The organism is Microcoleus sp. Pol1C5 (genome assembly GCF_036701115.1).
In the GTDB taxonomy this organism is placed as follows: Bacteria; Cyanobacteriota; Cyanobacteriia; order Cyanobacteriales; family Microcoleaceae; genus Microcoleus.
Genome location: NZ_JAUBQE010000020.1, coordinates 1 through 57,671, shown reverse-complemented (window position 1 = coordinate 57,671; position 57,671 = coordinate 1). Strand labels below are relative to the sequence as shown.

49 protein-coding genes (1 of these 49 running past the window's edge) are annotated in these 57,671 nt (G+C 44.8%); 31 read left to right on the top strand and 18 right to left on the bottom strand.

Translation table 11 applies throughout. The features are described 5' to 3' along the window. The 3 genes from QUA23_RS13180 to QUA23_RS13170 all read left to right on the top strand — a co-directional run. Nucleotides 1-295 carry the 3' portion of a carotenoid oxygenase family protein gene (locus QUA23_RS13180; RefSeq protein ID WP_333076401.1) on the top strand. It extends 1,787 nt beyond the left edge of the window, so 295 of the gene's 2,082 nt are visible here — the last part of the coding sequence; its start codon lies off the left edge, out of view; its stop codon occupies nucleotides 293-295. 102 nt (nucleotides 296-397) lie between these two features. After that, nucleotides 398-5,710: an AAA family ATPase gene (locus tag QUA23_RS13175; protein ID WP_333076400.1), complete on the top strand. Its 5,313-nt coding sequence runs from the start codon at nucleotides 398-400 to the stop codon at nucleotides 5,708-5,710. Between the two features lie 281 nt (nucleotides 5,711-5,991). Further along, nucleotides 5,992-7,419, top strand: a complete 1,428-nt coding sequence (locus tag QUA23_RS13170; protein WP_333076447.1) for a DUF3370 domain-containing protein — start codon at nucleotides 5,992-5,994, stop codon at nucleotides 7,417-7,419. A gap of 69 nt (nucleotides 7,420-7,488) precedes the next feature. On the opposite strand, the gene QUA23_RS13165 is transcribed toward QUA23_RS13170, so the two are convergent. From QUA23_RS13165 to QUA23_RS13145, 5 genes are all read right to left on the bottom strand, one after another. Then, on the bottom strand, nucleotides 7,489-7,944 hold the full coding sequence (locus QUA23_RS13165; RefSeq protein ID WP_333076399.1) for a hypothetical protein: 456 nt from the start codon (nucleotides 7,942-7,944) through the stop codon (nucleotides 7,489-7,491). Nucleotides 7,945-7,955: 11 nt separating this feature from the next. Continuing rightward, nucleotides 7,956-8,450, bottom strand: coding sequence for a papain-like cysteine protease family protein (locus tag QUA23_RS13160; protein WP_333076398.1), 495 nt, complete (start codon nucleotides 8,448-8,450; stop codon nucleotides 7,956-7,958). 136 nt (nucleotides 8,451-8,586) lie between these two features. Continuing rightward, on the bottom strand, nucleotides 8,587-9,882 hold the full coding sequence (locus tag QUA23_RS13155) for a dihydrolipoamide acetyltransferase family protein (protein WP_333076397.1): 1,296 nt from the start codon (nucleotides 9,880-9,882) through the stop codon (nucleotides 8,587-8,589). A 173-nt stretch (nucleotides 9,883-10,055) separates the two neighbouring features. Beyond that, entirely contained in the window at nucleotides 10,056-10,496 is a 441-nt protein-coding gene (locus QUA23_RS13150) for a YlqD family protein (protein ID WP_333076396.1), read from the bottom strand. A gap of 151 nt (nucleotides 10,497-10,647) precedes the next feature. Beyond that, nucleotides 10,648-12,597: a long-chain fatty acid--CoA ligase gene (locus QUA23_RS13145; RefSeq protein ID WP_333076395.1), complete on the bottom strand. Its 1,950-nt coding sequence runs from the start codon at nucleotides 12,595-12,597 to the stop codon at nucleotides 10,648-10,650. A 165-nt stretch (nucleotides 12,598-12,762) separates the two neighbouring features. Here QUA23_RS13145 and QUA23_RS13140 point away from each other — a divergent pair, with 165 nt between their 5' ends. Next, complete coding sequence (locus tag QUA23_RS13140; RefSeq protein ID WP_333076394.1) at nucleotides 12,763-14,193, top strand: leucine-rich repeat domain-containing protein; 1,431 nt, start codon at nucleotides 12,763-12,765, stop codon at nucleotides 14,191-14,193. Nucleotides 14,194-14,372: 179 nt separating this feature from the next. Here QUA23_RS13140 and QUA23_RS13135 read toward each other — a convergent pair whose 3' ends face one another. The 4 genes from QUA23_RS13135 to QUA23_RS13120 form a co-directional block, all read right to left on the bottom strand. Further along, nucleotides 14,373-15,485, bottom strand: a complete 1,113-nt coding sequence (locus QUA23_RS13135; protein WP_333076393.1) for a hypothetical protein — start codon at nucleotides 15,483-15,485, stop codon at nucleotides 14,373-14,375. A gap of 159 nt (nucleotides 15,486-15,644) precedes the next feature. Next, nucleotides 15,645-15,884, bottom strand: coding sequence for a transposase (locus QUA23_RS13130; protein ID WP_333076392.1), 240 nt, complete (start codon nucleotides 15,882-15,884; stop codon nucleotides 15,645-15,647). A gap of 202 nt (nucleotides 15,885-16,086) precedes the next feature. Further along, nucleotides 16,087-16,170, bottom strand: a complete 84-nt coding sequence (locus QUA23_RS13125; protein WP_333076446.1) for a hypothetical protein — start codon at nucleotides 16,168-16,170, stop codon at nucleotides 16,087-16,089. Nucleotides 16,171-16,542: 372 nt separating this feature from the next. Continuing rightward, entirely contained in the window at nucleotides 16,543-16,755 is a 213-nt protein-coding gene (locus QUA23_RS13120; RefSeq protein ID WP_333076445.1) for a transposase family protein, read from the bottom strand. A 261-nt stretch (nucleotides 16,756-17,016) separates the two neighbouring features. On the opposite strand from QUA23_RS13120, the gene QUA23_RS13115 reads away from it, so the two are divergent. From QUA23_RS13115 to QUA23_RS13085, 7 genes are all read left to right on the top strand, one after another. Next, nucleotides 17,017-17,244 (top strand): hypothetical protein, encoded by a 228-nt coding sequence (locus QUA23_RS13115; RefSeq protein ID WP_333076390.1) that lies wholly within the window; start codon nucleotides 17,017-17,019, stop codon nucleotides 17,242-17,244. Between the two features lie 415 nt (nucleotides 17,245-17,659). Next, nucleotides 17,660-17,866, top strand: a complete 207-nt coding sequence (locus tag QUA23_RS13110) for a hypothetical protein (protein WP_333076389.1) — start codon at nucleotides 17,660-17,662, stop codon at nucleotides 17,864-17,866. Between the two features lie 385 nt (nucleotides 17,867-18,251). Then, nucleotides 18,252-18,434, top strand: coding sequence for a CsbD family protein (locus QUA23_RS13105; protein ID WP_333063377.1), 183 nt, complete (start codon nucleotides 18,252-18,254; stop codon nucleotides 18,432-18,434). Between the two features lie 77 nt (nucleotides 18,435-18,511). Continuing rightward, nucleotides 18,512-18,955, top strand: coding sequence for a hypothetical protein (locus QUA23_RS13100; protein ID WP_333076388.1), 444 nt, complete (start codon nucleotides 18,512-18,514; stop codon nucleotides 18,953-18,955). A gap of 116 nt (nucleotides 18,956-19,071) precedes the next feature. After that, nucleotides 19,072-19,584 (top strand): hypothetical protein, encoded by a 513-nt coding sequence (locus QUA23_RS13095; RefSeq protein WP_333034605.1) that lies wholly within the window; start codon nucleotides 19,072-19,074, stop codon nucleotides 19,582-19,584. A 426-nt stretch (nucleotides 19,585-20,010) separates the two neighbouring features. After that, complete coding sequence (locus tag QUA23_RS13090) at nucleotides 20,011-20,793, top strand: thioredoxin domain-containing protein (RefSeq protein ID WP_333076387.1); 783 nt, start codon at nucleotides 20,011-20,013, stop codon at nucleotides 20,791-20,793. Between the two features lie 314 nt (nucleotides 20,794-21,107). Then, a complete protein-coding gene (locus QUA23_RS13085) occupies nucleotides 21,108-25,730 on the top strand; it encodes a DUF4347 domain-containing protein (RefSeq protein WP_333110390.1) in 4,623 nt (1,540 codons plus the stop codon). A gap of 257 nt (nucleotides 25,731-25,987) precedes the next feature. Here QUA23_RS13085 and rpe read toward each other — a convergent pair whose 3' ends face one another. Next, complete coding sequence (gene rpe, locus QUA23_RS13080; RefSeq protein WP_015179568.1) at nucleotides 25,988-26,689, bottom strand: ribulose-phosphate 3-epimerase; 702 nt, start codon at nucleotides 26,687-26,689, stop codon at nucleotides 25,988-25,990. Between the two features lie 245 nt (nucleotides 26,690-26,934). Here rpe and QUA23_RS13075 point away from each other — a divergent pair, with 245 nt between their 5' ends. The 3 genes from QUA23_RS13075 (at nucleotide 26,935) to QUA23_RS13065 (ending at nucleotide 29,478) form a co-directional block, all read left to right on the top strand. Beyond that, nucleotides 26,935-27,309: a hypothetical protein gene (locus QUA23_RS13075; protein ID WP_333076384.1), complete on the top strand. Its 375-nt coding sequence runs from the start codon at nucleotides 26,935-26,937 to the stop codon at nucleotides 27,307-27,309. Nucleotides 27,310-27,413: 104 nt separating this feature from the next. Further along, nucleotides 27,414-28,829, top strand: coding sequence for an LCP family protein (locus tag QUA23_RS13070; RefSeq protein WP_333076383.1), 1,416 nt, complete (start codon nucleotides 27,414-27,416; stop codon nucleotides 28,827-28,829). A 220-nt stretch (nucleotides 28,830-29,049) separates the two neighbouring features. Continuing rightward, nucleotides 29,050-29,478 (top strand): DUF202 domain-containing protein, encoded by a 429-nt coding sequence (locus tag QUA23_RS13065; protein WP_333076382.1) that lies wholly within the window; start codon nucleotides 29,050-29,052, stop codon nucleotides 29,476-29,478. Nucleotides 29,479-29,633: 155 nt separating this feature from the next. Here QUA23_RS13065 and QUA23_RS13060 read toward each other — a convergent pair whose 3' ends face one another. After that, on the bottom strand, nucleotides 29,634-30,056 hold the full coding sequence (locus tag QUA23_RS13060) for a DUF2809 domain-containing protein (RefSeq protein WP_333076381.1): 423 nt from the start codon (nucleotides 30,054-30,056) through the stop codon (nucleotides 29,634-29,636). A gap of 78 nt (nucleotides 30,057-30,134) precedes the next feature. On the opposite strand from QUA23_RS13060, the gene QUA23_RS13055 reads away from it, so the two are divergent. Then, nucleotides 30,135-30,776, top strand: coding sequence for a ceramidase domain-containing protein (locus QUA23_RS13055; RefSeq protein WP_333076380.1), 642 nt, complete (start codon nucleotides 30,135-30,137; stop codon nucleotides 30,774-30,776). A gap of 66 nt (nucleotides 30,777-30,842) precedes the next feature. Here the strand turns inward: QUA23_RS13055 and QUA23_RS13050 are convergent, their stop codons facing one another. Beyond that, on the bottom strand, nucleotides 30,843-32,465 hold the full coding sequence (locus QUA23_RS13050; RefSeq protein ID WP_333076379.1) for an ATP-binding protein: 1,623 nt from the start codon (nucleotides 32,463-32,465) through the stop codon (nucleotides 30,843-30,845). Beyond that, complete coding sequence (locus QUA23_RS13045) at nucleotides 32,462-33,145, bottom strand: response regulator transcription factor (protein WP_333076378.1); 684 nt, start codon at nucleotides 33,143-33,145, stop codon at nucleotides 32,462-32,464. The genes QUA23_RS13050 and QUA23_RS13045 overlap by 4 nt, the downstream gene beginning before the upstream one ends. Before the next feature lie 143 nt (nucleotides 33,146-33,288). Between QUA23_RS13045 and QUA23_RS13040 the strand changes: the two genes are divergently transcribed. Together QUA23_RS13040 and QUA23_RS13035 are read left to right on the top strand one after the other, a co-directional pair. Next, nucleotides 33,289-33,699, top strand: coding sequence for a hypothetical protein (locus tag QUA23_RS13040; RefSeq protein ID WP_333076377.1), 411 nt, complete (start codon nucleotides 33,289-33,291; stop codon nucleotides 33,697-33,699). Nucleotides 33,700-33,857: 158 nt separating this feature from the next. Beyond that, on the top strand, nucleotides 33,858-34,808 hold the full coding sequence (locus tag QUA23_RS13035; protein ID WP_333076376.1) for a hypothetical protein: 951 nt from the start codon (nucleotides 33,858-33,860) through the stop codon (nucleotides 34,806-34,808). A gap of 84 nt (nucleotides 34,809-34,892) precedes the next feature. On the opposite strand, the gene QUA23_RS13030 is transcribed toward QUA23_RS13035, so the two are convergent. Further along, a complete protein-coding gene (locus QUA23_RS13030; RefSeq protein WP_333076375.1) occupies nucleotides 34,893-35,807 on the bottom strand; it encodes an alpha/beta fold hydrolase in 915 nt (304 codons plus the stop codon). 255 nt (nucleotides 35,808-36,062) lie between these two features. On the opposite strand from QUA23_RS13030, the gene speB reads away from it, so the two are divergent. From speB to QUA23_RS12980, 10 genes are all read left to right on the top strand, one after another. Continuing rightward, the gene (gene speB, locus QUA23_RS13025) at nucleotides 36,063-36,992 is read left to right on the top strand and encodes an agmatinase (RefSeq protein WP_333076374.1); all 930 of its coding nucleotides are present in this window, start codon (nucleotides 36,063-36,065) and stop codon (nucleotides 36,990-36,992) included. Between the two features lie 133 nt (nucleotides 36,993-37,125). Continuing rightward, a complete protein-coding gene (locus QUA23_RS13020) occupies nucleotides 37,126-37,683 on the top strand; it encodes a thioredoxin family protein (RefSeq protein ID WP_333076373.1) in 558 nt (185 codons plus the stop codon). Between the two features lie 179 nt (nucleotides 37,684-37,862). Next, entirely contained in the window at nucleotides 37,863-38,669 is an 807-nt protein-coding gene (gene modA, locus QUA23_RS13015; RefSeq protein WP_333076372.1) for a molybdate ABC transporter substrate-binding protein, read from the top strand. A 70-nt stretch (nucleotides 38,670-38,739) separates the two neighbouring features. Further along, nucleotides 38,740-40,560 carry a molybdate ABC transporter permease subunit gene (gene modB, locus QUA23_RS13010; protein WP_333076371.1) on the top strand — a complete coding sequence of 607 codons (1,821 nt, stop codon included), beginning with the start codon at nucleotides 38,740-38,742 and terminating at the stop codon, nucleotides 40,558-40,560. 90 nt (nucleotides 40,561-40,650) lie between these two features. Then, complete coding sequence (gene msrB / locus QUA23_RS13005) at nucleotides 40,651-41,049, top strand: peptide-methionine (R)-S-oxide reductase MsrB (protein ID WP_333076370.1); 399 nt, start codon at nucleotides 40,651-40,653, stop codon at nucleotides 41,047-41,049. Between the two features lie 275 nt (nucleotides 41,050-41,324). Further along, nucleotides 41,325-42,053, top strand: a complete 729-nt coding sequence (pyrH, locus tag QUA23_RS13000) for a UMP kinase (protein WP_333076369.1) — start codon at nucleotides 41,325-41,327, stop codon at nucleotides 42,051-42,053. Next, on the top strand, nucleotides 42,040-42,588 hold the full coding sequence (gene frr / locus QUA23_RS12995; RefSeq protein WP_333076368.1) for a ribosome recycling factor: 549 nt from the start codon (nucleotides 42,040-42,042) through the stop codon (nucleotides 42,586-42,588). Before pyrH ends, frr begins: the two co-directional genes overlap by 14 nt. 305 nt (nucleotides 42,589-42,893) lie before the next feature. Beyond that, complete coding sequence (locus QUA23_RS12990) at nucleotides 42,894-43,118, top strand: hypothetical protein (protein ID WP_333076367.1); 225 nt, start codon at nucleotides 42,894-42,896, stop codon at nucleotides 43,116-43,118. Between the two features lie 318 nt (nucleotides 43,119-43,436). Continuing rightward, nucleotides 43,437-43,889, top strand: a complete 453-nt coding sequence (locus QUA23_RS12985) for an NADAR family protein (RefSeq protein ID WP_333076366.1) — start codon at nucleotides 43,437-43,439, stop codon at nucleotides 43,887-43,889. Between the two features lie 367 nt (nucleotides 43,890-44,256). Next, nucleotides 44,257-47,262 (top strand): GAF domain-containing protein, encoded by a 3,006-nt coding sequence (locus QUA23_RS12980; RefSeq protein WP_333076365.1) that lies wholly within the window; start codon nucleotides 44,257-44,259, stop codon nucleotides 47,260-47,262. A gap of 7 nt (nucleotides 47,263-47,269) precedes the next feature. On the opposite strand, the gene QUA23_RS12975 is transcribed toward QUA23_RS12980, so the two are convergent. The 3 genes from QUA23_RS12975 to QUA23_RS12965 all read right to left on the bottom strand — a co-directional run bounded on the left by QUA23_RS12975 (nucleotide 47,270) and on the right by QUA23_RS12965 (nucleotide 49,603). Then, nucleotides 47,270-48,046: a pentapeptide repeat-containing protein gene (locus QUA23_RS12975; protein ID WP_333076364.1), complete on the bottom strand. Its 777-nt coding sequence runs from the start codon at nucleotides 48,044-48,046 to the stop codon at nucleotides 47,270-47,272. A 260-nt stretch (nucleotides 48,047-48,306) separates the two neighbouring features. Then, nucleotides 48,307-48,951 carry a pentapeptide repeat-containing protein gene (locus QUA23_RS12970; protein ID WP_190734746.1) on the bottom strand — a complete coding sequence of 215 codons (645 nt, stop codon included), beginning with the start codon at nucleotides 48,949-48,951 and terminating at the stop codon, nucleotides 48,307-48,309. Nucleotides 48,952-49,480: 529 nt separating this feature from the next. Then, entirely contained in the window at nucleotides 49,481-49,603 is a 123-nt protein-coding gene (locus QUA23_RS12965; protein ID WP_333076363.1) for a hypothetical protein, read from the bottom strand. A 435-nt stretch (nucleotides 49,604-50,038) separates the two neighbouring features. On the opposite strand from QUA23_RS12965, the gene QUA23_RS12960 reads away from it, so the two are divergent. Next, on the top strand, nucleotides 50,039-50,476 hold the full coding sequence (locus tag QUA23_RS12960) for a helix-turn-helix domain-containing protein (protein WP_333068711.1): 438 nt from the start codon (nucleotides 50,039-50,041) through the stop codon (nucleotides 50,474-50,476). A 297-nt stretch (nucleotides 50,477-50,773) separates the two neighbouring features. Here the strand turns inward: QUA23_RS12960 and QUA23_RS12955 are convergent, their stop codons facing one another. Further along, entirely contained in the window at nucleotides 50,774-51,127 is a 354-nt protein-coding gene (locus QUA23_RS12955) for a metal-sensing transcriptional repressor (protein WP_242723064.1), read from the bottom strand. 177 nt (nucleotides 51,128-51,304) lie between these two features. Between QUA23_RS12955 and QUA23_RS12950 the strand changes: the two genes are divergently transcribed. The 3 genes from QUA23_RS12950 to QUA23_RS12940 all read left to right on the top strand — a co-directional run. After that, complete coding sequence (locus tag QUA23_RS12950; protein WP_333076362.1) at nucleotides 51,305-52,549, top strand: HhoA/HhoB/HtrA family serine endopeptidase; 1,245 nt, start codon at nucleotides 51,305-51,307, stop codon at nucleotides 52,547-52,549. Between the two features lie 243 nt (nucleotides 52,550-52,792). Continuing rightward, the gene (locus tag QUA23_RS12945) at nucleotides 52,793-53,443 is read left to right on the top strand and encodes an RNA ligase family protein (RefSeq protein WP_333076361.1); all 651 of its coding nucleotides are present in this window, start codon (nucleotides 52,793-52,795) and stop codon (nucleotides 53,441-53,443) included. 407 nt (nucleotides 53,444-53,850) lie between these two features. Then, on the top strand, nucleotides 53,851-57,671 hold a 3,821-nt coding region (locus tag QUA23_RS12940; protein WP_333076360.1), incomplete at its 3' end, for an AAA domain-containing protein.

The following is a 57,671-nucleotide window of genomic DNA, read 5'->3' as shown; positions in this document are numbered from 1 at the left end:
GGATGGTTACATTACCTGCACTGTTTGGTTGAACAATACCTACGAGATCTGGATTTTCGAGGCTTGGGATCTCAACCAGGGGCCACAGTGGAAACTGAGTCATCCCTCTCTCAACTTTGGGTTAACTTTGCACACAACATGGTTGCCAGCTATAGGACGCCGCCAAGCTAGCTACAACGTGCCTGTGAGGGAGGATTATCAGGAATTAGTGGCTCAGAAGCGGTCTCAGGAGATTCAGGATCTGTTCGATGAAAAGGTGTACCCTCACTTTCAGAAAGAATTAAAATCGATCTGAGAGCAACGGTAATATATTTAACAAGGTTAGAGGTCAAAGCTACTTTAAACTAGGTCACCCTGACCTCTAGTCTTTTTATATTTAAACAAAAAAAGTAAAAATATGATTATTTTCCCCGGCTACACAATTGCAGAGACGCTTTATGAAGGAGATAGAACAGTTGTTTACCGAGGAATCAGAGAGCGCGATCGCCAGCCAGTTATTCTCAAGATGATTAAAGATGAATATCCGAACATTGAAGAGATTACTCGCTTTAGACAAGAATACGCCATTCCCAAAAAATTAGACGTTCCAGGAATTGTTAAGCCCTATAACCTGGTTAACTATGAGAATAGCTTTGCTTTAATCTTAGAAGACTTTGGCGGTCAATCTGTTAGCCAATTATTGAAAAACATAAAAATTCACTTACAAGAGTTTTTACTTCTGGCGATTTCGTTAGTAGAAACGCTCAGTGAAATCCATCAAGTAGGGATTATACATAAAGATATTAAACCTAGCAATATCATTATCAACCCCGAAACGAGGGAAGTCAAAATAACTGACTTTAGCATTGCGATTGCCTTACCCAAAGAACAGCAAACTATTGTCAATCCCAACTTGCTAGAAGGGACTCTCGCTTATATGTCACCCGAACAAACGGGGAGGATGAATCGAGCCATTGACTACCGCACCGACTTCTATTCTTTAGGAGTGACTTTCTATGAAATGCTGACCAACCAGTTGCCATTTACTACCACCGATCCGATGGAGTTGGTTTACTGTCATATTGCCAAACAACCCGTCCCACCTAAAGAGGTAGCAGAAATTCCTCAAGCGGTTTCAGATATTGTCATGAAACTGTTAGCCAAAAATGCGGAAGACCGATATCAAAGTGAGGCGGGATTAAAATTTGACCTGGAAACTTGTTTGCAGCAATTGCAGACTACTGGGAAGATAGAAAACTTTCCCATCGGTCAACGCGATCGCGGCAACCAATTACTCATTCCCCAGAAGCTTTATGGTAGAGAAACCGAAGTCCAAATTCTTCTAGATGCTTTTGGACGAGTCAGCCTCGGTGCCACCGAGATGATGTTAGTTTCCGGTTATTCCGGGATTGGTAAAACTTCAATCGTCAATGAAGTTCACAAACCAATTCTAGCAGCTAGGGGATATTTTATTGCGGGTAAGTTTGACCAATTTAAGCGCAATATTCCCTATGCAGCTTTAATCCAAGCATTTCAAGAATTAGTCCGTCAGCTATTAACCGAAAGTTCCGAACAGATTGCTATTTGGAAAGAAAACTTATTAAAAGCGCTAGATAATAACGGTCAACTTATTATTGATGTTATCCCCGAAATCGAACTAATTATCGATAAACAGCCGGAAGTTCCTCAACTGGGATCTTCGGAATCGCAAAACAGATTTAATCGGGTATTTAAACAATTTATTCGCGTTTTTTGTCAACCCGAACACCCGCTAGTCATATTCCTAGACGATTTACAGTGGGCAGATTCGGCATCTCTAAAGTTAATCCAACTTTTAGTCACTGACCCAAATAGCAAATATTTATTAACGATTGGAGCTTATCGAGATAACGAAGTCAGTCCCGTTCATCCTTTAATTCAGACCATAGAAAAAATTCAAGAAAATGAAACGGTGGTGAATAATATCACCATTCAGGCGCTGGCTTTGGATAGCGTCAACCAATTAATCGCCGACACTCTCGATGCCAGCGTAAACTCAGACAAAATTAAAGTTTTTTCTGAATTACTGTTTAATAAAACCCAAGGCAATCCCTTTTTCTTAACCCAGCTACTCAAAACGCTGTACTCGGAAAATCTGCTGGTTTATCAAGTAGATACAGACCGCTGGGAGTGGGACATCCAACAAATCCAAGCAATAGGTATTGCAGATTTAAATATTGTTGAACTGGTTGCCCGCAATATTCGCAAACTCCCAGAAACAACCCAGAAATTATTAAAACTAGCGGCTTGTATCGGCAACCAATTTAATTTAGAAGTTTTATCAATTGTTAATGAAGAATCAAACTTAGCGACGGCTGCTCATTTGTGGGAAGCACTGCAAGCTGGTTTGATTCTGCCGCTGTCTGAAAATTACAAAATTCCTCTAGTCTTTGCCCAGGAAGAGTTGGCATCTGTACGGGATATCAAAGTTGAATACAAATTTTTGCACGACCGAGTGCAGCAAGCTGCCTATTCTTTGATTCCAGAGTCAGAGAAAAAAGCAACTCACCTGAAAATTGGTCAACTGTTGCTGAATAATACAACAGAGCAAGAGCGAAAAGATAATATTTTTGCTCTGGTTAACCAACTAAATTTTGGCACAGATTTGCTAACTAATCAGTCCGAAAAAGATGAGTTGGCTGAATTAAACCTGATCGCCGGACAGAAAGCAAAGGCAGCGACTGCATATGAAGCCGCTGTTAATTATTTGAATTTAGGTATAGCACTCCTGAGTCAAGATAGCTGGGAAAGTAGATACGCTCTGACATTTACCTTCTATTTGGAAGCAGCGGAAGCCGAATATCTTAATGCTAATTTAGAACGAGCGGAAATTTTGTGCGATCGCGCTCTCCAAAAAGCCAAAACCATCCTCAAACAAGTCCAGTTATACGAACTGAAAATTAAGCTTAAACTCGCTATAAACCAGATTCAATCTGCTTTAGATACCGGACTGCAAGTTCTGGAAATGCTGGGAGTGACCCTGAGTCAATCACCCCCACAAGAACTCAAGATTGAAGAGTTAGCTAGCCTGCCAAAAATGACCGATCCCTACAAGCTGGCGGCTATGCAGATTTTAATTCTAATATGGCCTCCTGCTTGTTTTGGAGATGCCAAGCTATCTCTACCAATTCTGTATACTATGATCGATCTTTCCAGTAAATATGGAAATTCTAGCCCTGCTATTTATGCCTACTGTAACTATGGTGGAATCGTAACTTGGCAAATTCCAGACATAGATTTTGGTTATCAACTCGGTCAAGTAGCTTTGAATGTATTAGATAAGCTGAATGCCAAAGAGTTTCGCTGTAAAGCATTGCTCACATATTGCATTACTATCCAACATTGGAAGCAACATAGTAGAAATACTATAGAACCCTTGCGTCAGGCAATTCAAGATGGTCTAGAAGTTGGCGATATAGAATTTGCTTGTCATACGGCTGACTTCTACTGCGCTCACTTATTTTTTGTTGGCGAACATCTTGAATTTGTGGCTGAGAGGTTGGCTCAATATATTGATTTTGTCAATATGTTTAAGCAGGAATACCAGTTAAATTTGTTGAAAATATTTGGTCAAGCTGTATCTAATATTAGGGAAGGGGCTGAAAATAAATGCGAATTAATTGGCAATACTTTTAACGAAATAGAAAAATTGCCACTATTTATTAAAGAAAATAATGTAATATATTTGTTGTACATATATTTTTTTAAATCTCGTTTGTGCTATCTTTTTAAAGATTACTCGGACTCTTTAGAAAATGCTGAATTAGCTGCCCAATATTCCCATTTTGTTCGTAACATAATTCTGTTTGCGGAACATATTTTTTACTATTCGCTTGCATTAGTTGCTCAGTATGGAAACACGCACGCTCGTGAGGATAATGGGAACAATCTTAAACAGCAACAATATCTAAAACAAGTAGAAGAAAATCAACAAAAAATGAAATATTGGGCTTTCCATTGCCCTGTCAATTACCAGCATAAGTATGACTTAGTAGAAGCAGAAAAAGCCCGCGTATTGGGTGAATTTTTCTCGGCAATGGAATATTACGACCGGGCGATTGATGGAGCCAAGGAAAATGGATATGTGCAGGATGAAGCCCTCGCTAATGAACTAACAGCAGAATTTTATTTAACTTTAGGTCGTCAGAAAGTAGCGCGTACCTACATGATAGACGCTTACTATGCTTATATTCGCTGGGGAGCGAAGGCAAAAGTTAAAGATTTAGAAGAGCGCCATGCTGAATTACTCGCACCAGTCGTCGGCAGGAAAAAGAGCCTGACGAGTGGAAGAGACGAAATGATTGTTCAGACCAGAACCACTGTCACTTCTACCAGTTCAGGTGGTGCAAACGAGCTGGATTTATCAACAATTATCAAAGCTTCCCAAGCGCTCTCAGGGGAAGTTAATTTAGATAAGTTACTCTCGAATTTGATGCAAGTCTTGCTGGAAAACGCCGGAGCAGAAAAATTTTATTTCCTCATACCTGACCCAGCAGGTAAGTGGAAAATTGAAGCTCAATGTACGGGTGAACGATGTCAATTAATCTCCAAGTCAGCGACTGAAAGTCAAGAGATTCCTATCTCGCTGGTTAATTATGTAGAACGCACGCAAGAAACTGTTGCGATCGATGATGCAACCACTGAAACCAGGTTTGCATCTGACCCGTATATTATTCAGCAGCGACCTAAATCTATCTTGTGTAGCCCCCTGATTAATCAAGGTAAGTTGGTAGGCATCTTATACCTAGAAAATAATTTAACAGCGGGGGCTTTTACGCGCGATCGCCTAGAAGTTCTCAACATCATTTCCGCCCAAGCTGCGATCTCCATCGAAAATGCCCGTCTCTATCAAACTTTAGAAGATAAAGTGCAACAACGCACCGCCCAACTCGCCCAAGCAAACCAGGAAATTAGCTCCCTCAACAACAAGCTTAAAGCCGAAAACATCCGCCTCAGTGCTGAGTTAGAAGTCACTAAACGACTGCAACAAATGATCTTGCCCAAACAATCAGAACTCGATCAAATTAAAGGATTAGAAATAGCTGGATATATGCAACCTGCCGATGAAGTTGGCGGCGACTACTACGACGTGCTAACCCGAAATGATAAGGTAAAAATTAGCATCGGCGATGTTACGGGACATGGTTTAGAAAGTGGTGTATTAATGATTATGGCGCAAACCGCCGTCCGCACTCTCCAACAAATGAACGAAACCGATCCGGTGAAGTTTCTTGATGTGTTAAACCGCACCCTTTATGCCAATATCGAGCGCATCGACTCCTCTAAAAACATGACCTTGGCTTTGTTAGATTATCAAGATAGTAACTTCAGCCTCAGCGGTCAACATGAAGAAGTTATCGTAGTCCGTACTGATGGTAAACTCGAACTGATCGATACACTGGAACTCGGTTTTCCCCTGGGATTAGAGGAAGATATTTCGGGTTTTGTTTCCCAAATTCAAGTGCATCTTAATCCAGGGGATGTAGTAGTGCTTTACACAGATGGAATTACCGAAGCTGTAAATATAAATAAAGTGTATTACGGCATAGAAAGATTGTGCCAAGTGGCCAAAGAAAATCGCCACAAAACGGCTGAAGAAATTCGACAAGCAGTAATCGATCATCTGCGGCAACATATTGACAAACATAAAGTTTTTGACGACATTACGTTGGTAGTCCTAAAACAGAAATAACGCAAGTTGGGAATTGGGAATTGGTAATTGGTCATATCAAGTCCGGTTGTACCGGACTTGTATACTGGGGGTGTAGTCGATCGAGACGAAGAGGCTCGCTACATTGCCTTCCTTGGACGCGACTTCTCCAAAGCCCTAAATTGTGCCGCCCAATTTACCGCAAACATTCACCTAACATCCAAAAATCCCCAAAAACATCAACCAACTTGTGGTAAAGTTTTGTGTCGATTGCTTTGCGTCAAGGCAATCTTCTGCAAGTTCAGTTAAACGCGCTCACAGCAATGTTTTTGCCAATTCTACCCTTAGCTCAAGCAATCCCGACACCTGCGACCCAACAAGTCATCATCGAGCGAGAATTCCCGCTACCGGAAAACGAACTGGATTTACCACAACCGCAGACAACGGCCCCGCTAAACACAGTCATGCAGCCCCAGCAAGTGCGCGTTTTGCCGGGACAACTCGACAGCATCCCGGTTTTCAACAGCAACAGCCCGGAAGTTGTGCAAACTGAAGGCATTTTGCTCTCCACATTTCCGCAAGAAGCCAAACAAGTACCTTCTGCACACTTAAACTTTCCCTTCAAAGGCCGATTTGACATCTTCGCCCACCACATCGCCAAAGCTAAAAATCGCGCCGAAACTCGCACCTTATTTCAAGGCATAATTGTCCACAATCCCAACTCGGAACCTGTTACTTTAAATGTCTTGCAAGGAGCGACTTATTTAACTCGGCCGGATGCTTTGTTTGTCGATTTGCCGTCGTATTTAGAGAATCGATTTGGCACTGTGTTTGCGGGGCCTGGAAGCCGCATCACGAGCGATGTGCTGCGGGGATACAGACAAGCCATTTTGCCGGCTGCGATCGAGATTCCCGCCAATGAGAGCCGAATGCTGATGAATTTGCCGATACCTGTGGGGAATGTCACGCCTGCTTCCAACGGTCGATCGACTTTGATGCGAATGTCGAGCAGCAATTCGGTTTATGTAGCATCATTAGCAATGTTTGCTCCTAAAAGTCAAGGAGGAGTCGAGCAATATCCCACATTAGAACAGTGGGAAAATATTTTAAATACCAAAGGTTTAGCGGGACCGAGAGATTTAGCACCAACTCCCAGAGGCGAAAATCCGGTGCAAAAAATTTACGGCCGCGTAGCTGGAGTAGCTGAAGGTTCCCAGTGGCAAGCTAAAATTACGGACAATTCGAGAACCGATTATTTAACGATTCCCAAGCGCGGCGAGTCATTTTCTTATGCTTTGAGCACTACTGATACGGGTACTTTTGGAACGGGTCAAGTTCAAAGTGCTAAAATGTTAGCTCGCTATCCTGATACTGCTTATTTTGCTCACGGTAATTACGGGATTCAATACAACTTAACTTTTCCCCTTTACAACAAATCTCGTGAAACCCAATCTGTTAGTATTAAAATGCAAACACCGATTAAAGCAAATACAGAATCGGGGGGATTGATGTTTTATGACCCTCCTGAAAATCGGATATTTTTCCGAGGTACGGTGCGGGTGATGTTTAATGATGATAGGGGCAAGACTTTGACGCGCTACATTCACATCGTGCAGCGCCGGGGACAGCAGGGGGAACCTTTGGTGAATCTGAATATGAAGCCGGGGGAACGCCGTTTGGTGCAGGTGGATTTCTTGTATCCGCCGGATGCGACGCCGCCGCAAGTTTTGACTGTGCGATCGAGTAATTAGTTATTGGTTGACTGTATATTTACACTGTGCGAAACGCGGTTGAATTTCTCACAACAAAAAGTACGATCGCTACTCGACGGGCTCGCCCTTAACATACAAAGATTCGAGAAACTTAACGGCTTCATCAAGTACAGCTTCCGGTAACTTCTCAACAATCGCGATCGCTTTTTGACGGGTTTCTCGCTCGACTGCTTTGGATTGTTGTGAGTCAGTGTCTGCTAAACTGCTATTTTCAAATTGCTTTTGCTTTGATAAAGCTGTTTCTGGAGTGACAAAAATGCCAACATCTGCAGGAAGATTTATAGTTTCATGATTGTAGCATTTAACAACGAGATTTGTCACATTCATCGCTACCCGCTGATTAAATCGGAAAACTTCTGAAAAAGTGCGATCGCCGCGAGTAGTCTGAAGTAACTGTTCTCCCACTTTATTGACTTCTGTTGTAAAAATAAATTTGTGTGTATCCGTACCAACTGACACCCAAACCTGGTGAGTATTAGGTTCGCTCGCAGGTTGAATAGACAAAACTTGCACTTTCATCGTATTAATGAGTAAACTGCTTGAAGGTTCCAGTAATTTAAAAACTCTTCTAATTCCATTTTATATTTTGTAGCATTCCAAGGGTCACGAATCAGAATTTTTCCTGTATCGTCGAGTCCATCAACAATGACTATATGCCCTAAGTCAGCTAAAGTTTCCCACAAAATAGCAGCCCAAGAACCAGTGCTAATTAATACCTCAACTATTTCAGAATTTGTTGCCCCAGGAATAGACATAGTACCGCCCAACCAAAATCTAGAACTGTTTGTATCCAGAGTATTGAGTGCGATGGCTAAATCTTCAGTATTGACAGGTACTCCAGTTTCAGCGGCAATTAAAGATTGGTTCGCACCATTAATTCCGCGATCGCCAAGGAGCATTTCACCGCAAGCAGGGCCACATGATAACTTATCTTGTTGTTGGACGACATCCCGATCGGCTATTTCATCAATAACTTGCCAATTGCCACCGGCTCCAGACAATCCTGCCATAACATCAGTCTATCATTTATCTATTTTATCTGCTTTACCAAAGTTTGTCTATATTAGATAATGAGAGATTTAGTTAAAAAATGGTCTAAATCTCCCTTTTAGTTTCCTTGGGTAAAAGGGAGATTTAGGACGATTTCTAAAGCGTTAAAGACTGAGGATTTGTCTCAATCAATTTCGCTAAATCTTGCAAGAAAGACGCCGCATCAGCACCGTAAATAATCCGGTGATCGCAAGTAATATTTACCTGCATTTGGCGCTTAACTCCCATCAAACCATCTTCATTAGCCACTACTTGCGGCCGCGAAGAACCGATCGCCAAAATCGAGCCTTGATTCGGGGGCAAAATCGCGTCAAACTTGTCTACTCCAAACATTCCCAAATTGGAAAGAGTAAAAGTTCCCGTGCTGTATTCATCAGGCTTCAACTGCTTGGTGCGAGCGCGATCGACTAAATCCTTCCAAGTGCGCGAGAGCGAATAAATATCGAGGCGATCGGCATTTTGCAGCACCGGCGTAATCAAACCGCCGCCGTCCATCGCCACAGCTACCGCCACATTAATATCAGCACGGTATTGAATTCCCGACTCCACATAACAAGCATTCAGCAGAGGATGTTTTTGTAAAGTTACTGCTACAGCCTTCGCCAGCATAGCCGTCATCGTGACGCCCTTCGACTTAATTTGTTTGTAGAGTTTGTCGAGATTATCAGTAGTAATTGTGTAACCGACGCGGAAAGACGGCACGCTCAAACTTGCTTCCATATTCCGCACCACCGCATTTTGCAGCGCATTCATCGGTACTTTTTGACCCGAAAGTGCGATCGCCGGGACTGGTGCGGGTGCGGGTTTGGCTGCTGCGGGCGCGGGTGCTGCGGGTGCGGGTGCGGGTGCTGCGGGGACTGTTACCGGTTGCTGAACCGGAGCGGGTTGGGCTTTGCCGGCTGCTGCTTCCACATCCTCTGCGACAATGCGACCGTTGGGCCCGCTGCCTTTGATAGAATTCAAATCTACTTTAAATTCTTTGGCTAACTTGCGAGCACGGGGAGAAACGACGCTGCGGCCGTTTTGGCGGCTGACATTTTGCTGCAAACCTGCTGACGATGTAGCTGCGCTCACAGGAGCGGGGCTGGGAGCGGGGGCGGCTGCTGCAGTTGGGGCGGCGGCTCCTTGCTGCTGAGCTGTGGCGATTTCGGCTTCCGTTTCTGCTACCAGGGCGATTGCCGCCCCCACCGGAGCAACTTCGCCTGCAGGTACGATAATTATTGCTAAATAGCCTTCGTAGAAAGACTCCACGTCCATGTCGGCTTTGTCGGATTCAACCACCACCACCGTTTCGCCTTTTTCTACTTTGTCTCCGGCGGATTTGACCCAGGAAACAATTTTGCCCTCTGTCATTGTCGAACTCAGGGCTGGCATGAAAACTTCGCGAATCATCTGTAAAAAGTCCTTTTGAGTTGGTAATAGGTAATGGGTATGTGGCAATTGATAATTGGCGCTCGGCCACCGGCAATACTTATTATTATGCCAGTTTCTCGCATTCTTGATGTGTGAATTTTGACTCAAAATCAATTGCCAATTACCGATCGCCAATTACCACTTACCAATTTCTAAATATCACCTCGAATTTCTTCGACTATGCCGTCGCGGAGGAGAATTTCTACTTGCATTTTTTGAATCAAGTTTTCTCCGACCCCGACAGTGAACGTGCCGTCAATTTGACCTTGACTCACTTCTTGTTCCAGGTCTAGCACCTGCACTTGCTGAAGCTGTTGCAGGTTTTGGTTTTTCTGTTCTAGCAGTTCGCTTTTTCTTTGATTCACCTGCACTTGAATGTTTTCTATTTGCTGCATTATTTGCGGGCCTGGGGGCTGTAGATTTTGCTGTTTGATTTCTGAAATCATCCGCTGCCCTTGCATTTCTAACTGTTGTAGCTGAGAGTCTATTTGGTTGATTTGGGCTTGGAGTTGCTGTTGAGCTTCTTCTTTCCAGCGGGGAGTAACGACGACTTTAACGTTAATCGATCGCTTCAAGAGTAATTGTGGTTCCATAAAGTTGTTGCTTGTCAATTAGGAATTAGGCATTAGTCATGAGTCATTAGCTGGTAAAAATGAACTAATAGCCCAGGACTGAGGACTCGGACTCGGGACTTGGGTGTTGGGATAATTGTTTCTTTTCCATTCCCCAAGTCCTGCGAATATTTCAAAACATCCCGTCAATCATATCGCGGTAGTGTTGCGTCACAACCGGGCGCTTAATTTTCAGGGTTTGGGTCAGCATTCCATTTTCGATCGAAAATGGCTCCTGAATCAACCGGAACGGGCCGATGCGATCGTCCGCGCGGTATCCAGGGCGATTTTGCACCTCTCGGTTCAATTCTTTGCGGAATAAATCTTGAATTGTCTTGCTATTCCAGTCAATTTCGTGTACAGGGGGATTCTGAGTTTCTGCCCATTTCTGCACGGCTTCTGCATTGGGGACTATTAAGGCGCCGACGGATCTCTGGTCTTGACCTACTAGCATAATTTGGTCGATGTAGGGGCTGCGGACGCAGGCGTCTTCTATGGGCTGGGGTTCGATGTTTTCGCCGTTGCTGAGGACGATCGTATCTTTGGCCCGCCCGGTCAAGATTAAGTCGTTTCCCGGTGTCAGCCAGCCCAAGTCGCCGGTGTCGAACCAGCCTTCGGGGTCGATCGCCTTGGCAGTCGCTTGGGGATTAAGATAATAACCTGCCATAATTTGTGGCCCCCGCGCCAAGACTAAACCGCGCTGGCCTGTGGGCAGTTGCTGTCTGGTTTCTGGGTCTACTATTTTAATTTCCGTATGGGCAATGGGCTGTCCTGCGGAACCTTTAAGATTGTGCCAAGGGCGGCGGACGGTTAAAACCGGCGAAGTTTCGGTTAAACCGTATCCCACTAACAAGCCGATATTTGCTATTTCAAAGAAATTGTCTATATGCGCGGCCAAAGAACCGCCACCGCTAATCGCCCATTTAAAACGTCCCCCTGTAGCTTCCCTGACTTTTTTGTAAACCAATTTTTCGGCGAGAGCGTGTACGGGTGACAACAGAATGCTTTTGATGCGGGCGATGAGTTTTTCAGTAGCAGAAGCAGGTTTCAAACTGAGAGTTAATCCTTGAAAAATACGGCGGGCCTCGATGTATTGCTGGCTGGAAGATAACAGGAAATTAACCAATTTTTGTTTGTTAGGTGGCTGTTCCCGAAATTGCTTTTGTACTGCCTCGTAAATCGATTCCCAGATGCGCGGAACGCTGACCATGTACTGGGGTTTGTAAGTTTTAAAGTCTTGTTTGAAATAGCGAATATTGGTGTAAATTTGCGTGCATCCTTGGGAAAGCAAGAAGTATTCGACGCTGCGTTCGTAGGCGTGCCAACTGGGCAGAATGCTGAGGGCAGATTCGCCGGCTTCGGGCTGGAGAATTGTGCCCAAGGTGGTGAGTTGGTGCAGCAGGTTCCCGTGAGTCAGCATGACCCCTTTGGGTTTGCCGGTGGTGCCGCTGGTGTAGAGGAGGGTGGCGAGGGTTTGCTGGCTGTGCTTGGTGGGTTTGAGGGGGCGGTTTGCCCCTGTGGTCATGACTTGGGAAAATTTGACCGTGCTTAGGGTTTGGGTGGTTTCCGGTTCTTCGTCGGAGAGGAGGACGACGAGTTGGATGGGCAAATCCGGGAGGCGGTGTTGCAGTTTTTTGAGTAATGCCCGGTTTTCGACTACCAAGGCGGTGCTGCCGCTGTCTTGGATGATGTACAAAAGTTCTTCCGGGTCGGCGGTGGCGCCTCGAACGGCGTTGGCTGCCCCGGCCATCATGATACCTTGGTCGGCTATCAGCCAGCGGGGGCTGTTGTCGGCGAAGAGGGCGACGCGGGGAGGGACTGCTTCTCCTGGATTTGGTTCGATGCCGAGGGCTTGGAGGCCGGCGGCGAATTGCTGGATTTGCTGGTAGAGGTCGGTGTAGGTGAGTTTGATTTCGGGCTGGCTGTGGGGGTCGTGGAGGGCGACGGTTTGACCGAATTGTTGTTTGACGATCGCCCAAAATTCGGGTATCGATTGGATGGAACTGTAATCGATTAACTTGCTGAGGTTAGCGCGATCGCGATCGGTCATTTGAGATGATGCGTAAGATGCTGGGCCGTTCATAAGGTATTTTCCTGAGTTTGTGCAGATAAAGTTATTGGCTATTAGTTTAATATCACAGTTATTTTAGAACTATCTGGCAGTGCCGTGACAGTTTGCCAACCTGCCATTGCCTATTCAGAAAATTAGAGATGCAAGATGATGAAATTTATAGTTGCATAGAAACATATGAATTTATCAAGGTTGATAGTAATTGCTTTAAGTGCGATCGGTCTAGCATCATGTGGAAATAGACCTTCCAGATTAGTCACACAGACGCAAACGGGAAACAATAAACCTTCCGCGTTAGTCTCCGAACCGCAACCTGGAAACCGTGGACGAACATTTGCTGACTGGTGTCGAGGAAAAGCTGCTTTGAGTCCTGAAGCTAAACATACTGTTGAGGTGCTGTTGCAGCAAGCAGGGACTAATGAGTGCGATGCAGCTAATCAAAAACTTTCAAGTCTCCCGGATCTCTTCCTCATTGACAATAAAATCAGCAACATCAAACCACTAGAATCCTTTACTAACCTGACTCGTCTCGTCCTCAACAGAAATAAAATCAGCGACATCAAACCCTTGCAATCTTTGACTAACCTGAAGGAACTCGTCCTCAGCACCAATCAAATCAACGACATCAAACCCTTGCAATCTTTGACAAACCTGACGGATCTCAACCTTAACAACAATAAAATCAGCGACATCAAACCGCTAGCATCCTTGACTAACCTGACGAATCTCGACCTCGGCACCAATACTATCGGCGACATTAAACCGCTAGCATCCTTGACTAACCTGACGGATCTCAACCTTAACAACAATAAAATCAGCGACATTAAACCCCTAGTATCCTTGACGAACCTGACGGATCTCAACCTTAACAACAATAAAATCAGCGACATCAAACCGCTAGTATCCTTGACTAACCTGACTTGGCTCTACTTCAACGAAAATCCGATCGACGACATCAAACCGCTAGCATCCTTGACTAACCTCCAGGTTCTCGGCCTCAGCAACAATCAGATAGATGACATCAAACCGCTAGTATCCTTGACTAAGCTGATTGGGCTCATGCTCAACGAAAATCAGATCGCAGACATCAAACTGCTAACATCCTTGACTAACCTCCAGGTTCTCAGCCTCGACAACAATCAAATAGATGACATCAAACCGCTAGCATCCTTGACTAATCTGAGACACCTCTTCATCCGCAACAATCAAATAGATGACATCAAACCGCTAGTACCGTTGACTAACCTGAATGTGCTCGAAATTGACAACAATCAGATCGCAGACATCAAACCACTAACATCCTTGACTAACCTGACTTCGCTCAGGCTCAACAACAATCGGATCGCAGACATCAAACCGCTAACATCCTTGACTAACCTGACTTCGCTCAGGCTCAACAACAATCAGATCGCAGACATCAAACCGCTAGTATCCTTGACTAAACTGGAATTTCTTTACCTCAACAACAATCTTCTGAACGATATTAAACCGCTAGTATCGCTGACTAATCTGAAGCAGCTCTACCTCAGCGGAAATCCGATCGCACCCAAGACTTGTCCTCTCAAGCCAGAGTCTATATGTAAGTGGGAACCAGAACCTAAACCATAAAACTTGACAGTTTAGGAAATTAGCTGATCGAGTCCGATCGCCAATTCTATCCTCACATCGGCTTCAGTCAGGGGGAGATTGTCGGGAAGGTCGATCGTACTTTGCATGATTTATCTATAATTTAACTCTTGTGGAACAGGCATCTTGCCTGTTCATGAAACTCGTGCAATATCTCAGATTTAAGCGACATGGCGCGGTGCATCAACCATCGGTGCTGTACCAAACAAATGTCTGAGATAACTGCGACTGAGTTCGCGGTTCCAGCGCCGCAAACGCACCATCACTCGCGTGAATGTAAAAGTCAATTCCAACACCAAAGAAAGCTGTTTGAGACTGAGTGAAGTATTAAACACATCGTTACCGTGCGTGCGTTCAATCTGATGGTGTTTCAGCAAAGCAATTAGGTTTTTGGTAGAGCCTTTCAGTTGATTGAAGTAACTCTGGGAGAAGGCCCAGCGGCTGAAACCCCAAAACTTAGCCAAATGATTTATCTCATCCTGTAAAGGCTGCGAAATTGCCTGTTGCAACGCTCCAGTGGAGTGTACCATCAACCATAAATAAACAGAAGTAGCTCCCCACTCGGTACTCAGGCGACTAATCACGTGTTTATAGGTATCTTGCCAAGCGTCACCTGTAGATTGACAGCCCTTCACAGAATTGGGTTTAACTTGCAGTTGTTCGGCTGTAAGTTGCTGGTAAATTTTCCTAAATGTCGGGCAATGTTGGCGTTCTTCTTTTTCCCAGACACCTATCTCTAGGATGTTGCCATTGGCATCAAAAATTCCTCCCATAAACCGCGCCATTTGCGGGTAAATATGCTGTAAGTAGCACCAACTTTCTCGACCGTAGCTGCGGATGGGAGCTTCAATTTCTGCCGCACTTGCCAAAATTTGCAAAAAGATTTCTGGCTTGACACCAATAATTTGGTCGCGATTGATTCCTTGCCAATCTATGGGCTCCCAAGGGCGGGGACGCGGGGCGGAAAATTGCTGGGGCAGATCGGAAAGTCGATCGCTCAAAACTTCCAATGACATATAATGGTCGATGAGGGAGTTAATCCTGGCCCGACTTTGCAAGTAGCGAGGGCTTTGATACTGATTTCCAGCCAAATCAATTGTATACACCTTACCAGTAGCTTTCATTGTTTCTGCCTGTTCGTAACTTTTACAGCTATTGTGCAAAAGACATTTGGGAAGCCGCAATGAGTAACGTGCAGGCTGCTCAATTACTGCGAGTTGGCTGGAGTTAGCCGAACTCAGGTGAAACTGCATGAAGTAGGGTGAACTAAACAACAGATGATACGGCTAATATGTGCCGAAGAGTAGCTTTCCTCCCATAAATCGTCTATACTTCAGTCTTGAACAATTCCATAAGTAGAAAGTTGTAAGTAGAAAGTTTGTGGTACTGGGATTCCCAAAATTTTTTATTTTGGCTCTTTCGTACCTACTATGCTAAAATTTTATTTTAGGAAAATGCCCGCTAATCACAGATCTAATTTCAAAATAGTTAAAGTTTCTAAAGCCAAATCCACAACCCTTTAACAATTTTAATTTGTTATTAATTTCTTCTACTATACCCTTGGTTGTTCGCCGTTCAAAATACCCGACTATTTCCCCAAACCACCGTTTGATTGGTGCGACACTATTCCGATAGTATTGATAGGCTTTTTTAATCCAATGTATTAGTTTCAATATTCCTTACCCTACGTTTTTACTATTTTCAAATAAGGAGTGAAGTTATTCCTTTAATTAGTGCATTATTCCTAATCACGGTGAAGCTTATTTTACTGAGTTAAATTTTATTTAAGTTGATTTGATAATTTAACTGCGCTTTTTAATAAGATATATTTACTACCTTTTAAGCTAGTAAATACTTTAGCTTTTTCCTTAACTTTTAAGGCTTATGTCGTTTGTTTTTGTCAATCCTCGCTTGATTTAACTCTTCATACAGCATTTTTGTAAAATGAAATTTGTCCACTGTTACGTCACAAGTTGGGAAAAAATTTCGCACTAACTAATAATTTATAATTGCCACTCATATATATACTTACTTATTCTATCTGTTCTAACACTTTTTTACCCCATTGCCGCATCGATTTTTCTATTTTTGAGTGTGTTCGAGATGACACTAGCCCTCCTAGCTTATGCGTATCTATGTCTAGCAAAAATACAATAAATTTTTCTTGTCTTTTAACCAAACTAATTTTATCTATACCTAACCGTTTGAGTTGTATACATAAATAGGCATGATTTATTCAGTTATAAACATTACCATTGACCAGACTTATTCATATTCATTGGTTGAGCCATTATTTTTAACTAGGTTATTAACGTCGCTATGGATAGTATATTAGGAACTCATTAGTGCATATTTATTAGTAAAAGTTCGACGTTTGGCTACAAACATCAAGGTTTCACTGAAAGGTTTTTCATAATTGTCCCACTTAAATTGTCGCCCATTTACTCTTAAAACTACTTCTCGATTCGCCATCGGTAAATCTTTAACTAAATGTTCCTGATTTTGATGAAGACGATGACTACTTCGACCACGGTGTGGGCAGATTGCCGTTTTTGTCTCTACTTGAACTATCGAAAATTAATGTTTCATCTGTTTGCCGGCTGTCTTCTACTATAACTCCGGGTAGGTTTAGCAGTTTGGTCATTATCTTTTTCATAATTAACTTTGATACCAACTATTTACTAATATTTTAGCCTAGTAACTACGAAAGAGCCACAAATCTAGCTGCAAAAGTGCTCAACCTAAGCCACCGCTGGAACCAAGCCTTTGGGCGTGGGAAAACGATATGTTGGTAACAACGTACTGATGACAACAACCGTTTTATTGAGGAGCGGAATCATGGGCAACTATCACGTTCTGGTTTGGAGAGCAGTGGAGGAGGCGACTCCTTCACTGACTTTAATTATCGTGAAAAAGGGATTGAAGATGCTAGGGATGGAGCAGCAAAACGGTATCTCTGGGCAAGGAGAATCCGCCTCTAAAGAGGGAAAGCGTGGGGAGAATGCCCCCTCTACTATTGACGATGCACCCTGAGATAGCAAGTGGATTTCGATGAACCATGAATTAGAATTTCCATCCGCGACGGTCGGGGAGTATGTCAAAGCTGTCGAAACAGCCTCATCAAACAAACTACAAAAGGTACTTAGGACGATCGCGCCACAGAAAAATTCTCCCCCCTCCTCCCCTTTCGCCAACTCATTCACTGTCCGGACCTTGCGACTCAGCAAGCAATCTCACGCACTATTCCCCTTCAGCTATCTCCTTTGGGGCTAATGGAACTTTCCGTAATTTATCTTAACTATAAAACTCAAAACTCAGAACTCTTCACCAGCCCCTATCTCCCTTCAGACAGAGGGAAGTCTTCGTGATTTCCCTTATGATAGATATAAGGTTAACTTCTAAGTACCCTTGTTAAAAATAATTTTTGCAAACAATAGGGGAAAAACTAATGAATACTGAAGAAAACGCGACCCACATTGGTAGCGAAAATCAAGTCACCCTACCAAAATCGCGGGAAATATTGCTCGGTGAGGAAACAGAAAAAGCCCTCGGTCAGCAAAAAAAAGAAGATGCTCAAACTATGCGCGCTGTAGAACAGTTGAAAGAAGAACTTCAGCACAAAATAGATGAAGAATGTCATCACAAGGTAGATTAAAACTAATAGTTTTTTTTCGGGTGGGGGTAAGATCGGGTCTTGCCTACACCCGTCTTTTTAAGGCAAAGTTAAATAAAATTTTAAAATTATAAATTTTTTAGGGTTCAAAAAAATAGTCTTGCACGCACGCGCGACCCTCCAACAGTTTTTTACAAAAATACTTGATTGCAGCCAGCAGAAACGGTAAAAAAAAAATAATTAAGTATGAAAGTCGCAGTTAGTTCAAGACTGCAAATAACTGTTCCCTATGCCATATTCCATATTTTCTATTCCATTTGTTATTTATTCTTTCTTCCTAGAGGTAGAGTGCAACGCCGCTCCTAGTTACCTATGATGAGTTCATTAAGTAAAAAACGTCAAATTAGATACAGATAGGGAGAAACCAATGAGTAATGAAGATAGAGCAAAGGCAACTGGCAACAACATCGCAGGCAAAGCTCAAGAAGCCCTAGGCAATGTTACTGGCGACCCGAAGGATAAAGCAGAAGGCAAAGCCAAGCAGGCAAAAGCTGAAGCTGGTCACGCGATCGAAGATGTAAAAGATGAGCTCAAAAAGAAACTAGACTAAGCCTAATAGTAATTGAGAGGGTCGAGCAACCTGACCCTTTCAAGTATTCAAGTTGTTTTCAGAAGGGAGGAAAAAAGGTGAGTTTATTGCAGCAGAGTCGCAAAATAATTGCGGGCTTACTCTTGGTTTTAATGCTGGCTGTTACGACTGCCTGCGCGCCCAGCGTTTCAGCCCAAAAACCGAGTGATGTACCTGGAGCAATTGGTGGCAGTCAGGGTTATTACGCGCAGCTAGAACGTGGCAATACCGCCGCAGGTCAAGATTTTGGTCAATGGGTAACAAAGACCGCTAAGGGCCTGGTTCAGGATGCTTACGTTCGCGACAATAACAAATTGGGAGTTGTTATTACCCCGCAAGTCCGCCCGACAGAAGTGAAAGATTTGGCAAAATCTTTAGCACAAGGTTTTCACCGCAATTTCCCAAATCAGGATGTAAGTGTTTTGGTTTACGCTCCTGACAAAAAACTGATTTTGACTGCTAAGTACGACCAGCAATCAAATCAGATTGAATACAAGTCTTGACCTGGTTAGCAAGCTTAAATGATAGCCGCGTGGCGGTTTAATATTCCGCAGTTTTTTGAAGGCGAAAGCATCTCAATTTAAGACTGAAATGTTGTGTAGATTGGAAGAGAGTTACCATGAGTAGCAGCGATAATTACAAGCGTCAAATCATGAACGATTTAGCCCAGGGCGATCGAGAAATGATGCCGGAGACAACTGGTGAAGATTACGAAAACTTTGACGATTTTGCTCAGAGAACTTCGCCGGCTCAGCGCAAACAATTATTCGGGCGTTCCCTGAATCACGACTCCCTCCCGCCGGCTCAGTTGGAACCGGAATTGCAAAAGGCGATCGCCCAAATTAAGCCAAACGAACGCGACGATGTAGCGCGGGAATTCTTCAAGCATTTGGGCAAGAGAGGATTGGACGATCGCCAATTGGAAAAGCAGCTAGGACTTTCTACCCACCACGCCAGCCGCATGAATGCTGACGATGTTACCAAGCTGGCCTCGTTTACCTATCACAATCACCCAGATATTTTCCGAGAAGTGCTGGCCGAACAGCCGAGTTTGATGAAGTTTTTGGGAAATCCAGTTGTTGCTGGTATTTTGGGAATAGTTGCTGCTAAATGGCTCAACAACCGCAAATAATCTTCGATTCAGCCAAGCCTAAAAGCGGATAATGCCGGCAGGAAATAAAAGGACGATCGCCTGGGCGATCGTCCTTTTATCTTTTATATCTACTCCTGTAAAATAACCGCGATCGCGTTTCTAGTGAGGAGTCAAGTTCTCAGAATATTATGAGGACTCAATTCCTCATTACAAACCTTTTTGATTGCGGTAGTTCGAGGAGACATAATACTTAATAAATCCCGATGATTGAAATCTTAATTATTGCACTCGTAGCTGTTAGAGAGATTAACATCCCTTAGCAATTACCAACTACGGATTACCGAGTGCCAATGACTAATTATTGGTCAAAGCTAAAAATAGCTCGACAGCAGTCAACAGCAGTATACCTGACACTCCGCAAAATTAAATGTACGATTAAGTGTTGCCGTGAATCAGAAAAAAAATATGAACGTATCCACTATTTGGCGAAAACTCCGCAGCCAGCAAGCCTTGTGCTTTGCTGCACTCCTGGTAGGTTGCCTGGTATTTATCGGTTGTTCCCCCGCCCAGTCAGCGGCTGGCAATTCAGTCGATCCCAAGTTGAAAGAGCAAGTCTTGCAGATTATCCGCGAAAACCCGCAAGCAATTTTAGAGTCGGTACAAGCGTACCAGCAACAGCAGCAGCAGTCTCTCAAAGCAGCGCAGCAGTCATTTTTGCAGGAGATGAAAACTAATCCCAAATCTGCTATTGGAGATTCTCCGAGCACGGGATCACCTTCCCAGCAAATTGTACTTTTAGAATTCTCTGACTTTCAATGTCCGTTTTGCGCGCGCGCTCACGATACTGTCAAGCAGTTTATGGCAAAACACCAAGACAAAGTTACTTTAGCTTACAAGCATTTTCCCTTGACTTCAATTCACCCTCAAGCCCTGCCAGCAGCTAAAGCAGCTTGGGCTGCCCAACAGCAGGGGAAATTTTGGGAATATTACAGCGCTTTGTTTGAAGGGCAGAAAGAGTTAGGCGAACCATTGTACGGATCGATCGCCCAAAAGCTCAATCTAAAATTAGATAAATTCAACACCGATCGCAACAGCCCCGCCGCCGAAGCCGCCATTGCCAAAGACGTGCAACTCGCTCAACAACTGGGCATTGAAGGCACTCCATTTTTTATTATGAACGGCCAAACTTTCTCCGGGGCGATCGAGCTTTCTGAGATGGAAAGCATTCTCGCCTCTGTCTCGAAATAAGAAAGCCCACCTGAATAAACAGAACAGAGCCCCGATTTCTTAAAGAAGTCGGGGCTCGAATGCGCGATCGGGTTGATAGCTATATTTACTTACTGATTAATTTTGGCGATTGGGAACAAATTTGCTCCTTGTGTTGTCTTAGTAAGACTCTAAGCTGCTTATGACTTAAGCATTATATCTTGCCTTGTACAAGCTTTCCCAAACCTAGCTAGTGGATTCAAATGATTATTTGTCAATACTAATTTGAATTCTTTTGGCAAGACGATCGCCGCTTTTAAGCTCCATTTCCTTTGCATCTACGAGGAAAATCGATCATGGAAAAAATTACGCAAATAGTTGTCATTGACCCAACCGTTGAAGATTATCAAAGCCTTGCACCAAGCGCCGAACCAAAGAAAGAGATATTTATCCTCGATCGGGCGGGGGATGGAGTAGAGCAAATTACAGAGTTATTAGCTAGCTACAGCGATCTGGACGCTGTTCACATTGTTTCTCACGGCGGGCCTGGAAATTTGCAACTGGGGTCAATTCAGCTAAATTTTGAAAACCTAAACGAATATGCCGATCGACTTCAGCAGTGGAAAAAAGCCTTAACCCCTAACGCCGATATCCTCCTGTACGGTTGCAACGTGGCGGCAGAAATCGCCCCACCGATAGCGGGGCGATCGTTCTTGCAACGCCTCAATCAACTCACAGGTGCAGACATCGCTGCTTCCAAAAACCTGACAGGAAGTGCTGCATTAGGCGGTGACTGGGATTTAGAAGTAACAATTGGTTCGATTGAGACACCTTTAGCATTCACCCAAGAGGCGATCGCAAATTACGATCGCGTTTTAGCTTCTTTTGGAGTCACCAGCACCAACGACTCCGGCTTAGGATCGCTGCGAGATGCGATTACCCAAGCGAATGCTACTCCAGGGGCAGATATTATTGACCTGACTGGCATTACGGGCACAATTACCCTCGCTACGACACTACCAACTATTAATGAAAGCGTCAGTGTGAACGGCCCAGGTGCAGCTACCTTGACAGTTAGCGGTAACAGCGCAGTGCAGATACTAACCACTACTACCGGCCCTGTTAGCATTTCTAACCTCACCTTTGCTAACGCTAATACAGGTGGCGGCGGCGGTGCGATTAATAACGGCTTCGGCGTTACCCTGAACCTTACCAACGTTAACTTTTTGAGCAACACCGCTGGAGGAGGCGCTGCCCTCTTCAACACCAGCGGCACAGTGACAATAACTGGTTCCACCTTTACTGCCAATACAGTCAACAGTTTCGGTGGTGGCGCAATCAGGCACGGTGGCGGTATTCTCACCATTGTTGACAGCTCTTTCATCGAAAACACAGCGAATGCGAACAGTCAAGGTGGCGGTGCCATCTTGATCGATGGCGGTGGGGTAAACATTACTGGCAGCACCTTTACTGGTAATAGTGCACAAAACACCGCTGACGGTGGTGGCGCTATCTACCACAGAGGCGGGGGCGAACTGCTGAGCATTCTCAATAGCACTTTCACTAACAACATTTCGGCGGGTAATGGCGGTGCGATCAGAAACGACGCCCAGCCATTGAGTGTGACCAGCAGCACGTTTAACAGTAATCAGGCTGCACAAAATGGAGGTGCGATCGTCAACGAGGGCGCGGCAACCATTACCAACAGCACGTTTTCTGGCAACACCGCAACCAACTTTGGCGCGATCAGAAATGGCGGTACGCTGGATCTGAGAAGTAGCACTCTTACTCTCAATAGTGCAACAAACCAAGGCGGCGGCATCTTCAATACCTTGACGGCAAATGTCCGCAACACCATCATTGCTGGAAACACGGCTACTGTTTTAAACCCCGATGTAGACGGCACATTTACAAGTGAGGGCAATAATTTAATTGGAATTGGCGGCGCTACTGGCTTCACGAATGGCGTTAGCGGCGACCAAGTAGGCACTGCTGCCACTCCCATTAACCCGAATTTGGCAGCGCTGGCAAATAATGGCGGTCCTACGCAAACCCACGCACTGAATGCAGGTAGTCCCGCGATCGATGCGGGTAACAGCGCGATCGCACCTGCTACGGATCAGCGTGGCTTAACTCGGCCTTCTGGCAGTGCTGTTGACATCGGCGCTGTTGAAGTACAGCAGATTGTGAGCATCACCGCGCCGGATAATTCAGCCTCTGAAACTCCTATTGATCCAGGCACTTTCCGCGTTAGCCGCAGTGATAGCACAGTCGGTAATTTGACGGTGAATCTCGCCATTGATGGCAGTAGCACCGCTGTTGCTGCTGACTACAATCTGGGCAGTACCTTTCCGGTCACTATTCCCAACGGGCAAAGCTTTGTGGATGTGATTCTGACTCCAGTTTATGACGCTATACCGGAGTTGGCAGAAACGCTGCGATTGAATTTGGGAAATGGGAATTATGCGATCGCACCAGCCAACAGCAATGCTACGGTGACTATTGCAGCCAATGACTCGATTTTTTATGCGATCGCACTCACAACTCCAGCCACAGGTTCCTTAACAGAAGGCAACTCCGGCACTCAACCCGTTACCTTCACCGTCACTCGCAGCGGCGGCACGGGGGTAGCGAGTACAGTAGATTATGCGATCGCTGGCACCGCAACCAACGGCGCAGACTACAATAATATCAATGCTGCGGGGGCTACTAGCGCCACAGGGACGATCGCCTTTGCCGCCAACGAAACAACTAAAACTATTGCTGTGGATGTCTTGGGCGAAACCGCAGTTGAACCTGACGAGACAATTACCGTCACCCTCACCAATCCAAATTTGACCGCAGCGCCGGAAAGTTCGACTGTCACCACCAGCAGCGCCACTGCTACCATCACCAATGATGATATTCCTAGTATCTCGATCGATGATGTAGTTGTTACCGAGGGAAATACGGGTACTGCTAGCGCCACCTTTACTGCCACTCTCTCAGCAGCTTTTAGCTTGCCCGTCACCGTCAATTACGCCACGTCAGACGGTACTGCTAACACTGCTGATAGCGATTACGCCGCGGTCACAGGCAGCGTCACCTTCAATGCCGGGGAAACGACAAAAACCATTACTGTTGCTGTCAACGGCGATTCTAAGTTTGAAACTGACGAAACATTTAACGTCAACCTCAGCACCGCTGTCAATGCAACTATTACCAAAGGGACGGGCATAGGTACGATCGTAAATGACGACTTGGAGTCACCAACTCCGACACCGACGCCGACGCCGACGCCAACTCCGACTCCAACTCCAACTCCGACGCCAACTCCGACTCCAACGGAAACTCCGACACCGACTCCGACTCCAACTCCAACTCCAACGGAAACTCCGACTCCAACTCCGACTCCAACTCCAACGGAAACTCCGACTCCAACTCCGACTCCAACTCCGACTCCAACTCCAACGGAAACTCCGACTCCAACTCCGACGCCAACTCCAACGGAAACTCCAACTCCGACTCCGACTCCAACTCCTGCGGAAACTCCGACACCGACTCCGACTCCGACTCCAACGGAAACTCCGACACCGACACCGACTCCGACTCCAACGGAAACTCCGACTCCGACGCCAACTCCGACGCCAACTCCAACTCCGACTCCAACTCCGACTCCAACTCCAACTCCGACTCCAACTCCGACTCCAACTCCGACTCCAACTCCAACTCCGACTCCAACTCCAACGGAAACTCCAACTCCGACTCCGACTCCGACTCCAACGGAAACTCCGACTCCGACTCCGATTCCGACTCCGACGCCAACTCCAACTCCAACGGAAACTCCGACGCCAACGCCAGAAACTCAAGACGAAGATTGCATTTGCAAGCAGATAACCTTTCCCAGCCAGACTGCTATTCGCGGCCCCAACCAAACAAATAGCACCACCAACGGTACAGAAAGCGACGACATTCTGGAGGGTTCGATTACCAATGACAAAATCAACGGCTTAAATGGTAACGACTTGGAGTTTGGCTTGACTGGCAATGACAATATTTATGGCGGATCTTACCTCAGCATAGATCTAGGAAATATAGCCATTCTTCCCTCTGCCAAAGATAGCGACGTGCTGTTTGGCAATGAGGGCGATGATTACCTCAATGGGGGTGCTAAAGATGATTTAATTTTTGCGGGCGAGAACGAAGATGTTGCTTACGGTGGCAAAGATGACGACATAATTTTTGGAGACAAACAGAGCGATACTTTAATTGGCGATGAGGGTAACGACACCTTATACGGTGGTACTCTTAACTCTTTAGACATCGATTCTACAGGTCGCGATTTGATATTTGGCCTCAGTGGCGATGATTACCTGAACGGGCAAGCAGCCGAAGATTCCCTTTCTGGCGGTAATGGAAACGATACAGTGCGAGGCGGTAAGGGTGATGATTTGGCCCTAGGAGATTTGGGCAACGACGTGCTGTTTGGGGATGAGGGCAGCGATACTCTCTGTGGTGGCGACGGAGAAGATACTATGTACGGGGATATTGGCAGCCCTTTGGCGATCGGCTCCGCTGGCAGTCAAGACCAGATGTGTGGTGGTTTGGGCAACGATTTGTTGTTTGGCAATGAAGGTCAGGATACCGTCAACGGTGATGCTGGAAACGATACTATTTATGGCGGCAAGGATGAAGACAGTTTACTGGGTAGTGCTGGGGACGATTGGTTATTTGGAGATGAGGGGAATGATACTTTGATTGGAGGTACTGGGGACGATCGCTTTATCTTAGGTATCGACTTCGGCCGCGAGACTATTTTAGACTTTCAAGATGGTCGCGATGCGATCGGCTTGACAGGCGGTTTAAGTTTCTCGCAACTGAGCATTGCGGTAGAAAATAATTCTACTTCGATCCGAGTTACCAGTTCCGGTCAACTTTTAGCAACTCTCAGCAATGTGTCAACAGGGCTGATTAATGTTGCAGATTTTGCAATTCTGTAAGTAGTTTAACCAAATGATATCAAGTCCGATTGCATCTTGCATCGGACTTGATAGGAGTCAAAATATACGATCGCCTTTTTCAAAATTTAATTTTCTATGAACTAGATCGGCTTACTTATTAAGTCAGGCGATCTAATCATAATAAGTTTGTAGTGAGGTTCAGTCCTTTCTTAAATCTTTGAGCCAATAAGGACTAAAGTCATCACTACAAACCACTTTGATTGTGGGTAATTCGCCGGACAAGATCGAATTTTTGATTAAACAGCCGCCAACTCAGGAGTCGGGCGCTTGCTGTGGCGGATACCCTCGATCGCCGCTGCGTAATCATTCGCCTTAAACACAGCAGAACCAGCGACGATCGCATTTGCGCCCGCTTCCAGAACCTGCCAAGTATTGTTCCCCTTCAAACCGCCATCCACCTCAATCCAAGGATCGAGGCCCTTGTCGTCGCACATTTTGCGTAACTGGCGAATTTTCGGCAAAACAGCCGGGATAAAACTTTGACCGCCAAAGCCCGGATTGACGCTCATAATCAGCACCAAATCGCAAAGTTCCAGCACGTATTCGATCAACTCCAAAGGCGTAGAAGGATTCAGAACCACACCAGCCATTTTGCCCAATTCCCGAATTTGGCCGAGGGTGCGGTGCAAGTGAGGGGAAGCATTATGCTCGGCGTGAACCGAAATAATGTCAGCACCAGCCTTAGCGAAGTCCTCGACGTACTTCTCCGGCTCCACAATCATCAAGTGGACATCGATCACCTTGGTAGTAACCGGGCGAATTGCCTCAACAATCAGCGGCCCGATAGTAATATTAGGAACAAAGCGACCGTCCATCACATCTACGTGAATCCAGTCAGCCCCAGCTCGATCGACCGCCTGAATCTCTTCTCCAAGACGGCTAAAATCGGCTGATAATATGGATGGAGCAATAACAATTGATTTTTGGGATTGGGTCATGGCTAAGTCTGTTCTCCTGTCTGCTGTGCTGTATCCAGTTTATCAAAATACGGGTCTCCGGGTCGAAAAGTTGCCAACGATCGGTCGCGAGATTGGGAGGGGAGAAAAATTTTACCTCTGACAGACAAGTTTGGCGATCGCGCACCAGCCCGGATCTCCGAATTTTGGTTTAGGATATAAATTTTGCCTCTAACAAATAACTTGTGTGCAAAATCCGACCTTCTGCAAATTTTGAGTAGCGAATTATGAAAAATACAGATCCCTTAGAAAATCCTGAACTCGATCGTGCCAGTCTGTTTGTATTAATGATCCCAGTCATCGGCTTTTTCCCGGCCCTGTGGACTCTTTACCGCCGTCAGGGCAGCCCCGAACGCAAAGCCGTCAGCCGCTTGGCAATTGCCCTTGCTTTTAGTTGGCTCTTAGGACATATTCTTTTAGAAGCTGGAGCGATTTCTGCGGAATCTCCGACACTTCCCATGTTATTAATGAGTAGCCTGCTAACAACCAGCTATTTCGTCGTTGCTCTGGGACTGATGGTTCGCCTCTGGAAGCGTCAACCGCTATGGTTGCCCGGAATTAGTCGCGTAGCCGAGCAAGTAGTAGGCAAACATTTATCATAATTTAGGGTTCTTTTAAGCCCCTACCCTATTGATTGATTGCGTCTTCAGCTTGATACTACATATTGCCATTATCTTTTTTATTTTTGTTGTGTGTGAGGAAGCCAGTGCCAGCTCAAAAAATTCCTAATCAAGACCCTATCCAACAATCAACTGCTCAACCTGCAACCAAAAAAGCTTCCCAGCCCCATCGAGGCCGCTGGCTGGGTTTTGGTTTTGGTTTGGCTGGAGTAGCAATGCTCTCAGCCACCGCCGGAGCGTTGCTAGCCGTCTCCCTTTCTACAACGCCGCTTCAGCAACAAAAGTTGAGCCCTGAAGAAGCGGCGGTGTTTTCTCAAGGCGACATGGCAAAGCTCAGCATGAAGATGCCGGAGCTGACTCGGCCAGTTAATATTTTAGTTTTAGGACTTAAAGTTCTGACCTCTGACATCGAAGGAAGTGTCAACAAAAATGTCGGACACGAGGTTTGGGAAAACTCATTTAAGGGCTTAACCGATACCATGCTGTTGGTTAGGTTTGACCCTCAAAATAAAAAGTTAAGCGTGCTTTCCATTCCGCGAGACACCCGTACCTATGTTGAAGGCAGGGGCGAGGTAAAAATCAACGAAGCTAATTACTACGGTGGCCCGGCTTCGTCAGCGAAGTCAGTCAGTGGACTCCTGGGCGGTGTGGGAATTGACCGCTATGTCACAGTTAATATTCATGGAATAAAAAGTTTGGTAGATGCCCTTGGTGGCATTACTATTAATGTCCCTAAAGACATGAAGTATACCGATGAAAGCCAGCATTTATATATAGATTTAAAGGCCGGCAAGCAGAAACTAAACGGCGAACAAATCGTGCAATATTTGCTTTACCGCCACGACGATTTGGGCGACATCGGGCGGGTGCAGCGCCAACAATTGTTGATGCGGGCTTTTGTGGAACAGGAAGTAAATGTAGGCTTGCTGTCTCGACTACCGAAGATTTTATCGGTGATTCAGTCTCACCTTGACACCAATTTGAGTATAGAAGAATTGGTAGCTTTGGCTGGTTTTGCTACTCAAACCGATCGCGCTGGCGTGCAGATGTTGATGGTTCCCGGTAAATTTAGCGATGCTAAGGACTACAAGTCAAGTTTTTGGTTGCCAGACCAATATGCCATCGAAACTCTGGTGGCAGAACATTTTGACTTCGGCCAAAATACTTGGCAAATTGAGAATGCTGATTCGACTTTTCTGAATGTGGCGATTCAAGATAGTACCGGAGATCAATCGGCTGTTGAAGCTTTTGTCAATACTCTGACTCAAGCCGGTTATCGGAATGTTCAGGTTTATAAAGCTTGGCCCGAACCGCTGGAGGTAACTACTCTAGTAGCTCAACAGGGCGATATTAAAGGTGCTCAAGCGATTCGCCAGTTTTTGGGTTTTGGAGATGTGCTGGTGGAGAGTACCGGTTCTTTGCAGTCGGATGTGACAATCAGATTGGGTCAGGATTGGTTGGATAAAAAGGCTCAGTCCGGCGGGGCGGCTAAGTCTTTTTAAACTGGATTTTAACTGGGGTATTTGTAGGGACACAGCATTGCTGTGTCCTCTTCTTTTGTGTTGATAGAGATGGAGGCTATCGCTTTTTTGTCGATTTACTGATACTATCTTTTTTGGTGATGATGGATCGCGATCGCAATACCGATACTTCCCTCCCCAATCTAAACTGAAACAATAATCAACGAGGGAAAGCTTAAGATATTTTATAAAGGTAGAGTTGATGCACAAGAGTCCTAAAATAGACCGACAGCGAGAACATCAGGCAAATGAACGCACGTTTCTTGCATGGTTACGAACTTCACTCGCTTTAATTGGTTTTGGGTTTGCCATCAGTCGGTTCAGTTTATTTCTCCGTCAATTTCAAGCTACAGTGACTCAGCAAGAAGTTTCCTCCCCTCCCTTCTTCAACTCAGAAACTTTAGGGCTGAGTCTGGTCGTTTTGGGGATTGCGGTGATTGCCTTAGCAGCATGGCGTTATAATCGAGTTTTCTGGCAAATTGAGCGAGGTGATTATCGCCCAAATCGTGTGCTAGTTTGGATACTGACTGGAACTGTGATGATTTTAGGAACGTTAAGCATTCCGTTGTTGCTATGGCGCGATCGCGGAAATATAGCTCCCACTTCAACTCCTAAAAACTCTCAATTCTAAGTTAACGCGATCGCCCCTAGCTAAAGTTAAAATAACCGCAACATATCATCAAGCTTTTGTGCATCTAGATTGTCTATAGCGTTCGAGAGATGGGGAGAGGAGTTGACCATTTTGGATTTTTTCAGAGAAATATTACAATTTAAATGCAGTACAACTTACAAGCGGAAGCAAGTGAAATGAAGCCATCGCACCCACAACCAACCTAAAAAACTCCCCACAAAATAAGAGATAAAATCTGACCAAGTAAAGTGATTTCCCAAAATCAGCCTTCCGGGTAAAGTAGCTCGCATCGCTTGTAAAAACGGAGGTGTCCACAGTTGGAGAAACTCTACTCCGCAGGTAGCTAGACACACAGCTACAGCCGCTCTAATTTGCGAAAATCGTGGCAATATCAGAACTACCACCAAAATCCAAAATACCTCATAAGCTATGCTCCCAAAAGAGTCGTTGAACCATTCCGGTGCCGGGCCGCGAGAAAATCTCACTGCGTAACCTAAAGGGATAATCACGATTATACTGATGAGCAGGGCAATTCGATATTTTAAAAAACGGCGATCGGGAGATATGGGGGAAGTCATTAAGTTTGAGACAGGTTTTTTCCTCAATTTTACGCTTTTGCTGTAGTATGGATTCTACTCCCAGAACAGTGACATGAGATGAATAATTACATCGATCTTTACTGCGAACGTATGATGCCTGGTTTATGGAGTGAACCACTAAATGCTGTATCTAATATTTCTTTTCTCATTGCAGCAGGGGCTATTTTTCAATTGGCTCGGCGACAGCAACAAGTACCCACCGGTATTTGGATATTGATTACTTTAGCCACCAGTATTGGTATTGGAAGTGCCCTATTTCATACATTTGCGACACAATGGGCGAGATTACTAGATGTGATTCCTATTATGATTTTTCAGCTTGCGTTTTTATGGCTCTATAGCCGTCAAGTTGTTAGGATGAAATATGGATATGCAGGAGGATTGCTCGTAGGATTTTTCTGGGTCAGCAACTTCAGCAATAAATTTACAAATGTTCTCAACGGTTCTCTCTCTTATGCTCCTGCATTTTTAGTGTTACTAGGGCTTGGAGTATATCACTATCAACAGCAAAAGCGTGAGCCAATTGTTCTATTAGCAGCATCAGGGGTATTCCTGTTAGCCCTTACATTCCGCACTCTAGATCAGGAAATTTGTCGTTACTTTTCAACTGGCACTCATTTTATTTGGCATCTTTGTAATGGTATTTTGCTGTACTTATCAGCAAGAGCATTAATCCTAAACAGACCTATGATTGACTAGGGAACTCTTAACTTTAAAACTCAGAATTAGCCCAGGTCTTAGCCAAGCTGCTTGACGGCTATAAGGTTAATCGCGATCGCCCACAGGTAAACTCAGTATAAACCCTGTTTGACCAAGTATTGCAGCATCTAGTTTGATATCGCCGCCGTGGGCCCGTGCAATTTCCCTTGCTAAACTTAGCCCCAATCCCGATCCTTCGATTTTTTGGATCTGAGTGGAGTCACCCCGATGGAATCGCTCGAAAATACGATCGCGCTCGCTCAAAGAAATATCCTGAGAACTATTGACAATTTTGACAATTACTTTTTTTCCCTGACAGTTAGCCTGTAACCTGAGCCAACCCTTCGGTAAATTATATTTAATCGCATTACCAACCAGATTTTGCAAAACCTGCACCAGCAAATCGCGATCGCCCTTGATATATAAATTAGGACCAATTGCCATTTGTACCTCTAAATGCGGTGCTAGCAGTTCCATATCTTCGGCAATTTCCGATAGTAAAGCCGACATATTCACCTCAACCAAATGTAAACCCATACGTCCGGCATCGGCTAGAGAAAGTAAGAGAAGTTTACGGGTTATTTCATTTAAACGGCGCACTTCATCCAATAAATTACTCAGCGTTTGCTGCACCTCAGAACCCGATTCAACTTGATGCAAAGCCCGTTCTAGTTGACCTTGCAAAATTGCCAGCGGAGTCTTTAATTCGTGGGCAGCATCTCCACTAAAACGAGAAGCTTGTTTAAAACTTCGCTCTAGACGTTCTAACATCTGATTGAACACAAAAATTAATTCTATAAACTCTATATCCGTTGCTCCGTAAGGGACGCGCCGATCTAGCCCCTGTACGGTAACATTCCCGATCGCCATCGTGAGGCGCCCAATTGGATACAGAATACTCCGCGATATGACCCACGCTCCACTCGCCACCAGTAAAAGCACTACGGGAATAGAAATTAGAAAGATATTACGAATCAATTCCATTTCCCCATCGATAGCTTGCAAGTTAACGGCAATGGCTGCTTGACTATAAGGAGAATTAATCGCGCCGACACGCCAAATTGCGGTGGTAGTACGTTGGGTTGCTAGCTTAGCTTTGGGCAATTGAGGAGGATGAAGTGAATTGGATGGCGGCCGATCGAATGGGGAGCGATCCTGTGGAGGTCGATCGAATGGCGGCAGATTGTGTGGAGGGCGATCGTGTGGAGGTCGATCGTGTGGAGGTCGATCGAATGGGGGTCTGCTTTCGGGCGGTGGAAATAAATTGAGGCGATCCGGAGGTGGTGGATCTAGTGGATTTGGTCGGGGGGGAGGTTCTGATTCAAAATCTATTATGTCAGGATTACCAGGGTGTAGCGGCAACGATCGCCAGATAGAATTCGCATCAAGTCCATCTTGCCACTGGCTCGATTTGTAGATTAAATTACCATCTCTTTGAGCCACTAGCAAAGCGACGGTGGTTTCCCCATTCATGCCCAAAAGTGATGGCAAAGAATCAGTATAAGCATCCCATTCGGGCGATCGCGGGCGGGTAGCGTGGATTAACTGAGTTTCTATTCCAGCATCAAGACGCTTGACTTTAGCATCGTAAATCAACCACCACGAAACAACACCAAAGCCAATCAGAGCAATACTTGCGAGTACAGAAGATGATAGAGCAATGCGAAAGCGGAAAGATTGGAGTTTCATGATGGTGAATCTGGTTTGCGAAACCGATAGCCAACGCCCCGCACACTCTCAACCCATCCCATACCGCCGATAGGTTCAATTTTCTTGCGAATGCGTTGAATACATACATCTACTACATTGGTGTTTGGGTTGAAATCATAGCCCCAGATATGTTCGAGGATTTGCGTGCGGGTGAGTACCCGCCCAGGCGATCGCATCAGATATTCCAATAGATTAAACTCCCGGGTTGTCAGTTCGACTTTATGACGATCGCAGGTAACTTCTCGGAGAATGCGATCGAGCTTAACGGGGCCAACACTCAGAATATTTTGCCCACTGCCCGAAGCACGCCGCACTACAGCATAAATCCGAGCAACTAACTCCTCAACAAAAAACGGTTTAGCCAAATAGTCATCAGCACCCAGATGCAACCCTTCAATGCGATCGTCTAGTTCATTGCGAGCAGTTAATAAAATTACAGGTACGTTGCGTCCAGCCTTTCGCAAATGTTTGAGAATAGATAATCCATCTTTTCCCGGCAATACAATATCAAGCACGATCGCATCGTACTCATTATCCATCGCCCGCCCATAGCCATCATTGCCATTATCGCAATAATCCACAACAAAGCCTTGTTCTTTCAAGCCCATACAAACAAAATTGGCGATTTTTTCTTCATCTTCAACGTATAGAACATTCATAGATTTACCTATCCGGTTGCGATTATACGGCTATCAGAGATTTACTTAAATTACAAAACTGTAATCCATCCGCACTGTTGCAGGTAATGTTTGGGGAATTTGATGTATTTATAAACATTTTTAGGTCGGCGATCGTAACTCTCATGAAAATTACTTCACTGCTCGCATTACCTGCTACAGCCTTGCTGCTGGGATTTAGCAGCTTGAGTTTCCCCGATCGGGCTACAGCTAATTCTAATACTGTACTAGCCCAGAGCCAGCCCGAACCCAGTCAAGAGCGCAGACGCCCGCCCCGCATAGATTTTGCTGCTGCTGCCAAACAATTAGGAGTCACCGAAGCCGAGCTAATCGAAGCTTTGGGCCTACCCGCTAAACCGCCGGAACCACCAAGTGAAAATAATAGCCCGCCCAGCCCACCGCCCCGTCCTCGTTTAGATATTCCCGGTGCAGCGAAAAAGTTGGGAGTCACCGAAGCAGAGTTGATTAAAATTCTGGGCATTCCACCGCGTCCACCCGGCGATCGTAATGTACCTCAAAATTCAGAAAAACGCTAATTTCTTCACATTACAAAACTGTAATCCTAGGACAGGGATAAATGTCATATTCCACCAGCTTAATGATTGTAGCGACTAACTCAAAGGGCGATCGATAATTCATTTCTTTAGCCTGACAACTGCTTCAAACTTAGAAAAATAATCCGGGTAATTACATCATGCCACAACTATTTCCTAATTCAATCAATGCACTTGGCAATCCTCCCCAAAATCAAGGCGCAGCGGGCAACCAACCTCCTCAAAATCAGACCGAAGCGGACAACCAACCTCCCCAAAATCAGGGGGCACAACTTACGAATGCTGCTTTACCTCCCCAAAACCAAACTCCACCCCCTCCGCCAGCTAACAGTATTAGCACCACAGCAGGAAACGACAATATTACCGGAGATAGTTTAGATAACTTCATCCTCGGTAGTAGTGGCACTGATACCATAATTGGAGGATCAGGCACAGATACAATTAGCTATCTTTCCCTCGGCAGCGCCATTACCATTAAGGCTAAGGGTATTGTAGATAAAGGCGCAGCCGGTACAGATACCATGCAAAATATAGAACAAATAATTGCTCCTTTGCGACAGACTAATACCATCGATGCTTCTACAGGTAGTGGCACAGCTTCTATGGATGTGGATTTGTCGCAGAATCGTATGGCGGTTAACAATCTACCCGGTATCGGCACTCTGAATTTTACTGTAGAGAATTTCGTTAATGTCACAGGTACTCCCAATGTAGATGTGCTTACCGGAAACATCCAAGACAATTATTTAGTAGGAGGAGATGGTAGCGATATACTCTCAGGTTTGCGCGGCAATGATACCCTGATTGGAGTAAATCCATTGAGTGCTACACCGGGAAGCAATGAAACCGATGTGCTGATTGGGGGTCGAGGTAGAGATGTTTTTGTTCTCGGTGATGCCACCAAGACATACTATAGTGGAACAGGATTTGCATCGATTCCATATTTTCAGCAGGGAATCGATCGCATTCAGTTACGTGGGAGTCTCTCTGACTACAATATTGTTGGTAACTCCATCAATTTGGCTGGTACGTCTGACCAAATTGCTGTAATTCAAGGCCCGTTTACCCCTGAGAGTTTCATATTCGTGTAAAATATCGACTTTTAGAACCCCGACTTCGCAGAAGTGGTCGGGGTTCTGGTATTATGTTTTTTTACAAATAACCAATAAAATCAACTAATTTTTTGCAAATGCCGATCGCTCTTTAATCCAATCGAGTAAAATAGGATTGACCAATTCCGGCGCTTCATCTTGCGGGCAGTGCCCCACTCCCTCCAAAGGAATAAACTTTTCAACAGCCGGAAACTTTGCCAATTCTCGCCCCAATGCGATCGGCTCCCAAGGGTCATCTGTCCCCCACAAAATCAAAGCAGGACAGCTTAAACGAGGCAACAAATCCTCCGGTAGCGGGCCTTGAGAATAACTGATAAATGCTACAAATACTTCGACTGCGCCGCTGTCTTTAGCAGGTTCCAGCAGCATATTTACCAGTTCGTCGCTGACAGCTTCAGGACGGCGATAAGCTTGCAAAAGCACTTTTTTTACTGTTTTTGGCGTTGCTAATTGTTTAAAAAATAATTGACTTATCCATTTGACATTTAAAACTTTTTGTGCAATTGGCGCTCCAAAACTGCGATACCAAGGCAATTCGGCGCGTTTGCGATCGTGCAGCAACCGCAGGGAACAATTGAGTAAAATTACGCCAGAAGCAATATCGGGAAAATCCACAGCGGCTTGCATAATTGCCACACAGCCGATCGAATTTCCGACCAAAAAAGCCGGCCCGCCCGCAACTTCCCGACAAAAATCAGCAATTAGCTGTCCCCAAGTTTCAAAAGTATAGTCAATCTCAAGCTTGGGCGCGGGTTTAGCAGAACCGCCAAAACCGATGAGGTCGATGGCATAACAGCGACAATCAGCAGCCAGCGCCGGCAAATTCTTGCGCCAGTGACCCCAAGACGCACCGAAACCGTGAACAAACACCACCGCAGGCCCCTGCGAACCCGCAGCCTGGTAGCAAATGGGAAAGCCTTTCCACAGCCAAGTTTGAGGTGCAACAGCAGTTGACGAAGTGGGAGTAGAAGATGTCATGCGATTTTAGATTTTAGATTTTAGATTTTAGATTTTAGATGAATGCAAGGCTGCAAAGAACTCAAGTCAATACTACAAACCGTATCGCAATTCGAGGCAACCGCTAGGACATAAATCCCAAACCCTCTTCCCTCCTCCCTCTGCGCCCTCTGCGCCCTCTGCGGTTAATTCCTCTTCCTTCTTCCTTTGCAGTTAGAGCCGATATTATGTCACGATTAAACCTGCTGACTTCTTTGCTGTATTAAAATTTCCCTTATGCCAACGATCGTTTCCACTGCTGTCGTACCGTTTCTGGGGTCAGAAATCGTACCAGACTACGACACCGCCAAAGTAGTTATCTTACCAATTCCCTACGAAGCTACCACCACTTACCGCCGGGGGTGCGAAAACGGGCCCGCTAAACTTCTAGAAGCTTCTCATCAACTCGAGTGCTACGACGAAGAATTGGACTCCGAAGTTTGCTACGATGTCGGAATTTATACAAAAGAGCCGATCGCCGATACCCGCAACAGGCAACCAGTTTCATCCTCAGAAATGCTGCGAGTAACCCAAGCCGCAGTGCACCAGCTAGTTACCGAAAATAAATTTGTCATCTCCCTCGGAGGCGAACACAGCATCACTGCAGGCGTTGTCGAAGGTTATCGCCAAGCATACCCAAACGAACCTTTCACAGTCGTGCAAATCGACGCCCACGGAGACTTGCGGCACGAGTACGAAGGCTCGATTCACAACCACGCCTGCGTGATGCGGCGTATTGTCGATATGGGCTTACCGACACTGCAAATCGGGATTCGCGCTATCTGCAAAGAAGAAGCAGACTTGATTAAAGCAAAACAGCTAAACGTGATTCGAGCTCGCGAAATCGCTACTCAACCGGATTGGGCCGATCGGGCAATTGCCAGCATAACAACTAAGCGAGTATTTTTGACGATCGACTTAGACGGCATCGATCCGACTTTAATTCCAGGGGTGGGAACACCCGAACCGGGCGGGTTAAATTGGTATTCCCTCACCGGATTTTTGCGCCGCATCTTCGAGTCCTACGAAGTAATCGGGTGTGACATTATGGAATTAGCACCTATTGTAGATTCTGTAGTCTCAGAATTTACCGCCGCCAAATTAGCATACAAACTTATTGGATACCAAGCTCTGGCTCAAGGTTGGCTAAAGCCAGACGAGGAATAAATCGCGAAGTACGAATCACAATAGGCTGTTGGCAAGGCTAGAATTAAGCTAAAGCCAAACAACAGCCAATTTTATTCGTGCTGACAGTTTCATCTTTCATGCTGGCAAATACTGCTCTTCACCTCCTGAAAACATGAGTTTACTAATCGATACAACCGGTACTCCCATTAACGGCTACGCTCCCGATTTTGAACTGCCGGGAGTGGACGAAGAAGTTCACCATTTAGCTCGATATTTAGAAAAGTTTCGGGCAATCGCGGTGATATTTATGTGCAATCATTGCCCTTACGTGCAGTTGTATCTCAATCGTATGAAAGAACTTCAAGCAGATTTTCAAGATCGAGATGTTACTTTAATCGGGATTAATGCTAATGATGCAAACCAGTATCCCGACGACAGTTTTGAGAACATGAAAATTTTTTCCGCCAATAATCAACTCAACTTCCCCTACATCCGGGATGTTGCTCAAGATGTAGCTGAAAGTTTTGGGGCTTCTAAAACGCCGGAGGTTTTTTTGTTAGACCAAGACGGCAAACTGCGCTATAAAGGTTTAATTGACGACAACGCTGACGATCCGGCGGCGGTGCAGGTTTCTTATCTGCGGAGTGCGATCGACCAATTGCTCAACAGTCAACCCGTTGAGCCTTCAACTACAGAGGCGATAGGCTGTTCCGTCAAATGGCGAGCATAGGCAGATTTAAAATTAACGTTCCGGCAGTAATTATTAACTGGTTCCCTGGCTGTGCCTGGGAACCTATTTCCAGAGGCTCTGCCTCGTCAAAAAATGAAGGCAAATTGGAGGTACAGCCTCCGAATCTGCTTTACCAGGCAGAGCCTGGTAAGGAGTAAAAAGATTCAAAACAATTTTCTGTGAACTTAAAAAGTAGACCTATTCCCAACTTAATTCTCGCAGTCGCCTTCATGCTAGCACTGCTGATTAGTTGGAACTTATTTAATAACTTTTCCTCAGTCGATACGCCGCAGCGCACCTCATTAAACGTATCGGCTGCTATCAGTCTATCGAAACCTTTAGAGGAAATCAAAGCTGTTTATCAAAGCAGTAATCCGAATTTTACTATTACTTATAATTTTGGTGGTTCCGGTGCTCTAGAACAGCAAATTCAGCAAGGCGCTCCGGTAGATGTATTTTTCAGCGCCGCCACCAACCCAATGGATGCTTTGCAGCAATCCAACCTGCTAATTAACGACACGCGCCGCAATTTGCTGACAAATCGCCTAGTTTTGATTGCTCCCAAAAACGGTTTTGCTTTGAGCGATTTCAAACAGTTGACAGATGCCAGAATCAAGAAAATTGCGATCGGCGAACCGAAAAGCGTACCTGTGGGCCAATACGCTCAGGAAATGTTAACTAAGCTTGGATTGTGGCAGCAAATCCAGCCAAAATTAGTGCTAGGAAATAACGTCCGCCAAGTGCTGACATTCGTCGAAAGCGGTAACGTTGATGCTGGCATAGTTTATGCGACTGACGCCACAGCCTCCGACAAAGTAACTGTGCTGCTAACGGCTGCCGAAAATTTGCACTCGCCCATTGTTTATCCGCTGGCAGTTATTAAAAACAGCCGCAATCCCGCTGCCGCAAAAGCGTTGGTTGACTTTTTGGCGGGCGATCGCGCTAAAATAGTATTTCAGAAATACGGATTTGGCATAGTTAGATAACTAACTAATTATGGATTTTTTACCGCTGATGAAAGCAGATAAGCGCTGATTAACGCAGATGTATTTATAGATGGAATTTGATATTTCTCCGCTCTGGATATCTCTAAAATCCTCCGCTATTGCGACATTTATCACCTTTTTTCTGGGAATAGCGGCCGCCCGGTGGATGCTTTCAACTCGCATCAGAGGTAAAGCTTTGATTGAAGGCATTTTAATTTCTCCCTTAGTTTTGCCGCCGACAGTAGTGGGATTTTTGCTGCTGCTGCTGTTTGGGAGAAATGGGGCGATCGGGCAATTTTTGCTACAATTCGACTTAACTATAATTTTCACTTGGCAAGCCGCCGCCATTACTGCCACAGTTGTATCATTTCCCCTCATGTACAAAACTGCTTTGGGAGCTTTTGAGCAAATTGATGCCAATCTTCTCAATGCAGCCCGCACTTTGGGAGCATCGGAGTGGGAAGTCTTTTGGCGCATTATGTTGCCCCTAGCATGGCCGGGAATTTTAGCAGGAACTATTCTCGCATTTGCTCGCGCTTTGGGTGAATTCGGCGCGACGCTGATGTTAGCGGGGAATATTCCCGGACAAACTCAAACTATCCCGATGGCAATTTATTTTGCTGTGGAAGCAGGGGATATGAGGCAAGCTGCTATTTGGGTTTTGATTATTCTGAGTATTTCTTTGAGCGTGCTAACTGCTGTTAATTTTTGGACGGATTTACAAAGGATATCGCCCAAACCAAATTCGAGTCAAAAACTGGAATCTAATTTTCCCAAAGCTGCCTCTTCTTCTACCACAAATTACCTAACAAAACCACCGGAAAGCGGACTTTGTTTAAACATTTTTAAACCTCTCTCATGCTTTGCCTTGGATGTTGGCTTTGATATCGGCCCGGAAGTGCTGGGAATTTTGGGCGCGTCGGGTTCTGGTAAGAGCATGACTCTGCGCTGCATCGCCGGTTTGGAAACTCCTAGGAGCGGTAAAATTGCAGTCAATGGCAGGGTTTTATTTGACTCAGCACAGGGCATTAATGTAGCTTCTAAAGACCGCCGCATCGGTTTTTTGTTTCAAAACTATGCTTTATTTCCTCACCTGAGTGTTGCTCAAAATATTGCGTTTGGCTTGCAGCATTTATCTGAAAGCGAGCAAAAAATTCGGGTAAAAGAACAACTAATTTCGGTGCAAATGTCGGGACTGGAAAACCGTTACCCGCACGAACTTTCGGGGGGCCAACAGCAGCGGGTGGCTTTGGCTAGGGCGATCGCCCCTTCTCCCGATTTGCTGCTGTTAGACGAACCGTTTTCTGCTTTGGATACTCACTTACGCAGTCAACTGGAAGGGGAGTTAATGCAGACTCTGGCTAATTATCGGGGAATTACTTTGTTTGTCAGCCACAATTTAGAGGAAGTTTACCGGGTGTGCAAAAATCTTTTGGTATTGGCCGAGGGAAGGCCGATCGCCTTTGATACCAAAGAGAACATTTTCGATCGCCCCCCCAACTTCACTGTCGCCCAGTTGACGGGCTGCAAGAATTTCTCAGCAGCTAAACCGATCGCAGAAACTCTCGTGGAGGCGATCGACTGGGGCTGTACTCTGACTGTAGTCGAACCAATTCCCAAATCTCTAGTTTCTGTGGGAATTCGGGCTCATCAACTGATTTTTGTTAGCGGGTGCGATCGTGAAAATACTTTTGCTTGTTGGATCGCCTCAACTGTGGAAAGTCCGCACCGGGTGACATTATATCTCAAATTGCACTCGCCTCCCAATGATTCCCAAGATTATCACTTGCAAGCCGAAGTTTTCAAGGAAAACTGGAGGCCTATTAAGGACAATCATTTTCCCTGGTATGTTCATTTCGAGCCAATTAGGTTAATATTAATGGAAGCCTAAGTTAACTAGGAATATACAGTTAACCGTCAACACTCAACAGTTAACCGTCAACACTCAACAGCTAAATACATCTTAACCAAACATAAAATCATGCCTGAACAAGTTAAAAAAACCGACGCAGAATGGCAACAACAACTCACGCCAGAACAGTTTAAAGTCACGCGCAAAAAAGGAACAGAAAGAGCTTTTAGCGGCGAATATCACGACAACAAAAAAAACGGAATTTATAAGTGTATTTGCTGCGGCACAGAGCTATTTAAATCAGAAACAAAGTTCGATTCCGGTACCGGTTGGCCGAGTTTCTACGCTCCCGTTAGCGAAGAAAATGTCAAGTGCGAGTCGGATAATACCTTGTTTATGCGCCGAACAGAGGTACTGTGCGCTGTTTGCGACGCTCATCTCGGTCACGTATTTAACGACGGGCCCAAACCTACTGGTCAGCGTTACTGCATGAATTCTGCTGCTCTTAATTTCGTCCCCAAGGATTGATTCTTTTAGGGGCTAGCTAGAAGCCCAACCCCTACTCCCCACAAAAAATCAATCCCTTTGTGGAACAGGCATCTTGCCTGTTCACCTAGCATTCACTGAGAAAAAATCAATCCGGTTGTGGAACAGGCATCTTGCCTGTTCACCTAGCAGCCCACGCCACAAACAAATTCTCTTGCAGCACAACCAGGATGCCTGTTCTGGGTAATTGATGTTCAAAATGCACCCGTACTGCTATCTTATGGTGGAGGCAAAAAGAGTAAAAAAATAGTGGCGGCATGGGGATGGTTTATCAGCGAGTTTTGCTGAAGCTCAGCGGTGAAGCGCTTATGGGTAGCTTGGGCTACGGCATCGATCCGATAGTCGTTCAGTCGATCGCCCAGGAAGTGGCCAAAGTCGTGTCGCAAGGCATTCAAATCGCGATTGTTGTCGGTGGCGGCAACATTTTTCGCGGCGTGAAAGCTGCTTCGGCAGGGATGGATCGGGCAACGGCTGATTATGTGGGCATGATTGCGACGGTGATGAATGCTATCACTTTGCAGGATGCCCTGGAACAAGCAGGAGTGCCAACGAGGGTGCAATCGGCGATCGCCATGCAAGAAGTAGCTGAACCCTACATCCGGCGGCGGGCAATTCGCCACCTCGAAAAAAAACGAGTAGTGATTTTTGGTGCCGGTTCTGGCAATCCTTTTTTTACTACTGATACTACAGCCGCTTTGCGGGCGGCTGAAATTGATGCAGAGGTGATTTTTAAAGCTACTAAGGTAGATGGGGTGTACGATTCCGACCCCCACCTCAACCCCAACGCGCGCAGGTATCAAACCCTCACCTATGCCCACGTCTTGAATCAAGATTTGCGGGTGATGGACAGTACGGCGATCGCCCTTTGCAAAGAAAATAATATTCCTATTATGGTATTTGACCTCTCGGTGTCGGGCAACATCTACCGAGCTGTAATGGGAGAATCTATTGGAACTCTTGTCGGAGGTTTTTGTGAAGTTAGCTGACGCAGAAGATCATATGCAAAAGGCAGTTGAGGCTACTCAACGGTCTTTTAATACTATTCGGACGGGACGGGCCAACGCCTCTCTCCTCGATCGAGTCATGGTAGACTACTACGGCTCTCCAACTCCGATCAAATCCCTTGCCAACATCGGCACCCCGGATGCGACTACGATCACCATTCAACCGTTCGATCGCACAGCGCTCAACTCGATCGAAAAAGCAATTTCCCTGTCCGATGTAGGACTCGTTCCCAACAACGACGGTTCAGTTATTCGCTTGAACATTCCGCCGCTGACGAGCGACAGACGCCAAGAATTTGTCAAAATGGCCGGGAAGTTTGCTGAAGAAGGTAAAGTTGCAATTCGCAATATCCGCCGCGATGCCGTTGACTCGATTCGCAAGCAGGAAAAAAGCAGCGATATCTCTAAAGATGAATCCCGCGACTTGCAAGATAAAATTCAAAAGCTGACGGACAAGTACATTGCCAAAATAGAAGAAGTTCTGGCAGCGAAAGAGAAAGATATCACGACTGTTTAGGGAATGGGAAATTGGGCAGGGGGAATAGGAATAGTTTTGAGATTGCCGAGATCCGGCCGCGAACAACGAGCACAGGCTTAATGATTTGTCAGTTGTGAGTTAAAAACTCAAGATTTAACACTCATTAACTTACCAATTCCTCCTGCCCCATGACCAATCACCCATTACCAGTTGTCCGGTGAAGGAATTCGTCCTGACATTGTTAGCGGATTTAAGGCTGCTGAGGCGATCGATCGAGCTCTTGGGGTGCCGACAACGCTAAGGAGCCGTACACTCAATCGATCGCCCAAGAATGCAACACTGATATGGTTTGGGTCAGTCGCTTGGCCAGAGCCTTCTATCAGTTTACAGGAACTGCTTATAGAGCGGGCGTCAAATTTCCGAGGCCTACTCAGTTGATGAGCAAAACTTTCTGTGGCGAACTGCTTGATGCCGCTCTCGCTAACCGCGCTTTTAAAAAGCTGATGCCGTTTTGGGAGGAAGGAAGAGGGAATAATAAATATTCTTACATCCCCATTGCTTATTCTTGATTTCCAATTCTTAATCGTTAACTTAAAAATAGGCATTACGCACTATTCGTCAGAAAGCCAGTTGATTCCTAGATTTTTCGTTCCTTAACCCGATTTTTTTCCAATAAACTCGCTTCAAAAGCGTAAATGCTATTTTAAATAAAGTCGATACGAGGATTTGTTAATACAAGCCCCGCGCTGCTTATAGAATCAATCTCAAATACTCTTGGAGGCAAAAAGTGGTTTTACACGTTACTAAGAGCGCGGTAAGGTGCTTGAGGCGCACCCTAAATAATTACATTCTACTTACATTCTGTAAAATATAAAATCTCAAATCTAATGATAATTTATTTTTATAAAGTAGAGGAGCCTTACGGCTGCTTTTCTAATTTTTCACTACACGACATTTCTCTGCACGGTCAATATTGGTTGACTGTGGAACATTACTATCAAGCTCAAAAATTTGTCAGCACGGATAAAAGATTAGTCGCGGCGATTCAAGCCGTAGCAACTCCTCAAGAAGCCGCTAAATTAGGTCGCGATCCCAACCACCGGATTCGCGCTGATTGGGAAGCCGTGAAAATTCCCATTATGCGCGAAGCAGTTTTAACTAAGTTTCTCACTCATACAGACATTCAAGCGATTCTCCTCGCCACAGGGGATCGAGTGATTGTTGAGGATTCGCCAACGGATTACTACTGGGGGTGTGGCTGCGATCGAACCGGTCAAAATAATTTGGGTAAAATTCTGATGAGCGTGCGCCAAGAAATTAGTCAGCGCCTTGCGCGCTGATAGAAACTCAAATTCTTTAGTTAATTATCATTATATGAAGTTATACAACAAATGTCAAGTTATCCTAACAATGAAGAATTTTCATAGTGAGAGTTGAAGATTGCGAGAAATTTATAAGAGCATTAAAATAATAATTATTATTTGCTTAAGTCGCTCTGCCTGTTGAAGGCAAGGATTAAACTGGCGCGATCTCAGATTTTACTTACCCCAGCCCACCCGAGGCGATACACCGTCGTCTCTCACAAGTGCGCGACCGATTAATTGTACAGCTCGGTTTAGTCAAAAATTCCGGGTAATGTATTTGAGTTTGAACGTTCCAACAGCACATCAAAACTTCTTATTATTGTATAAGTACAAAAGGAGATTTATGCAACTCACAGAAAATACGCAAGAATTACATTATAAACTAGACAGAGAAGTTTTGATACGGCGGATCACAGAACGCATCCGCCAATCTCTAGAATTAGAAGATATTTTAAGCAATACGGTAGCAGAAGTGCGGTCTTTTTTGAAAACAGATCGCATTATGATTTACAGGTTTAGTGCTGACGGCAGTGGAGAAGTTGTTGCTGAGTCAATTAATAACAACCATCTCCCTTCCTTGAAAGGACTGCACTTTCCTGCAGACGACATTCCTGCGAGCGCCAGGGAGATGTATGTCACTTTGCGCCAGCGGACAATCATAGATGTTAACTCAGGGACGATCGTCCTGAGCCCCCTCGATGCTGCAGACACCGGTCAACCTTTAGTAAAGGAGGAGATGCACTACCGAGCGCTCGATCCTTGCCACACAGCTTACCTGATGGCAATGGGAGTGCAATCTTCCTTAGTCGTGCCGATTTTGCACCGCAGGATCGCGTCGCCAAACAGCAAAACAGATATCTGCGAGGCGGCCACGTGTCTGACTCGATACGAGCCAGGAAATAATCAAAAAATTCACATCGAACTGTGGGGACTTTTAGTGTCTCACCACTGTGCCCCCCTCAATATTTCACCCGCAGATTTAGAAGTAGTTCAGCTCGTATCAGATCAATTGTCTAGCGCCATCGCCCACGCACTTCTCCTCCAGCAAACCCGCTCTCAAGCCGCCCGCGAAGCTACCGTGAGCCGCATAGCAGCCCTTTTGTATGGTCACGTCAACATTCAACTGCAGCAAGGTTTAGAAGCCACCGTCACCGCTTTGGGTGGCAGCGGTGGCAGACTCTATCTCAACCTGCCGAAAATCAACGGTGAAAAGTTATCCGCTCCCCAGATTGAGGGAGAATTGCCAACTGCCCCCGCCCACAGTAATGCTACCTTTGAACTGTTCACCACAGGAGAACAACCGACACTTCCCAATTGGGAAAAAGTTAAGGCTATCGAAGCTCATCCCCTCTGGCAGGAATGGCTAACCAAAGGATTTAAAAATAGTGAAGAACTTCCCAAAATTTCAACTTTTACTAACTGTCAATTCCCAGTTTTGATAATTATTGACTTATACAAAGAACCTCTATTTAGAGTTTTAGTTCCCGCTTTCCAATCTACTAAAATTAGGGGTTTGCTGGTAATTCCCCTCCATTATAAACAACAAGTAGTCGGCTGTTTGACCATTTTTCGCAATGCAATAGATACCGAAAAAATGTGGGCGGGGCGCTTTGACACCAGCGCTGCACAAACCCTTCCCAGACAATCCTTTGAAGTCTGGCGAGAAATAAAAAAAGGTCAGTCGCCCGAGTGGAAGTACGAGGAAATTGAGCAAGCTTTAGCTATAGGCAGCCAATTTTGTTCGGCAATTGGGCAGTACGTTCTTTATAAAGAAGTGCAAACCCTGAATGCCAACTTGGAGCGCCAAGTTCAAGAACGCACCGCTCAATTGCAACAATCCTTGGACTTTGCCAAAGTATTGACGCGAGTTAGAGACCAGATTCGCAGCACCTTAGATTTAAAAATCATACTGCAAACTATTGTGCGAGAAGTCAGAGTTTTGTTGGATACCGATCGCACGGTAATCTACCAATTTGCAGCAGATAAACAGGGCGAGGTAGTTGTCGAAGCTGTTTGCGGCCAGTGGCGGTCTATTTTAGGTATCACATCTCCACAAGAATGCTTTCCCGAAGGCTCAGAGTGCTTTTATCGAGCCGGAGGGGTGCGAGCAATTAATGATATTTATACTGAGGATTTAACAGCCTGTCACCGCGAATTTTTGGAAGAGTTGCAGGTAAGAGGAAGTTTAATTGTGCCGATGAGAGGCAAAGATTCCCAATTGTGGGGGTTGCTGATTGCCCATGAGTGTTCGGGGCCGAGAGTTTGGCAAACAGCAGAACAGGAATTGGTGCAACATTTAGCGGCTCAAGCTGCGATCGCCATTCACCAAGCAGAACTTTATCAAGAAAGTCTCAATGCAGCAACTGCCGATCGATTAAAAGCCGAACAGCTAGCTAAAACAGTCACAGAACTACACAATACCCAAGCCCAACTGATTCAAACCGAAAAAATGTCCAGTCTCGGACAACTCCTGGCCGGAGTCGCCCATGAAATCAATAACCCCGTTAACTTTATCTACGGCAATCTGTCCCACGCCAGCGAATACACCAAAGATTTACTCTGCTTGGTGGAACTCTACCGCCAGCACTACCCCAATCCCAACCCAGAAATTAGCGAGTGCTCCGAAGCAATCGACATCGAATTTCTTGCCGAAGATTTGCCAAAAATTTTGGGTTCCATGACAGTCGGAGTTGAACGCATCCGCCAGTTAGTTGTATCTTTGCGTAATTTTTCCCGGACGGATCAAGCCGAGAAAAAAGCCGTTGACATTCACGATGGCATAGACAGTACCCTGTTGATTTTGCAGCACCGGATCAAAGCCAATTCCGATCACAACACCGTAGAAATTATTAAAGAATACGCCAATTTGCCCTTAGTAGAATGCTATGCCAGCTCGCTCAATCAAGTATTTATGAATCTGATCGGTAATGCCCTTGACGCCCTAGAAATGGGAAAAAAAGAGCGAGGTATGAATGTTCCATTTAAAGCGGCAAGTGCAGCGGCGACACATTTAAGCTCGCAAATACTGCCTATCGAGTCAGGAGATATAAATGCCACCACCGAGTGTTTGATTCCTGATTTCCCCTCCCCTTGCATTCGGATTCGCACTGAATTAATCAATAAAAAAACGGTAGGAATTTGCATTGCCGACAATGGTCACGGCATCCCCAAAGAGTTAATCTCTCACATATTTAATCCGTTTTTTACTACTAAACCCGTAGGTCGGGGCACGGGTTTAGGACTGTCTATCAGTTACCAAATTGTAGTTGAGAAACACCAAGGCGTACTAAAGTGTGTTTCTGTACCCGGTCATGGTACAGAGTTCTGGATCGAGATTCCCCTGAATTAGGCAACCGTCAAGGCAAGATTAGCTTCACCAGCACAGAACCGATCGAGCCCAGAAGACTCATAAAGTTGCCACCGCCGCCCGTGCGGGGTTCCGTAGGCTTTTGACGTGCAACAATAGCTTCGGCTAACTGCTTTGACAAATCCTGACCTTGGGGATTTCCTTGAGCTGCAAAGAGTTTGTTTGCTCGATCGGCGTCTTGAGTCGCGCCGGCGAAGTCTCCCAAGTCAGCGCGAGACATACTGCGCGCAAAATAAACGGCTGCTAAATCCGATTTCAGATTCAGCGCTTGATTGTAATAATCAATGGCGTTTCTGTAGTTTCCTGCTTGAGCTTCCAGCACTCCCAACCGGTAGAAGTCTTCAGCGGTGCCGACATTGGTTGGCATTCCTCTAACTCCGAGCAGTTGCGCGTTATTTAAATTAGCGCCTTGCAAATTGGCGTCGCTGAGATAGGCACTTCTCAAGTCAGCACCGCTGAGGTTAGCTCCGCTGAGGTTCGCCCCTGTCAGGTTGACGCCAAACAGGCTGGTGCCGCTGAGGTTAGCACCGCTGAGGTCAGCCCCCGTGAGGTTGGCTCGACTGAGGTTAGCCAACCTCAAGTCAGCACCTTTGAGATTGGCTCCTGTTAAATTGGCTAAAACCAAGCCTGCACTGCTGAGGTCGCAGTTGGGACACTGTCGGGTGGCTAGTAATTGTTGCGTGTGTTGGATGTTCTCGGCGGGTGCAGGAGCGATCGGGGCGATCGAGCTCAGCAGCGTTACAGCAGCGAGGATTCTGAGTTTCATTTTAACCGTCCAAAATCCAAAATATTAAATCTAAAATAGCTTTTCTCGAAGCAATTGAAAATCACCATAACACAAGTTCACCCAACAAATCTTTTGACTTGCCGTATGTAGGAGTTCTGGGCGCCATCAGCACCCTAAATTGAAGTTATCCGCCTTACCTTAGTGTCAAATAAAGATTTCGCTGCCAATAAATTAGGGTAATGAATTACTCATTACCCTTTAGCCGCTGTTCTCGGCAACCATAAAAATTAACAAATAAATTAGTCGTGAATCGTGCCGTCGGGCATCGTTGTACCCTTAAGATATACTCCGCTCAGGTTAACTTTTGTAAGGTTTGCTCCCAACAGGTTTGCTCCGCTTAAGTCTGACGCACTTAAAATCGCTTCAGTCAAGTCTGCCCTAATTAAACTCGCCCCCATTAAGTCGGCTCCGCTAAGGTCTACTTTGCTCAAGTTGGCGCCAATTAAATCGCATTCTGTGAGCACCGCCCTACGCAAGTTTACTCCATAAAGATTTACTCCGTGCAAGTCTGCACGGCTAAGTGTGGCCCGAGATATGTTGGCTCCAATTAAAGTTGCTTGGATCAGGGAAGCTCCGCTCAAGTCTGCTTTGCTGAGGTTCGCTCCCATCAACTCAGCTCGATTGAGGTTAGCTTCAACTAAAAGTGCTTCTGTGAGGTCGGCTCCACCTAAGTCTGCTCTTCTCAAATTAATTTTGCACAAATTGGCTTTGCCAAAGTTGACTCTGTTGAGTTTCGCTTTGCTGAGATTGGCTCCAATCAGGTCGGCTTCATACAGATTGGCTCCAATCAATTCTGCTTCGTAGAGGTAGACCTCGTGCAGGTAGACCCCGCTAAAATTTCTTTCTCCTATTGCGTATAGCTTGAGCAGTTCGTCAACGTTCATTGTGGCTTCTCTACACCTTTTAAATGAAGAATACTGTCAGCAAGCTGGTTGCACCGGATGTTCTGCAATTTTAGATTCTGAAATATTCACACCCAGCCTGAAACTTCCCTCAATATGCAAGGTTTGAGTACAAATTAGATGGTTTGGTGAGGGTGAAAGACAAAGCTGCATTCTTTTTTCCATTTGGGGAAAAATAAATATTTAAAAATTTTAACAGCAAGTTTGAACGCACTTCGTAACTAAATCCCCAAGATTCTACGTGGAAACTCCGATCAAACCCATAACTTTTTGTGGGTAGTTGAGCTTACTGAGTAGCAGTGTGACCAAGATCACAAGGCAATGTTAGTACGATCACATAGAAACCCCCCTTTCGATCACAGCAGGCGGGCAAAAATAGCCGATACTTATACTGTAATCCTGAAAAATTGACAATGCCATCCTAGTCGTGTTTTACTCAATTGGCGATAAAGCCAGTAGTTTCACAGATACTTGCCCGCGGCAAGAAAGTCGGTGGCAAGGTCACTCGGCGCTACCCGCTCTGACCGATGAGAGTGCTGATATCTAAGGATTTTTCGCACAGCGAATGCCAAAAATGCACTTCGCGGACTAGGAGAATGTCTGTATAAAAATGCGATCGCTGGTGTACAGACATTCGCTTGTTTGCTAGCACCTAATGACTAAAAATCGCTCATACGTTCGCAAAAAATACCAATCAATACTAGGAAAACCATGATAGATGTTTAACAATAAGAGAATAAATGGTATTCCTTAAGAGTCACCTATTTCCGCTAAGGTTACAGTCGATCGGTTAACGGCTATCAGTATTAGCAATGACGCTTGTCCATTAAATACAAAACTGACCCAGAAACCGGGTTTTTTACCAAAAAAAATTGTTGCAACCTTGCTCCAGGTTAAAATAATCCGGTTTCTGAGCCTCCGAGTGCCTCCAGGAAGGAAAAAGTTTAATGAGAACGATCGCTTTTGTATTGCTTCAGGGCAAACAAAAGGTCAGCATTTAGGATCGGAGCAGCTTTCGCTCCCTTGTCAAAAAAAGGTATTGTAGAACGCGAATCGTGAGGTAATTGATATGGCTGGAGTATGTAAACTTAGCATCACAGAGACAAGTGAAGAGCTAAAAAACCTGTTAACTGAACAAAAAACGGCAAGCGGCTTTCAAAAAATTCAAGCACTTTACCTGTTCAAAATTTGTCATGTTAAAACAGTTAAAGAATTGGCAATGACGATCGGGGTCAATCGAATTACAGTGCAGCGGTGGCTGAGAAAGTACCGCTCTGACGGACTTGAAGGACTCCTCGAAACAAAGCACAGCGGCGGCCGTAAACCGGCCATTCCTCCTCTGGCCCGCGCTAGTTTGGCAATGCGCCTCAGCGACCCCCAGGAAGGTTTTAAAAGCTATGGAGAGATTCAAGAGTGGTTGCAGCAGGAATACAGCATTGAGGCTTCCTATAAAGCCGTTTACGCAACAGTCAGATATCACCTAAAAGCCAAGCTGACGAAAGTCTAGACAGTTCATACCGCGTCGGATTAAGCACCGATTATCTAATTGTTTGCCGTCAGCTTTTGAAGATTTTGATGATTTGCGTCATCACGACAAATCTGACAAATTCTTTTTTAACAAAAATTGCTCTCATAAACTGCGGAGCATATAAATTATATGTTGTGGCAATGGGGGTGAGGGGGAGAAGATTTGATGATTTTCCCGCGTTTTTGAAAGATGCTCAAAAAAAGCGTCAGAAATCATAACTTGCAAGTTTTGTCTAATTTGCAAGTTTTGTTATATGAATGTAAAAATTGGTAGCTGCTAAGGCAAAAACCGATCCAAAGCGGCTTTTAACTCTTCTATTTCCGTATCGATATTACCTTCTTTAGCGGCTCGGGCAATGCACTCAGTTAAATGTTCGTCAAGAATGATTCTCGCGACGCGATCGAGCGCGCCTCGAACCGCCGCAACTTGCACGAGAACTTCGGGACAAGGACGGTTTTCTTGCACCATTGTTTTAATACCTCGGACGTGTCCCTCAATCCGAGACAAGCGATTTACCAGCCGCCGCATCGATTCTTCATCGTGATGGTGAGGGTGGGCTGATTTATCGTCGTGATGGTGGTGGGAATTTGAGGGCAAGGATTTGTCAGTAGAAGTATCAGATAGAATCATTGGGGTTACGAAGGAAATTTAAAAGTTAGAATTCAGAATATGGTGAGTTGGTGCGGGCTGGTGACTCATGTATTGTAACTGTCAAAATATATTTAGGATCTTCATAGTGGCAGATTATTGAGCCCGCACGATCGCACACCTTTACCAGACTAACCCAGACTAACAAAGATTGACGCTATGCGACTATTTAAGTTTTTTCGCCCCACACCTCGAATCGGTGCTCGTTGGTTCGCCGTAATTTTAGGAATCACGATCGCCCTGAGTGCTTTAACAATCAATGCTGCACCCGCAGCAGCCGCGACGTTCACAAATCCGCCCAACTTACAGTTCCCGAATTCCCCAGCCACTCCCTCGAATCCGCAACTGTTAGCGCTGCGGGGCGGGGAACTCCCGGCGGATACAGCCAGTTTTGTGACGGCGGCTGTCGATCGAGTCGGGCCGGCAGTTGTCCGCATTGATACCGAGCGCACTGTCAGTCGCAACCTCGACCCTTTAATGGAAGACCCCTTCTTCCGTAGATTTTTGGGAGAAGATTTACGGAGCATGACCCCCAGACAAGAACGCTTACGCGGTCAAGGTTCCGGCTTCATTATTGACAAAAGCGGGATTGTTTTAACCAACGCTCACGTAGTTGACAAAGCCGATCGAGTGACTGTCACCTTAAACGACGGCAGGACATTTCCAGGAGAAGTGCAAGGTACTGACGAAGTAACAGATTTGGCTGTTGTCAAAATTAATACTAAGCAATTAGACTTACCGACTGCCACCTTGGGAGATTCCGACGCGGTGAAAGTGGGAGATTGGGCGATCGCCGTGGGCAACCCCCTGGGATTTGACAACACCGTCACCTTGGGCATTATCAGCACCCTCAAACGCTCCAGTGCAGCCGTCGGCATTCCCGACAAGCGGCTCGATTTCATTCAAACCGACGCCGCCATCAATCCCGGCAATTCCGGCGGCCCGCTGTTAAACAGCAGAGGAGAAGTGATTGGCATCAACACGGCGATTCGAGCTGATGCAATGGGTATTGGCTTTGCGATTCCGATCGACAAAGCCAAGGCCATTTACGCGCAGTTAGCCAAGGGAGAACAAGTCAGCCATCCGTTTTTGGGGATTCAGATGATTGCTTTGACTCCTGAAATGGCCAGAGAGAATAATTCTGACCCCAATGCTCCTTTGATTGTCCCGGAAGTTAATGGAGTGTTAGTGATGAGAGTTGTGCCCAACACCCCTGCTGAGAAAGCAGGGATTCGCAAAGGGGATGTGATAGTTCAAATTGACGGTGAGGGAGTGACTGAGGCGGAACAGTTGCAAAGTTTGGTGGACAACAGCAAAATCGGTCAAATTCTAAAACTGAAAGTGCGCCGCGGTTCCCAGATTAAAGAAGTAGCCGTTCAAACTGCTCAACTGATGGATTTTTAGAAGTGAAGAGGAAGGGGGGAAACTGTTAAAAACCACATAAAGTTTGTATGTAGTGAGGATTTTAGTCAAATCTTAATATGTTTAGGTAAGCTGTTGTGCATTTAAATTGTATGTTGAGGGCGGGTTTTCCTGCCCACCTCACAGGAGTGAAAAACTATTTTACCATGAATTTAAATGCACACACAGCTTAATAGTGACTAAAATCTTCACTACAAACGAGTTTTATTATTGGTGATTGATAATATGACACGAGTTCAACTTGCCTATCCCAAAATTCTCGATAGTAAAAATTGCCCTCATGAACACTGTATAGCTTTTGAGAAGTACGATGGCACTAATTTGCATTGGGTTTGGGAAGTTGAGCTTGGTTGGTATGCTTTTGGTACGCGCCGCAGTAGATTTGACTTGGATGAGATGGGAATTGCAGAATTTAATGCTGCACATCCAGGTTTAGAAGCAGCACCGGAAATATTTAAAAGAGACTTTGCTAATCCGTTAGAGTCTATATTTCGAGAGAACGAACAGTATCAATGCGCTGAAATTACTGTGTTTACAGAGTTTTTTGGGGCTAACTCGTTTGCGGGAATGCACCAAAAGGACGATCGCAAACAACTGGTTCTTTTTGATGTGGAAACCGAGGGCGGTATGGTTGTTCCCGATCGGTTTATTCAGGATTTTGGTAAATTAAATATTGCGCGAGTGATTTATCGCGGCAAACTGACGGGCAAGTTTATGGATGATCTTCGCAAGGGGAAATACGGTGTGGATGAAGGTGTTGTGTGCAAGGGAGGCCGCAATGCTAATAATCTGTGGATGGTGAAGATTAAGACTGATGCGTATATGCAGAGATTGCAGCAAGCTTTTAAGGATGATTGGGAAAATTACTGGGAGTAATATCAAATCTGAAGGCTAACTTTTTTCATGAATTGCTCGAGTAGTGCGATCGCTGAAACCCTCTTTTGGTCGCCCTTTAGCAGAATAGTTGACAAACAACCTATCTTGTGGTGAGATGGCAGTGCTGAACTTGCAGAGCGAAAGTATCAATTTTTGATTTGGAGAGTGGGACGGCGCGATCGGTTTACATCACACAGCAGTCGGTGTGCAGCGCTGAAATCTATCGCTTGAGTTCAGCATCTGTCATGCCTCACCCCAGCCGATGGCGTCAGGGAAAATTTTCTATTAGGGGATGGTTGCTGCCAGGATCTTGAGTTAAACTAACACTACAGCCACTCTTAAATTCCCTGCGTCTATCTTGATTGTGAAAACCATCTCTATTTAGAGTAGATAAATTTGCTATTGCTATGTCAACAACAAAACCATCAGTTAGAGCTACAGACATTGCGGAATATATTCGTTATCAATCCTGCGATCGGCGATTTAAGTTAAAATTTAACGACTACGAACTTGCTAAACAAATTCCATTCTCTGAGTTGATTTTTGCTACTTCTTTAGATCCGGTTCTGGAAGAAGCAGGTCGAAGAAGAGAGACAGCATGGGAAGACTCTCTCAAAAAAGATGGTTTTCGGAACCTAAATCAAACGAGTCCGAAGCCTGAGCAAGATAAAGCAATAGTAACTGACTGGAATGACTTTGTTCAAGAAATACAGAATTTGCCCTCCGAAGAAAAAGCTTATGGGCGAGAAATTTCTATCAATGCAAATCTTGAAGAATTTAATATTCGTGGGCAAATTGACTTCGTAGTTGTTTTGTGGGAAAACAATGAACCTAAGCTGCGGTTAGTTGAAGGTAAAGCATCTCGTAAAGATCGGACTTATCATCAAGTACAGGTTGCTTTGTATCGAATGCTTGTACGACAAATGATAGAAGGGAATCCAATTACTATCAGTGGAGTAAACCTCAAACCTGAAAATATTGAATGTGTTGTTGTCCGCATTGATGAAAATACCAATAAAATTCAGGATATTATTCAATCTCAAGCCCTCAATTTGGATACTATAGAAGCTGATATTAGTCGTCTAATAGCGTCTGATGGGACGTTAAAACGTATTGTCGAAACTGACTTAGCTGATTTAGACTATCAGTTAGACCAAAAATGTAGTGACTGTACCTTGAGTGTGCATTGTTTAGCTGAGAGTGCAAGAGAACGCCGCTTAGAATTGTTAGGAATAGATTCATCAATTGTTACTGTATTGAAGAAAACAGGTGTAAAGGATATTGATGATTTAGCAGATCTCGATTTAAAAGGTAATCAAGTTACTCAAATTCAACAAAATATAAGTTTTACAGAGAATTTAGAACTTCTTAAATTGAAGGCACAAACCCGTAGGCATACCCTTCCTGGTGGAGATTTTGCTCCAGATACTTATGAAGTACAAGCACTGCCAAATTATTCAGGTCAAAGTCAACTACCAGAACATTTAATTAATGGTGAACGTCTCCTCCGTGTCTATCTTTCTATTGAATATGATTATGTTGAAAATCGAATAGGTGCGCTGGCTGCTCATGTCACTAAAAGTCAAGGAAAATTAGATGCGAAATTTGAGAAAAATGAAGATAGCCAATGGCAACCCGATCCTAAAATTAAAGAATACATGGAGGAAGAGCACGATGAAAACGATAAACCTATTTATAAAGTAAAAGAACTTGAAGGTGCAGATGTAATTAAGTTCAAAACATCAGCCTGGACAGGAGAGTATAAAGAAGATAACGGTTCTGAAAAAGAGCTAATACAAGGATTTTTATTGGAATTAGTTGATAGGATAGCTGAAGTCGCAAAAACTGAAAAAGCCCCAATTCATTTTTATGTTTGGTCACGTCAAGAAATGACCCAACTGGTTGAGGGGTGTTCTCGTGTCAGTTCCCAACTACTGAGTCATTTACGAGAGTTACTTGGTTGTCGTGAAAGTTTAGAACAACTAATTTATTCTTGTCTTTCTGATGAAGTAGATCGTCGTTATGCTTTAGGATGGACAGGAAGAGATTTAGCGGTTGTAACATCTCTCAAGTGGTTTGGAAGACGTTACCACTGGAGACGGGACATTAATGGACAACTGGTTAATTTAGATGAGGTATTTTCTCAAGATGTCTTCGACTTTAAAACCAATTTACAGATAGATACTAATAATCAATGGGCAACATCAAATTATCAAAATGTCCGTAAACATCAGTTTGAGATTCGGCTAAGATACTTTAATTCTCTAAGTGCGGCTTATTGGCGTGCTTATTGGGATGAAGTTCCCGATCCTGACACCTTAAAACATAAATCTCAATTAAAAAATTCCATTGAACGTTACAATCAAGCACAAGAACCTAATTTTCTAAACGAGTATTTTCGCGCTCGTACTCATGCTATCAGGTGGGTTGAAGAGGGAATTATATTTAAAAATTCAGAAATAAAAAAAGAATCTTTGGATATTAAGAAATTACGCAAATTTAAGTTGGGTGTGGATGGTGCAGCTCAAGCAGCTATTGATTTTCTTCGTTTAGATCAGCACGTTAAGGTAACAGATTGGATTACCAGTCATTTAGTACCACCTATCTATCGTGTTTCTTTAGGGAGAACAATCCCTCTCAAAAATGTAGTGTTACAGGGTAATAATATACTAAGAGCAGAGATTAATATTGATAGATACAATATTCCGTCTGAAGTTTTGCAAGCTAACTGTACCATTGATGTAGGTTCTTTTGTTAGGCTTAGTCCTAGTTCTGATGATCCACATCAAGGTCAAACAATTAATCAACTTTTTGCTGGTGGGAGTACCTGTGTTGTAGAAGCAATTGACTGGGATAGTCGAGAAATTAAACTTGCAGTTAGACAAACAAACAGTCCAGATCGTTATCAACTTCGTGGTCGTTTTTTCTCAAAGGAAGAAGATATTTATGATTATGCTACTATTGATGAAAGTCCTTCAGATTTTGTGGCTGGAAGAGTTGATCAGAAACTACAAGACAGTCAAGGAAATCCTGTTTGTCAGTGGTTAGCTCCGCAAAATCCTCAAATTCCACCCCAAACTACTCTTTCAGCGAGTGATTTAGAGCAATATAGAAATCTACTCCAAGCTTTACCGCTATCAAACAGTAAAAAGCTAGATGATAAGCAAATTGCAGCAGTAATAGATGGACTAAGAACAAGAATTCAACTTTTACAGGGGCCACCAGGTACAGGTAAAACAGAAACAACTGCGATCGCTACTTTTCTCAGAATCTTAGTACGTTGTTCTGCTGGCGATATTGTTCTTATTACGGCTCATACTCATACGGCTGTAGATAATTTACTTTTACGTTTAAACAATCTTTTACCTATTTTAAACCAGCATTTAGCTAAACCAGGATTTAAATCCATACCATCAATTCAGTTGAGTAAAGTGCATTCTTCAGAGATAAAGGAAGCTACAGGTGGAATTATAGAAGACTTTAAAGCAGATTCTTGCTTTAGAAAGATAAATCAAATGCGTTCTAGCTCTGTTCTAGTGATTGGTGGAACAACAGGTGCAATTTTAAAGATGCTAGAAAAATTGGAAAAAGCAAAAACTTTTGAGAGATCTTATCCTCAAGGATTTCAAACAACTACCCTAATCGTTGATGAAGCAAGCATGATGGTATTTCCTCACTTTCTTGCTTTAGCTACATTAGTCAAAAATGATGGTGAAATTATGTTAGCGGGAGATCCTCGACAACTTGCTCCTATTGTTACCCATGACTGGGAAAATGAAGACCGTCCTCCTGTTGTACTTTATCAACCTTATGTTAGTGCATACCAAGCGATTCAAAATCTTAAAGAAAACTTAGATGTTAACGTGACTGATGAATCAATTTTGCGTTCTGCTTTAGATTTTACTCATCGTTTACCCCCAGTGATTCGTGAACTTATTGCACGTCTTTATCGGAAAGATGATATTGAGCTAAAAGGAAAAGAAAAAGATCAAGGTATAGAAGAAAAAGAAGTTACAGGCACTTGGCAAAAACTTTTACAAGGAAATGGAGGTCTTTATCTTGTCCTTCATTCAGAGCGTCAGTCAAGACGCAGTAATACAGTTGAAGTAGAAATAATTAAACAGATTCTTGATGCAGGTGGAGAAATTAATGGCGTTGCTGAATTTATGTATGATGTAGCGATCAAGAGCCAAAAACATTATTCAAAACAGGATGGAATCTTTAGCTA

Excerpts from the sequence above, each read along its gene's own strand:
- QUA23_RS13175 (WP_333076400.1), top strand. The coding sequence starts at position 398 with ATGATTATTTTCCCCGGCTACACAATTGCAGAGACGCTTTATGAAGGA.
- QUA23_RS13170 (WP_333076447.1), top strand. The coding sequence starts at position 5,992 with ATGTTTTTGCCAATTCTACCCTTAGCTCAAGCAATCCCGACACCTGCG.
- QUA23_RS13160 (WP_333076398.1), bottom strand. The coding sequence starts at position 8,450 with ATGGCAGGATTGTCTGGAGCCGGTGGCAATTGGCAAGTTATTGATGAA.
- QUA23_RS13155 (WP_333076397.1), bottom strand. The coding sequence starts at position 9,882 with ATGATTCGCGAAGTTTTCATGCCAGCCCTGAGTTCGACAATGACAGAG.
- QUA23_RS13150 (WP_333076396.1), bottom strand. The coding sequence starts at position 10,496 with ATGGAACCACAATTACTCTTGAAGCGATCGATTAACGTTAAAGTCGTC.
- QUA23_RS13145 (WP_333076395.1), bottom strand. The coding sequence starts at position 12,597 with ATGAACGGCCCAGCATCTTACGCATCATCTCAAATGACCGATCGCGAT.
- QUA23_RS13140 (WP_333076394.1), top strand. The coding sequence starts at position 12,763 with ATGAATTTATCAAGGTTGATAGTAATTGCTTTAAGTGCGATCGGTCTA.
- QUA23_RS13115 (WP_333076390.1), top strand. The coding sequence starts at position 17,017 with ATGACAACAACCGTTTTATTGAGGAGCGGAATCATGGGCAACTATCAC.
- QUA23_RS13110 (WP_333076389.1), top strand. The coding sequence starts at position 17,660 with ATGAATACTGAAGAAAACGCGACCCACATTGGTAGCGAAAATCAAGTC.
- QUA23_RS13105 (WP_333063377.1), top strand. The coding sequence starts at position 18,252 with ATGAGTAATGAAGATAGAGCAAAGGCAACTGGCAACAACATCGCAGGC.
- QUA23_RS13095 (WP_333034605.1), top strand. The coding sequence starts at position 19,072 with ATGAGTAGCAGCGATAATTACAAGCGTCAAATCATGAACGATTTAGCC.
- QUA23_RS13090 (WP_333076387.1), top strand. The coding sequence starts at position 20,011 with ATGAACGTATCCACTATTTGGCGAAAACTCCGCAGCCAGCAAGCCTTG.
- QUA23_RS13085 (WP_333110390.1), top strand. The coding sequence starts at position 21,108 with ATGGAAAAAATTACGCAAATAGTTGTCATTGACCCAACCGTTGAAGAT.
- rpe (WP_015179568.1), bottom strand. The coding sequence starts at position 26,689 with ATGACCCAATCCCAAAAATCAATTGTTATTGCTCCATCCATATTATCA.
- QUA23_RS13075 (WP_333076384.1), top strand. The coding sequence starts at position 26,935 with ATGAAAAATACAGATCCCTTAGAAAATCCTGAACTCGATCGTGCCAGT.
- QUA23_RS13065 (WP_333076382.1), top strand. The coding sequence starts at position 29,050 with ATGCACAAGAGTCCTAAAATAGACCGACAGCGAGAACATCAGGCAAAT.
- QUA23_RS13060 (WP_333076381.1), bottom strand. The coding sequence starts at position 30,056 with ATGACTTCCCCCATATCTCCCGATCGCCGTTTTTTAAAATATCGAATT.
- QUA23_RS13055 (WP_333076380.1), top strand. The coding sequence starts at position 30,135 with ATGAATAATTACATCGATCTTTACTGCGAACGTATGATGCCTGGTTTA.
- QUA23_RS13050 (WP_333076379.1), bottom strand. The coding sequence starts at position 32,465 with ATGAAACTCCAATCTTTCCGCTTTCGCATTGCTCTATCATCTTCTGTA.
- QUA23_RS13045 (WP_333076378.1), bottom strand. The coding sequence starts at position 33,145 with ATGAATGTTCTATACGTTGAAGATGAAGAAAAAATCGCCAATTTTGTT.
- QUA23_RS13040 (WP_333076377.1), top strand. The coding sequence starts at position 33,289 with ATGAAAATTACTTCACTGCTCGCATTACCTGCTACAGCCTTGCTGCTG.
- QUA23_RS13035 (WP_333076376.1), top strand. The coding sequence starts at position 33,858 with ATGCCACAACTATTTCCTAATTCAATCAATGCACTTGGCAATCCTCCC.
- QUA23_RS13030 (WP_333076375.1), bottom strand. The coding sequence starts at position 35,807 with ATGACATCTTCTACTCCCACTTCGTCAACTGCTGTTGCACCTCAAACT.
- speB (WP_333076374.1), top strand. The coding sequence starts at position 36,063 with ATGCCAACGATCGTTTCCACTGCTGTCGTACCGTTTCTGGGGTCAGAA.
- QUA23_RS13020 (WP_333076373.1), top strand. The coding sequence starts at position 37,126 with ATGAGTTTACTAATCGATACAACCGGTACTCCCATTAACGGCTACGCT.
- modB (WP_333076371.1), top strand. The coding sequence starts at position 38,740 with ATGGAATTTGATATTTCTCCGCTCTGGATATCTCTAAAATCCTCCGCT.
- msrB (WP_333076370.1), top strand. The coding sequence starts at position 40,651 with ATGCCTGAACAAGTTAAAAAAACCGACGCAGAATGGCAACAACAACTC.
- pyrH (WP_333076369.1), top strand. The coding sequence starts at position 41,325 with ATGGGGATGGTTTATCAGCGAGTTTTGCTGAAGCTCAGCGGTGAAGCG.
- QUA23_RS12990 (WP_333076367.1), top strand. The coding sequence starts at position 42,894 with ATGGTTTGGGTCAGTCGCTTGGCCAGAGCCTTCTATCAGTTTACAGGA.
- QUA23_RS12985 (WP_333076366.1), top strand. The coding sequence starts at position 43,437 with ATGATAATTTATTTTTATAAAGTAGAGGAGCCTTACGGCTGCTTTTCT.
- QUA23_RS12980 (WP_333076365.1), top strand. The coding sequence starts at position 44,257 with ATGCAACTCACAGAAAATACGCAAGAATTACATTATAAACTAGACAGA.
- QUA23_RS12975 (WP_333076364.1), bottom strand. The coding sequence starts at position 48,046 with ATGAAACTCAGAATCCTCGCTGCTGTAACGCTGCTGAGCTCGATCGCC.
- QUA23_RS12970 (WP_190734746.1), bottom strand. The coding sequence starts at position 48,951 with ATGAACGTTGACGAACTGCTCAAGCTATACGCAATAGGAGAAAGAAAT.
- QUA23_RS12965 (WP_333076363.1), bottom strand. The coding sequence starts at position 49,603 with ATGTCTGTACACCAGCGATCGCATTTTTATACAGACATTCTCCTAGTC.
- QUA23_RS12960 (WP_333068711.1), top strand. The coding sequence starts at position 50,039 with ATGGCTGGAGTATGTAAACTTAGCATCACAGAGACAAGTGAAGAGCTA.
- QUA23_RS12955 (WP_242723064.1), bottom strand. The coding sequence starts at position 51,127 with ATGATTCTATCTGATACTTCTACTGACAAATCCTTGCCCTCAAATTCC.
- QUA23_RS12950 (WP_333076362.1), top strand. The coding sequence starts at position 51,305 with ATGCGACTATTTAAGTTTTTTCGCCCCACACCTCGAATCGGTGCTCGT.
- QUA23_RS12945 (WP_333076361.1), top strand. The coding sequence starts at position 52,793 with ATGACACGAGTTCAACTTGCCTATCCCAAAATTCTCGATAGTAAAAAT.